The organism is Mesorhizobium sp. B2-3-4 (assembly GCF_006442315.1).
In the GTDB taxonomy this organism is placed as follows: Bacteria; Pseudomonadota; Alphaproteobacteria; order Rhizobiales; family Rhizobiaceae; genus Mesorhizobium.
On sequence record NZ_VFVY01000033.1, the window covers coordinates 1 to 50,227 of the forward strand.

45 protein-coding genes and 2 tRNA genes are annotated in these 50,227 nt (G+C 63.9%); 19 read left to right on the top strand and 28 right to left on the bottom strand.

The features are described from left to right. Both FJ967_RS31915 and FJ967_RS31920 read right to left on the bottom strand, forming a co-directional pair. A partial coding sequence (locus FJ967_RS31915; protein WP_140736295.1) for an FAD-binding oxidoreductase occupies window positions 1–746 on the bottom strand: 746 nt, incomplete at its 3' end. Window positions 747–802: 56 nt separating this feature from the next. Further along, window positions 803–2,380, bottom strand: coding sequence for a trimethylamine methyltransferase family protein (locus tag FJ967_RS31920; protein ID WP_140736296.1), 1,578 nt, complete (start codon window positions 2,378–2,380; stop codon window positions 803–805). A 228-nt stretch (window positions 2,381–2,608) separates the two neighbouring features. Here FJ967_RS31920 and FJ967_RS31925 point away from each other — a divergent pair, with 228 nt between their 5' ends. The 8 genes from FJ967_RS31925 (at window position 2,609) to FJ967_RS31960 (ending at window position 12,177) form a co-directional block, all read left to right on the top strand. Then, window positions 2,609–4,540 (top strand): phospholipase D-like domain-containing protein, encoded by a 1,932-nt coding sequence (locus tag FJ967_RS31925; RefSeq protein ID WP_140736297.1) that lies wholly within the window; start codon window positions 2,609–2,611, stop codon window positions 4,538–4,540. Between the two features lie 170 nt (window positions 4,541–4,710). Then, window positions 4,711–5,886 (top strand): MFS transporter, encoded by a 1,176-nt coding sequence (locus tag FJ967_RS31930; protein ID WP_140736298.1) that lies wholly within the window; start codon window positions 4,711–4,713, stop codon window positions 5,884–5,886. 97 nt (window positions 5,887–5,983) lie between these two features. Continuing rightward, window positions 5,984–7,144 (top strand): MFS transporter, encoded by a 1,161-nt coding sequence (locus tag FJ967_RS31935; protein WP_140736333.1) that lies wholly within the window; start codon window positions 5,984–5,986, stop codon window positions 7,142–7,144. Between the two features lie 94 nt (window positions 7,145–7,238). After that, window positions 7,239–9,308, top strand: coding sequence for a prolyl oligopeptidase family protein (locus FJ967_RS31940; protein WP_140736299.1), 2,070 nt, complete (start codon window positions 7,239–7,241; stop codon window positions 9,306–9,308). A 69-nt stretch (window positions 9,309–9,377) separates the two neighbouring features. Beyond that, window positions 9,378–9,518 carry a capsid protein gene (locus tag FJ967_RS31945; RefSeq protein WP_140736300.1) on the top strand — a complete coding sequence of 47 codons (141 nt, stop codon included), beginning with the start codon at window positions 9,378–9,380 and terminating at the stop codon, window positions 9,516–9,518. Window positions 9,519–9,570: 52 nt separating this feature from the next. Next, window positions 9,571–10,950: an aspartate aminotransferase family protein gene (locus FJ967_RS31950; RefSeq protein ID WP_140736301.1), complete on the top strand. Its 1,380-nt coding sequence runs from the start codon at window positions 9,571–9,573 to the stop codon at window positions 10,948–10,950. A gap of 132 nt (window positions 10,951–11,082) precedes the next feature. Next, window positions 11,083–11,448: a hypothetical protein gene (locus tag FJ967_RS31955; RefSeq protein WP_140736334.1), complete on the top strand. Its 366-nt coding sequence runs from the start codon at window positions 11,083–11,085 to the stop codon at window positions 11,446–11,448. An 84-nt stretch (window positions 11,449–11,532) separates the two neighbouring features. Then, window positions 11,533–12,177, top strand: a complete 645-nt coding sequence (locus tag FJ967_RS31960; RefSeq protein ID WP_140736302.1) for a cytochrome c oxidase assembly factor Coa1 family protein — start codon at window positions 11,533–11,535, stop codon at window positions 12,175–12,177. A gap of 281 nt (window positions 12,178–12,458) precedes the next feature. On the opposite strand, the gene mmsB is transcribed toward FJ967_RS31960, so the two are convergent. The 3 genes from mmsB to FJ967_RS31975 are packed head-to-tail and all read right to left on the bottom strand — an operon-like array spanning window position 12,459 to window position 14,980. Beyond that, window positions 12,459–13,343 carry a 3-hydroxyisobutyrate dehydrogenase gene (mmsB, locus tag FJ967_RS31965; protein ID WP_140736303.1) on the bottom strand — a complete coding sequence of 295 codons (885 nt, stop codon included), beginning with the start codon at window positions 13,341–13,343 and terminating at the stop codon, window positions 12,459–12,461. A 53-nt stretch (window positions 13,344–13,396) separates the two neighbouring features. After that, window positions 13,397–13,765 carry a four helix bundle protein gene (locus FJ967_RS31970; RefSeq protein ID WP_140736304.1) on the bottom strand — a complete coding sequence of 123 codons (369 nt, stop codon included), beginning with the start codon at window positions 13,763–13,765 and terminating at the stop codon, window positions 13,397–13,399. Between the two features lie 48 nt (window positions 13,766–13,813). Beyond that, window positions 13,814–14,980, bottom strand: a complete 1,167-nt coding sequence (locus FJ967_RS31975) for an isobutyryl-CoA dehydrogenase (protein WP_140736305.1) — start codon at window positions 14,978–14,980, stop codon at window positions 13,814–13,816. A 138-nt stretch (window positions 14,981–15,118) separates the two neighbouring features. Between FJ967_RS31975 and FJ967_RS31980 the strand changes: the two genes are divergently transcribed. From FJ967_RS31980 to FJ967_RS31990, 3 genes are all read left to right on the top strand, one after another. Next, the gene (locus FJ967_RS31980) at window positions 15,119–15,733 is read left to right on the top strand and encodes a dimethylsulfonioproprionate lyase family protein (RefSeq protein ID WP_140736306.1); all 615 of its coding nucleotides are present in this window, start codon (window positions 15,119–15,121) and stop codon (window positions 15,731–15,733) included. Further along, a complete protein-coding gene (locus tag FJ967_RS31985; protein ID WP_140736307.1) occupies window positions 15,733–17,208 on the top strand; it encodes a cobyric acid synthase in 1,476 nt (491 codons plus the stop codon). Before FJ967_RS31980 ends, FJ967_RS31985 begins: the two co-directional genes overlap by 1 nt. A gap of 98 nt (window positions 17,209–17,306) precedes the next feature. Further along, window positions 17,307–17,774 (top strand): hypothetical protein, encoded by a 468-nt coding sequence (locus FJ967_RS31990; protein ID WP_140736308.1) that lies wholly within the window; start codon window positions 17,307–17,309, stop codon window positions 17,772–17,774. Here FJ967_RS31990 and FJ967_RS31995 read toward each other — a convergent pair. From FJ967_RS31995 to FJ967_RS32010, 4 genes are all read right to left on the bottom strand, one after another. Beyond that, window positions 17,769–18,191: a VOC family protein gene (locus FJ967_RS31995; protein WP_140736309.1), complete on the bottom strand. Its 423-nt coding sequence runs from the start codon at window positions 18,189–18,191 to the stop codon at window positions 17,769–17,771. The genes FJ967_RS31990 and FJ967_RS31995 overlap by 6 nt on opposite strands. 71 nt (window positions 18,192–18,262) lie before the next feature. Continuing rightward, window positions 18,263–19,093, bottom strand: coding sequence for an AraC family transcriptional regulator (locus FJ967_RS32000; protein ID WP_140736310.1), 831 nt, complete (start codon window positions 19,091–19,093; stop codon window positions 18,263–18,265). A gap of 104 nt (window positions 19,094–19,197) precedes the next feature. Continuing rightward, window positions 19,198–19,368: a hypothetical protein gene (locus tag FJ967_RS32005; RefSeq protein WP_080511798.1), complete on the bottom strand. Its 171-nt coding sequence runs from the start codon at window positions 19,366–19,368 to the stop codon at window positions 19,198–19,200. A gap of 51 nt (window positions 19,369–19,419) precedes the next feature. Continuing rightward, window positions 19,420–20,205, bottom strand: a complete 786-nt coding sequence (locus FJ967_RS32010) for a TSUP family transporter (RefSeq protein WP_140736335.1) — start codon at window positions 20,203–20,205, stop codon at window positions 19,420–19,422. Window positions 20,206–20,320: 115 nt separating this feature from the next. Between FJ967_RS32010 and FJ967_RS32015 the strand changes: the two genes are divergently transcribed. Then, window positions 20,321–20,752 (top strand): TerB family tellurite resistance protein, encoded by a 432-nt coding sequence (locus FJ967_RS32015; RefSeq protein ID WP_140736311.1) that lies wholly within the window; start codon window positions 20,321–20,323, stop codon window positions 20,750–20,752. A 15-nt stretch (window positions 20,753–20,767) separates the two neighbouring features. Here the strand turns inward: FJ967_RS32015 and FJ967_RS32020 are convergent, their stop codons facing one another. The 5 genes from FJ967_RS32020 to FJ967_RS32040 all read right to left on the bottom strand — a co-directional run bounded on the left by FJ967_RS32020 (window position 20,768) and on the right by FJ967_RS32040 (window position 27,156). Beyond that, on the bottom strand, window positions 20,768–22,393 hold the full coding sequence (locus FJ967_RS32020; RefSeq protein WP_140736312.1) for a dipeptide ABC transporter ATP-binding protein: 1,626 nt from the start codon (window positions 22,391–22,393) through the stop codon (window positions 20,768–20,770). Then, window positions 22,390–23,259 carry an ABC transporter permease gene (locus tag FJ967_RS32025; RefSeq protein WP_140736313.1) on the bottom strand — a complete coding sequence of 290 codons (870 nt, stop codon included), beginning with the start codon at window positions 23,257–23,259 and terminating at the stop codon, window positions 22,390–22,392. Before FJ967_RS32025 ends, FJ967_RS32020 begins: the two co-directional genes overlap by 4 nt. Continuing rightward, window positions 23,256–24,203, bottom strand: a complete 948-nt coding sequence (locus FJ967_RS32030) for an ABC transporter permease (RefSeq protein WP_140736314.1) — start codon at window positions 24,201–24,203, stop codon at window positions 23,256–23,258. Before FJ967_RS32030 ends, FJ967_RS32025 begins: the two co-directional genes overlap by 4 nt. 34 nt (window positions 24,204–24,237) lie before the next feature. Continuing rightward, complete coding sequence (locus tag FJ967_RS32035; RefSeq protein WP_140736315.1) at window positions 24,238–25,716, bottom strand: ABC transporter substrate-binding protein; 1,479 nt, start codon at window positions 25,714–25,716, stop codon at window positions 24,238–24,240. Between the two features lie 159 nt (window positions 25,717–25,875). After that, window positions 25,876–27,156 carry an acetylornithine deacetylase/succinyl-diaminopimelate desuccinylase family protein gene (locus FJ967_RS32040; RefSeq protein ID WP_140736316.1) on the bottom strand — a complete coding sequence of 427 codons (1,281 nt, stop codon included), beginning with the start codon at window positions 27,154–27,156 and terminating at the stop codon, window positions 25,876–25,878. 220 nt (window positions 27,157–27,376) lie between these two features. On the opposite strand from FJ967_RS32040, the gene FJ967_RS32045 reads away from it, so the two are divergent. Then, window positions 27,377–27,805 (top strand): L,D-transpeptidase, encoded by a 429-nt coding sequence (locus tag FJ967_RS32045; RefSeq protein ID WP_140736317.1) that lies wholly within the window; start codon window positions 27,377–27,379, stop codon window positions 27,803–27,805. A 64-nt stretch (window positions 27,806–27,869) separates the two neighbouring features. Here FJ967_RS32045 and FJ967_RS32050 read toward each other — a convergent pair whose 3' ends face one another. The 10 genes from FJ967_RS32050 to FJ967_RS32095 form a co-directional block, all read right to left on the bottom strand. Next, window positions 27,870–28,865, bottom strand: a complete 996-nt coding sequence (locus tag FJ967_RS32050) for a lipid A biosynthesis lauroyl acyltransferase (RefSeq protein ID WP_140736318.1) — start codon at window positions 28,863–28,865, stop codon at window positions 27,870–27,872. Window positions 28,866–28,871: 6 nt separating this feature from the next. Beyond that, complete coding sequence (locus FJ967_RS32055) at window positions 28,872–29,900, bottom strand: zinc-binding dehydrogenase (protein ID WP_140736319.1); 1,029 nt, start codon at window positions 29,898–29,900, stop codon at window positions 28,872–28,874. Between the two features lie 115 nt (window positions 29,901–30,015). Next, the gene (locus FJ967_RS32060) at window positions 30,016–31,287 is read right to left on the bottom strand and encodes a beta-ketoacyl-ACP synthase (protein WP_140736320.1); all 1,272 of its coding nucleotides are present in this window, start codon (window positions 31,285–31,287) and stop codon (window positions 30,016–30,018) included. Between the two features lie 44 nt (window positions 31,288–31,331). After that, window positions 31,332–32,522 carry a beta-ketoacyl-ACP synthase gene (locus FJ967_RS32065; protein WP_140736321.1) on the bottom strand — a complete coding sequence of 397 codons (1,191 nt, stop codon included), beginning with the start codon at window positions 32,520–32,522 and terminating at the stop codon, window positions 31,332–31,334. Between the two features lie 56 nt (window positions 32,523–32,578). Next, window positions 32,579–32,860, bottom strand: coding sequence for an acyl carrier protein (locus FJ967_RS32070; protein WP_010909964.1), 282 nt, complete (start codon window positions 32,858–32,860; stop codon window positions 32,579–32,581). A 177-nt stretch (window positions 32,861–33,037) separates the two neighbouring features. Further along, entirely contained in the window at window positions 33,038–34,183 is a 1,146-nt protein-coding gene (locus tag FJ967_RS32075; RefSeq protein ID WP_181176216.1) for a slipin family protein, read from the bottom strand. A gap of 371 nt (window positions 34,184–34,554) precedes the next feature. Further along, window positions 34,555–34,622: transfer RNA gene (locus FJ967_RS32080), tRNA-Asn, on the bottom strand. A gap of 2 nt (window positions 34,623–34,624) precedes the next feature. Then, a tRNA-Tyr gene (locus FJ967_RS32085) sits at window positions 34,625–34,698 on the bottom strand. 227 nt (window positions 34,699–34,925) lie between these two features. Next, on the bottom strand, window positions 34,926–35,474 hold the full coding sequence (locus tag FJ967_RS32090; protein ID WP_140736322.1) for a histidine phosphatase family protein: 549 nt from the start codon (window positions 35,472–35,474) through the stop codon (window positions 34,926–34,928). A gap of 101 nt (window positions 35,475–35,575) precedes the next feature. Continuing rightward, on the bottom strand, window positions 35,576–38,593 hold the full coding sequence (locus FJ967_RS32095) for a caspase family protein (RefSeq protein WP_140736323.1): 3,018 nt from the start codon (window positions 38,591–38,593) through the stop codon (window positions 35,576–35,578). Window positions 38,594–38,699: 106 nt separating this feature from the next. Here FJ967_RS32095 and FJ967_RS32100 point away from each other — a divergent pair, with 106 nt between their 5' ends. The 3 genes from FJ967_RS32100 to FJ967_RS32110 all read left to right on the top strand — a co-directional run bounded on the left by FJ967_RS32100 (window position 38,700) and on the right by FJ967_RS32110 (window position 42,399). After that, complete coding sequence (locus FJ967_RS32100) at window positions 38,700–39,650, top strand: AEC family transporter (protein ID WP_140736324.1); 951 nt, start codon at window positions 38,700–38,702, stop codon at window positions 39,648–39,650. 184 nt (window positions 39,651–39,834) lie between these two features. Further along, a complete protein-coding gene (locus FJ967_RS32105) occupies window positions 39,835–41,292 on the top strand; it encodes an NAD-dependent succinate-semialdehyde dehydrogenase (RefSeq protein WP_140736325.1) in 1,458 nt (485 codons plus the stop codon). Between the two features lie 84 nt (window positions 41,293–41,376). Beyond that, window positions 41,377–42,399 carry an aldose epimerase family protein gene (locus FJ967_RS32110; RefSeq protein ID WP_140736326.1) on the top strand — a complete coding sequence of 341 codons (1,023 nt, stop codon included), beginning with the start codon at window positions 41,377–41,379 and terminating at the stop codon, window positions 42,397–42,399. Here FJ967_RS32110 and FJ967_RS32115 read toward each other — a convergent pair. Beyond that, on the bottom strand, window positions 42,396–43,316 hold the full coding sequence (locus FJ967_RS32115; RefSeq protein WP_140736327.1) for a sugar kinase: 921 nt from the start codon (window positions 43,314–43,316) through the stop codon (window positions 42,396–42,398). The two genes, FJ967_RS32110 and FJ967_RS32115, sit on opposite strands and share 4 nt — an antisense overlap. 150 nt (window positions 43,317–43,466) lie before the next feature. On the opposite strand from FJ967_RS32115, the gene FJ967_RS32120 reads away from it, so the two are divergent. Together FJ967_RS32120 and FJ967_RS32125 are read left to right on the top strand one after the other, a co-directional pair. After that, the gene (locus tag FJ967_RS32120) at window positions 43,467–43,916 is read left to right on the top strand and encodes a FixH family protein (RefSeq protein WP_140736328.1); all 450 of its coding nucleotides are present in this window, start codon (window positions 43,467–43,469) and stop codon (window positions 43,914–43,916) included. A 7-nt stretch (window positions 43,917–43,923) separates the two neighbouring features. Then, complete coding sequence (locus FJ967_RS32125; RefSeq protein WP_140736329.1) at window positions 43,924–45,123, top strand: cytochrome-c peroxidase; 1,200 nt, start codon at window positions 43,924–43,926, stop codon at window positions 45,121–45,123. Window positions 45,124–45,181: 58 nt separating this feature from the next. Here FJ967_RS32125 and FJ967_RS32130 read toward each other — a convergent pair whose 3' ends face one another. Continuing rightward, window positions 45,182–45,634: an Lrp/AsnC ligand binding domain-containing protein gene (locus FJ967_RS32130; RefSeq protein ID WP_140736337.1), complete on the bottom strand. Its 453-nt coding sequence runs from the start codon at window positions 45,632–45,634 to the stop codon at window positions 45,182–45,184. 162 nt (window positions 45,635–45,796) lie between these two features. Between FJ967_RS32130 and putA the strand changes: the two genes are divergently transcribed. Beyond that, entirely contained in the window at window positions 45,797–49,405 is a 3,609-nt protein-coding gene (gene putA, locus FJ967_RS32135) for a bifunctional proline dehydrogenase/L-glutamate gamma-semialdehyde dehydrogenase PutA (RefSeq protein WP_140736330.1), read from the top strand. A 7-nt stretch (window positions 49,406–49,412) separates the two neighbouring features. On the opposite strand, the gene FJ967_RS32140 is transcribed toward putA, so the two are convergent. After that, window positions 49,413–49,784, bottom strand: coding sequence for a VOC family protein (locus FJ967_RS32140; protein ID WP_140736331.1), 372 nt, complete (start codon window positions 49,782–49,784; stop codon window positions 49,413–49,415). 2 nt (window positions 49,785–49,786) lie between these two features. Next, complete coding sequence (locus FJ967_RS32145; RefSeq protein ID WP_140736332.1) at window positions 49,787–50,101, bottom strand: antibiotic biosynthesis monooxygenase; 315 nt, start codon at window positions 50,099–50,101, stop codon at window positions 49,787–49,789. Window positions 50,102–50,227 lie beyond the last annotated feature (126 nt).

Sequence of the window (50,227 nt, forward strand, 5' to 3'; positions counted from 1 at the left end):
CCGATCATCTCGCGCCCGGTCGACTTGTTGAATTCCTCGACCTCCGGCATCGGCTCGGTCAAGAGGTACATGTGCTCCATGGCGAGCACCGGCAGCTCGACGCCGACCATGCGGCCGATCTCGCGCGCCCACAGGCCGCCGCAATTGACGACATGCTCGGCATGGACCGTGCCCTGTTCGGTCACGACGTTCCAGGTGCCGTCGGGCTGCTGCGTCAGGTCGACGACGCGGTTGCGCAGCACGATCTCGGCGCCGAGTTTCTTGGCCGCCTTGGAATAGGCGATGGTGGTGCCCGAGGGGTCGAGGTGGCCCTCGACCGGATCCCACATGGCGCCAACGAAGTTCGTCTCGTCCATCAGCGGGAACATCGCCTTGGCTTCCGAAGGCGTGATCAGTTCGGTGTCCATGCCGAGGTAGCGGCCCTTGGCATGGGCCAGCCGCAGGAAGTCCATGCGCTCCGGTGTATCGGCCATCATCACGCCGCCCGTCAGGTGCAGCGAGCAGGACTGGCCCGAAATCTCCTCGATCTCCTTGTAGAGCTGGACGGTGTAGGCCTGCAGCTTGGCGACGTTGGGGTCGCCGTTCAGCGTGTGGAAGCCGCCGGCGGCATGCCAGGACGAGCCGGAGGTCAGCTCAGAACGCTCGATCAGCATGATATCGGTCCAGCCGGCCTTGGCCAGGTGGTAAAGCACCGAGCAGCCGACCACGCCACCGCCGATGACAACCGCTTTTACGTGAGATTTCATTCGAGATAGGTCCGTTTTTTAAGAGATTGAACTGGGTGAGGAGCGCGCGACACCGATCAGAAATCGGTCGGCGCCCCGCCTTCGGCGGTGCGCTTCTGGACGAAAGCGTTGAGTTCCTCGCGGATCGCCGGGTCCATGTAGGGCTCGTCATAGGAGGCCAGCCGTTCCTTCCAGACCTTGTTGGCCTTCTCAAGCGCCGTCGGTGATCCGGCCTCGGCCCAGGTCTCGAAATTGCGCCAGTCGGACAGGATGGGCGAGTAGAAAGCGGTCTTGTAGCGATCTTGCGTGTGCTGGGTGCCGAAGAAATGGCCGCCGGGACCGACCGACTGGATGGCGTCGAAACCAAGTGCATCTTCCGACAGATCGAGGGGCGTCAGGAATTCGGCCACCATCTGCAGCAGATCGATGTCCAGGATGGTCTTTTCATAGGAGCAGCGCAGGCCGCCCTCGAGCCATCCGGCGCCATGCATCATCAGGTTGCCGCCGCCCTGGATGGCGCCCCACAGCGAAAAGACGCTTTCATAGGCGGCCTGTGCGTCGACGGTGTTGGCGGCGCAGGTGTTGGAGGTGCGGTAGGGAATGTTGTAGCGGCGGGCAAGCTGGCCGCCGACCAGTTGCGCCTTCATGTATTCGGGCGTGCCGAAGGCCGGCGCGCCGGATTTCATGTCGACATTGGAGGTAAAGCCGCCATAGCCGACAGGCGCGCCCTTCTTCACCATCTGGGCGAACGCGATGCCGGACAGCGCCTCGGCGTTCTGCTGCACCAGCGCGCCGGCGATGGTGACGGGCGCCATGGCGCCCGAGAGCGTGAACGGCGTGACGATGACCACCTGGCCCATGCTCGACATCTGGATGATGCCTTCCATCATGGGGACGTCCAGCTTGAGCGGCGAATTGGTGTTGATGATGGTGAAGACCGACGGCTCCGCCATCAACTGCTCGCGGCTGACGCCGCGCGCGATGCGGGTGATCTCGATGCCGTCGACATTGCGTTCCTTGCCGAGCGAATAGATGTGGAACACCTTGTCGGTGAGCATGGCGAGATCGCGGATGCATTCGAGATGCCTGACCGACGGATGGATGTCGATCGGCTCGACCGGATAGCCACCGGTGCAGTTGAGAATGTTGTGCATCTGCGTCAGCCGTAGGAAGTTGCGGTAGTCGGCCTGGTTGCCAGGCCGCCGGCCGCGATCAAGGTCGGAGCAGTTGGGCGCCGATGCCATCATCGACAGGATGACGTTGTTGCCGCCGAAACGCAGATTGTGCGCCGGATTGCGCGCATGCAGCGTGAATTCCGACGGGCAGTGCGAGACGAGTTCGAGGATCATGTCGCTGTCGAAGCGCACACGCTCCGAGCCCTCGCGCACGTCGGCGCCATGCGCCTTCATGATGCGGCGGGCCTCGTCATGCAGCACGTCGACACCGATTTCCCTGAGCACGCGCAGCGAGGCCAGGTGGATCGATTCCAGCTCGTCGTCCGAAACCAGCCTGGTCGGGGTGAGCGGATTGCGGAGCTGACGGAAAGCCGGCTGCTCGAAGGCGGCCGAGCCGCCGGCGCGCTTTCCGGCACGGCCGCCACGGCGGGAACGATCGGGTCCCAAAGCCGGTTCTGCTTGGTGTAAGGCGGCGGTCATGGTGGTCCTCGTACAGTGCGATTAGCGGGCGGCATAATGGACCGCCGGCCCGCCGGCCATTGCGGAGGCGGCGACCACTAGGGCGAGGGAAGCGACATGCCCGAACGGCAGCCGAGCGGCCGCGGCATTTGGTCTTGTCCTTGGGACGGGCGCCGAGCAGGCCAGCGTTACAGTGTTGTCGTTTACTTCTGATATACTTGTTCGCCAAACGTCTTTGGGAGGACAGCCATGCCTGATGTCGTCAAAGTGCGTGCCGCGACAAACAATGAAGTCGCGTTCATTTCCTGGGATCTTGACGGTATGATCCCGGGCTGCCTCGGTTTCGAGATCGTACGGCTCTACCCCGATACAGGCGAGGAGCGTTGCCTTGCATCCTGGGTGCCGTTCAAGGGGCAGCGCAATCCGCGGTGGATTCCGCAGGATACCGGTGTTTGGCCGGTACAGAAGACATTCTGGCGCGATCTGACCGTGCGGCGCCGCCGCGACAGCATCGAGGTCAGGCCGGACGGCGAGATGATCGCCTACCGGGTGCGTCCCGTCGGCGACATGAAGCCGGGTCTCGATCCGGTGCCCGTGCGCCCCGACCAGGTCGTCGACGGCAAGCCCGCCTATACCGGGCCGGCGCGGCCGCTAGGCTATCTCGGCCAGGGCGCCGTCAGCCCGCCGATCTACCTGGGGCAGATGTTCGGCAAGGCGCGCGTTGCCTTCACCAACGGTGTGCTGTCGACGCAGTGGATGTCGCACGCGCTGGCGGAAGCCGGCATCAAGGTCGGGCAACGCGACAAGATCAGGGCCATCCTGCAGGATCCGACCAGCAAGATACGAGCCTATCTGCATGGCGACGTGCCCGATGTGCTGACCAGCCTGATGAAAAGGGCAAAAGCCGAGGGCGGCACGGTCAGGCTGGCGCTTTACGAACTCGGCGACGACGAACTGTGCGATGCCATCATCGCCGCCAAGGATGTCGTCGAGGTCATTCTTTCGAATTCGGGCAAGGACACGCTTCCTGGAAACGCCCCGGGTGACAAGACCGAAGGCTGGGATGCCGGCAACTTCCTCTACAGGAAGCGCCTGCATGATGCGGGTGTCGTGGTGACGGATCGCCTGTTCAACAACAACCATATCGGCCACAACAAATTCGCCGTCTACCGCGACGCGCAAGGCAATCCGCAAGCGGTGATGACCGGCAGCACCAACTGGACCTCGACAGGCATATGCGGGCAGTCCAACAACGCTTTCGTGCGTGACGATCCGGTGATGGCGGAAGTCTTCAACGACTATTGGCAGCGCATGAAGGCCGATGTGTTCCCGGCTCCCGCCAGCGAAACCGCCGCCGGGCATGTCGTGCAGAAGCAAGGCGTGCCGTTCCGCACGGAGAACCACAAGCCCAATCCGCTCAACGGCGCGAGCGCGGCCCTGGACGGCATGACGGTCTGGTTTTCGCCAAACGACCCGGACCGCAGCAAGAAGGACATCTCGGTCCGCCCTGTCGATCTCGAGGACGTCTTTGCCCGCATCAAGGCAGCCAAGCGTGCCGTGCTGTTCCTGGTGTTCAATCCCTCGCTGCTTGGCGAGAATTCGATCGTCGACCAGGCGGTAACGGCGGCGAAGGCGGATGCGAACCTGATCGTGCAGGGCGCGATCTCCGACGAGACCGCCATGCCCAATTATGTCGCCCCGACCAAGGATCCGGTCACGCACAAGTCGAACAAGGACGGCAAGTCACCCTTCGTCTATCCGGAGAAGGTCTGGGAGGCGCCGAATGTCTCGATCGTAAGGGCAGCCAACCTGACCGGCGCGACGATCGCGGGCGATTTCCAGGCAGAGGTGCTGACCGTCGGCCACGCCATCGTGCACGACAAGATCGTCATCATCGACCCGATGGAGGACAACGCCACCGTCATCACCGGCAGCCACAATCTCGGTTACAAGGCGTCCTACGAAAACGACGAGAATCTCGTCATTGTCGAAGGCGACAAGACCTTTGCGGCAGCCTACGTCGTCCACATGCTCGACGTGTTCGACCACTACAAGTTCCGCGCCTGGCGCAGGACGATCGGCAAGGCCTCTTCCAAGGATGACGGCATTTCCATCGACGACAAGTGGCTGAAACCCTATGCCGACGGCAAGAAAGGAGCGATCGCCCGCTATTTCCCGTAGCGCCGTCGGCCAGGTCATCAGAGGGTTCCAGGTTTGGAACGCCCGGCCTTGGCCGGGCGGACAGGTCCATTGGCTTAACCGGATTGCGCCGGCGGCTCTTTCCTGGCGCCGATCGAACCAGTAGCTAGGTCATGCTTGCCGGCCCGCCGGCACCCCATATGGATGAAGGCATGGTCGCGACCGGCTCGAGCGAAGGCGAAGCGGGAACGCAGTGGGCGGCGCTCGCCGGCGTCACCGCCGCGCTGGCCATGTTCGGAGCGGCGCAAGGGCTGAGTTCGCCGCTGTTCACGCTCCTGATGCAGAAGCAGGGCCTGTCGCCTGGCCTGATCGGCCTGTCGGCGGCGATGATGCCGGTCGGGCTCATCCTGTCGGCCTCTTTCGTGCCGGCGGCCGTGCGGATGTTCGGGGCGCGAAACCTGGCGGTCGGCTGTTCGCTGATCGGAGCCTTGTGCTTCCTAGCCATCGGCTATCTGCAGAACTGGGTGGCCTGGTACGTCATCCGCTTCATCATCGGCATCGTCATCAACCCGCTCTATGTGCTGGGCGAAGTCTGGGCGCTGTCGCTGGCGCCGCCGTCGCGGCGCGGGCGCGTCATGGGCGTCTTCAACACATTGATGGGCGCCGGCTATGCCGCCGGACCCTTCACGCTGACCCTGGTCGGCATCGAGGGCTGGGCGCCTTTCAGCGTCGGCATCGTCGGTTTCCTGCTCTGCGCCGTCATTCTGCGGCTTGTCTCCTCGAGGCTGACCGGCTTCGAGGATGACGGCCAGCCCGCCGGCAGTTTTGTCGGCTTTGCCCGGTTGGCACCAGCACTGCTTTTGGCCGTGCTGGTCTCGGCCGCCGTCCAGCAAAGCACCTATGCGCTGGTTCCGGTCTTCGGCGCGGGCTACGGCCTGCCGGAAGCCGTGCTCGCCGCGCTGGTGATGGCGTTGTCGCTCGGCAACATCCTGCTGCAGATCCCGCTCGGCCTGCTTGCCGAACGCTTCGGTGGCCGGCCGATGATCCTCGCCTGCGCCGTGGCGACCGCCACTTGCGCCGTTCTGCTCCCATTGCTGATCGCCACGCCGCTGATCTGGGGCGTGCTTCTGGTGATGGGCGCCGTCGGTTATGGCGTCTACACGATGGCGCTGGTCGAACTCGGCAGCCGCTTCAAAGGCTCGCTGCTGGTCACCGGCAATGCGGCTTTCGCCTTGTTGTGGGGCGTCGGCGGCATTGTCGGCCCGCCCGGCGCCGGCCTGCTGATGCAGGCTATCGGACCTCTGGGCCTGCCGGTGGTGATCATCGGCCTCGACGCTTTGCTGATCACCTTCGCGCTCTATAGATCGGCCAGCCGTCGAGGCTCCTGACAAGGTTTGGCTGGAGCGGAGCGTCCGTGCGGTTCGCAGGGGTTATCGCGGTAGGACCGAACCGTTAAAAGCTGAAACCGCGACAGCATTGTGGATGATGGACTTGGCGGACACGAGAAGCGACGAGACGATGCAATGGGCAGCGATCACAGGGGTGATCGCGACCGTATCCGTTTTCGCCATCGCCCAGGGCCTGTCCTATCCGCTGCTGAGTTTCATCTTGCAGCGCCAAGGAGTTTCGCCGGCGGTGATCGGCCTGTCGGCGGCGATGACGCCTGTCGGCTTCATCCTCTCCTCGCCGCTGATCCCTGGCCTGGCAAGGCGGTTCGGGGCAGGGCGCACGGCGCTCACTTGCGCCGTGCTTTCGGCTGTCGTCCTGGCGCTGATCGGCTGGACGCAGAACGTCTATCTCTGGTTTCCGCTGCGCTTCCTGATCGGTGCGGTCACCAATCCACTTTATGTGCTCAGCGAAATCTGGGTGATCGCGCTGGCGCCGCCGGCAAGGCGCGGTCGCATCATGGGCCTCTATTCGACGATCATTTCAGCCGGCTTCGCCGCCGGCCCCCTCTGTCTGCTCGCCGTCGGCACGCAAGGCTGGCCGCCGTTCCTTGTCGGTATCGGCGCCTTCGTGCTTTGCGGCGGCTGCTTGGCGCTGGTGGTCAGGCGCCTGCCCAGGGTGGACGAGGCCGGGCACCGGGTTTCGGTGCTGGGCTTCATGCCGCTTGCCTGGCTGCTTCTGTCGGCTGTGGTGGTGGCCGCGGGTTTCGAGCAGGCGGTGCTGGCGCTGCTGCCTGTCTACGGCATGCATCATGGCATCGCGGAGGTCCGCATGTCGGCGCTGCTGTCCGTCATGATCGCCGGCAACATCGCCATGCAGGTGCCGCTTGGCCTGCTGGCCGAGCGGCTGACGGCCCGCCTGGTGCGCTTCCTCTGCGTGCTGCTGACGCTGTTCGGCTGTGCGTTGCTGCCGGTGCTGATCGAAACGCCGCTGATCTGGCCTTGTGTCTTCGTCTGGGGGGCTGTGTCCTACGGCATCTACACGATGTCGATCATCGAGCTTGGCGAGCGCTTCACCGGCTCGGCGCTGGTTGCCGGAAATGCGGCATTCTCGCTGATGTGGGGCGTCGGCGGCATCCTGGTTCCACCGCTTACGGGCGGGGTGATGGACGGGCTCGGGGCGGGAGGCTTGCCGCTGACGCTCGGCGTCATCTGCGCTGTGCTGGCGCTGGCGACTGTCATCCGCCGGCGGGTGCTGTGAAGCAGGCTGGCAGGCGGCAAAAGACATATCGCATCTTGAATGTCGGCGCCGCCAACGCGATGTAGGCAAAGCCGCTTAAATCCCGGAGACTTGCATGACCTCTTCGACGACCAAAGCCCAGCCCTCTCAAAAGGCCGGTGATCCTTTCCTGTGGCTGGAAGACAGGACAAGCAAGGAATCGCTCGACTGGGTGCATCGCCAGAACGAGGTCACGGTGGCGCAATTGCAGGGCGATCCATCCTACCAGGAGTCGTTCCAGACGGCGCTCGACCTGATGACCGCCGAGGACAATATCGCCGTCGGCAATGCCATCGCCGGTTATGTCTATAATTTTTGGCAGGACAAGACCAATGCGCTCGGCCTGTGGCGGCGCACCACGGTTGCTTCCTACAAGACCGACAGACCCGCCTGGGAAACGATCATCGACTTCGACCAACTGGCGGCGAAGGAGGGGATAAAGTGGGTGTTCGGCGGCGCCAGCAGGCTTTATCCCGATTTCAACCGCTGCCTGGTCTCGATGTCGCCCGATGGCGGCGACGCCAGCGCGATGCGCGAGTTCGACATCGCTTCCAAATCCTTCGTCGAAGGTGGTTTTCAGGCGCCGGCCTCGAAATCGGGCTTCGGCTGGCTGGATGAGGATACGGTCATCGTCTCGGCCGCATTCGAAGAGGCCGACAAGACAGAGTCCGGCTATCCGCGCGTCGTGAAACTCTGGAAGCGGGGCACCAGGCTGGAAGAGGCGACGCCGATTTTCGAGGGCAAGACCGAGGACCTTGCCGTTGGCGCCGGCGTCGAGTTCGACGGCGACAAGCGTCATCTGTTTCTGGCACGGACGCTCAACTTCTTCGCATCGCACAGTTTCCTGCGCCTCCCTTCGGGCGAGAATCGCCGCATCCCGCTGCCCGACGACGTCACCGACACCGCGCTCTTCCGGGATCAGCTGGTGTTCGGCGTGCGCACTCCGTGGACGGCGCCGGACGGCACAGTGTGCCAGCCGGACGGGCTCTATTCGCTCGATTTCGCGCACTGGATCGAAACTGGCGGCTTCGGCGCCATCGAGACCTTGCTGGCGCCGGCGCATCGCGTCTCGATCGCCGGCCTCACCCGTACGCGCGACCGGCTGTTCATCAACCTGATGGACAATGTTCGCGGCAAGGTTCTCGTCGGCGAGCGCCGGGATGGCGCCTGGTCGCTGCAGCCCGTGGCGTTGCCCGAAAACGGCACGGTCGGCATCAGCCATGCCGAGCATTTCGGCTCGACCGTCTCCTTCTCGTTCACCGATTTCCTGACGCCGAGCTCAATCATCTGGTCTGATGACGATGGCAAGACGCTGGCGACCGTGAAGTCGCAGCCCGCCCGCTTCGATGCCGCGCCGCTGATCTCCGAACAGTTCGAGGCGCGCTCGAAGGACGGCACGATGATCCCATACTTCGTCGTCAGGCGGCGTGACCAGAAGGGACCGGTGCCGACGCTGCTCTACGGCTATGGCGGTTTCGAAGTGCCGCTGTTGCCCGGCTATGCCGGCGTGCGCGGCAGGCTCTGGCTGGAGAAAGGCAATGCCTATGTGCAGGCCTGTATCCGCGGTGGCGGCGAATTCGGGCCGGCCTGGCACCAGGCCGCGCTCAAGGGCAATCGCCAGAACGGTTTCGACGATTTCGCCGCCGTGGCGCAGGACGTCGTCAAACGCGGCATCGCAACGGCCCAATCGCTCGGCATTCAAGGCGGTTCCAATGGCGGCCTGCTGACCGGGGTGTCGCTGACACAGCGTCCGGAGCTTTTCGGCGCCGTCATCATCGAGGTGCCGCTGCTCGACATGCTGCGCTACACCGAATTGCCGCCCGGCGCCTCATGGATGGCCGAATATGGCGATCCCTCGCAACCCGAAGATGCCAGATGGCTCTCCGCCTACTCACCCTATCAGCATGTCAAGGCGGCGGCCGCCTATCCGCCGGCGCTGCTGACGACGTCGACCGCCGACGACCGGGTCCATCCCGGTCATGCGCGCAAGATGGCGGCGCGCTTGCAGGAGGCCGGCCATGCGAACACGCTGTTCTTCGAGGAAACCGAAGGCGGACATGGCGGGCGCGGCGACCGCCGGCCGCAGGCGGCGCAGACGGCGATGAAATACGTGTTCCTGCAGCAGGCGCTGGGCGCCAAGGCCTAGACACATTCCTGGCATGGGCCAAGCAAAGGGTGGTTCACCTCGTGCCACCTTTGCTCTAAGGTGCCTGTCATGGCTCTCGTCAGGATATCGGCCAGCCTTCTTGGGGGCAGGGCGTTCCGGGTCGCGGTGACACCGTCGCCGCGCACCTTGCGTGCTGAACTCCTGCGGCTGTGCGCCCGCATCGGCTATTCGCCGCCTGTCATCCTCTGACGCATTCGCCCCGGTAGCAGCCGGATTGAATCCAGAGGAAAGATTTGAAGTCATGACCTATCAGAACTATTCGCTGAAGCAGCTTCAGCAGATCGACGCCGCGCATCACCTGCACCCCTTCACCGACCACAAGGAGCTGCGCGAGGCTGGCTCCCGCGTCATCACCCATGCCAATGGCCCGTTCATCTACGATTCCGAAGGGACGGAATTGCTGGACGGCATGGCCGGCCTGTGGTGCGTCAATATCGGCTATGGCCGCGAGGAACTTGCGGAAGCCGCCTATGCCCAGATGAAGGAACTGCCCTACTACAATTCCTTCTTCAAATGCTCGACGCCGACGCCGGTGCTGTTGTCGAAGAAACTGGCCGAGATCGCGCCCGATAACGTCAACCAGGTATTCTACGGCTCGTCCGGTTCGGAGGCCAACGACACCGCCTTGCGTCTCGTGCGCCACTATTGGGTGCTGGAAGGCAAGCCGGAGAAGAACCGCGTCATCTCGCGCAAGATGGCCTATCACGGCTCGACCATCGCCGGCACTTCGCTCGGCGGCATGGATGCCATGCACAAACAGCTCAATGGCGCCGTGCCCAACATCGTCCATGTGATGATGCCCTATGCCTACGAGCTGGCGCTGCCAGGCGAGAGCGACCATGATTTCGGCCTGCGCGCGGCAAAATCGGTCGAGGACGCCATTCTCGAGGCCGGCGCCGACAAGGTCGCGGCTTTCATCGGCGAACCGGTCATGGGCGCTGGCGGTGTCAAGATTCCACCGGCAAGCTACTGGCCCGAAGTGCAGCGCATCTGCCGCAAATATGATGTGCTGTTGATGCTGGACGAGGTCATCACCGGCTATGGCCGCACCGGCGAATGGTTTGCCGCGCAGACCTTCGGCATCGAGCCCGACACCATCACCACGGCAAAGGCGCTGACGTCCGGCTACCAGCCGCTGTCGGCACTGCTGGTCGGCGACCGCATCACCGCGACGCTGGTCGAGAAGGGCGGTGAATTCAACCACGGTTACACCTATTCGGGACATCCGGTGGCCTGTGCCGTGGCGCTGAAGAACCTCGAGCTCATCGAGCAGGAGGGCCTGGTCGATCGCGTCAAAAACGACACCGGGCCCTATTTCGCCAAGGCGCTGCAGGAGCGCATCGCCGGGCATGAGCTGGTCGGCGAGGTGCGCTCGATCGGCCTGATGGGGGCGATCGAGATCGTCAAGGACAAGGCGACGAAGGAGCGCTTCCTGCCGTCGGGAAGTGCTGCGGTTGTGGTTCGCGACCATGCCATCGCCAACGGTATGATGCTGCGCGCCACCGGCGACACGATGATCCTGTCGCCGCCGCTGATCTGGACCCGTGACACGATCGACATGGCCTGCGACCGCATCGCCAAGGCGCTGGATCTGGCGCAGGCCGATCTGCGCAAGCGCTAGGAGCGGAGCTCGACCGGGTGTCCTTCGCAGGAGCGCCCGGATCGAGAAACATATCTAAGCGCCGGGGAACCAAATACAGCCCCGGCGCGTAGTGTGAACCGGCAGCGTTCCGTCTGCGACGAGGGCTTCTTCATGAAAATGGCCGGCAGGGGTCGCGGTGCGCAAGAGGCGGCCAAGATAGGCGCGGATCTGATGCTGGCACCCATGGTGGCGGCGATGCGGCTGCCGTTGATGGCCATGGACGCCGGGCGCGGCCAACCCTGGAGCGCCGAAACGGCGCGCGCGGTCAGCGAGAAGGCCGCTGCCGCTGTCGAGGGTGTGTTCGCAGCGCAAATGTCTTTCCTGCAATCTGCGTCACGTTTCTGGCCGGAAGTTCTTTCCGGCCATACGCCGTCGCTGTTCAACGGCGTCGCGGCCGAACGGTCGATGCGGGCCGCTCTCAAGCCGGCCAGCCGCGCGGTGAAGGCAAATTTTCGCCGGCTTTCGTCGAAGGATTGACTTGGACGTCGTGGAAGTTTGATTTTGCGCATGGTCGAGGTGATGCGCTAGAACCAATCGGTGCACGCGTCGATGGGGGACATCATGGCCGGACAACCGCTCAACCAGCCGGCTGAAATCCCGGCCGAGCTCGATCGCTGGAACTGGGGTGCCTTCTTCCTCAACTGGATCTGGGGCATCGGCAACAGCACCTTCATCGCGTTGCTGGCGCTGGTTCCGGTCGTCAACCTCGTCATGATCTTCGTGCTCGGCGCGCGCGGCAGCCGCTGGGCTTGGCAGAACCGTGCCTGGCGCGACGCCGAGCAATTCCGCAAGACGCAACGCAACTGGGCGATCGCGGGCCTCGCCGTCTGGGTGATTAGCATCGGCGGCTGCGCGACGATGGTCGGCAGCATTCCCTTCGTGCTCAAAGGTAGTGACGCCTACCATATGACGATGGACGCGGTGCGCGCCGATAGCCGCGTGAAAGCCGCCATCGGCGACGATGTGACGGATAATTTCTGGGTCGGGGGCAGTCTCAACGTCAATGCGAACGGGGCGGGCGACGCCCAGTTCAGCATTCCCGTCCACGGCGCCAAGGGAAAAGGCACCGTTTATTCGCATCTGGTGCGCACTGCCGGCACATGGAGCACGCGCCTGCTGGTGCTGCGCGTCTACGGCGTCGATGCACCGATCGTGCTGACCAATGAAGATCACGTGCCGATCCCGGGAGCGGCGATCGGAATATAGACGGGCCGCGGCTGATAAAGGACGCGGAAATGCAAAAACCGCGCCCCATCGGGAACGCGGCTTTGCCAGATACGCATGGCGTTTCGCTACAAGACACCTGCGAAACTTACGGGCTCCGGTACGCGAGACCTGATCCGGAGCGCCGGGCGGATGCGATATGTCCGCCTCGCAATCCGTTTTATAGGGACATCGTTACCGCAGAGTTATCGAGAGCTTAAGCAAATCTAAATTTGGCGCTCTTTCTCGGGAAAGATCCGAAAAAAGTCCATTGAATCCGATGCTTACGCTGGGTTGCCGCGCAGAAAATTAATTATGCCGGAGAAATCGGCGCTGCCATGTCCCTGGGCATTGAACAAGGCATAGAGTTGCGCTGCTTCCGCGCCGAGCGGCGTGACGGCGCCGGCGCCAAGGGCGGCTTCCTGGGACAATTTCAGGTCCTTCAGCATGAGAGCCGCCGCAAATCCCGGCTTATAATCCCGGTTGGCCGGCGAGGTCGGAACCGGACCGGGCACCGGGCAATATGTGGTCAGCGACCAGCATTGGCCGGACGAGGTCGAGGCGACGTCGAACAAGGCCTGATGCGAGAGCCCCAGTTTTTCAGCCAGAACGAAGGCCTCGGCGACGCCGATCATGGAAATGCCGAGGATCATATTGTTGCAGATCTTTGCGGCCTGGCCGGCGCCGTCACCGCCGCAATGGACGATGCGGCCGGCCATCGGCTTCAGGACCGGCTCGGCGGCGGCAAAGGCATCGTCGGATCCGCCAGCCATGAAGGTCAGCGTACCGGCTGTCGCTCCGCCGGTGCCGCCCGAGACCGGCGCGTCGATGGACGGCAGGCCGTGACTTGCCGCGATGGCATGCGCCTTGCGTGCGGATTCGACGTCGATGGTCGAGGAATCGATGAACAGCGCCCCTTTTTTCGCTTTGGGTGCGATGTCTTCGTAAACCGAAAGCACGTGCTTGCCGGCTGGTAGCATGGTGATGACGACGTCGGCATCCTTCACGGCGGCCAGTGCGTTGGCCATGACGACGATGCCGTGCTCGCGCGCGACGGTGAGATTCTCCGACATCAGATCGAAGCCGTGCACCGCGTGTCCGGCCTTGACCAGATTCGCGGCCATCGGATTGCCCATGTTGCCAAGGCCAATGAAGGCGATTGTGGTCATGACGGCGCTCCATGATTGAGGGTGTAGGCAGTAGGCAGTAGGCAGTAGGGGATCTATTCCGGCGTAAGTTTGCTGATGAGTTGGCGAAGCATTTTTCCGATGCCCTCGGTTGCCAACAGCATACGGTCAGCTTGATCATGCGTGGCAAGACCGATGCGCTCCGCAATTTGGAGGTGGGTCTCTAGCTCCTTCAGTGAGCCTTGGGCGATCCTGAGAAATTGCTGATATGAGCCTCGGTTGTCCCGGCCATAGCCTTCCGCGATGTTTGCTGGAATAGAAGTTGCCGAGCGACGGATCTGGCTAGTCAGACCATACAATTCCTCTTTAGGCCATGCCTTGGTCAAAGCGTAGGTAGCAACGGCCAAATCCATTGCCTGCTGCCACACGATAAGATCCTTGTACGAATTGATCGTGCCGGTCATCTATCTACTGCCTACTGCCTACTGCCTACTGCCTACTGCCTACTGCCGTCAGCGGCCGATCAGCGCCCGCGCGATGATCACGCGCATGATCTCGTTGGTGCCTTCGAGGATCTGGTGCACCCTGAGGTCGCGCACCAGCTTCTCGATGCCGTAATCGTGCAGATAGCCGTAGCCACCGAGCAGCTGCAGCGCGTTGTTGGCGACGTCAAAACCGGTATCGGTGACGAAGCGCTTGGCCATTGCAGACCACTTTCCGGCATCGGGCGCCTTGCGGTCGAGCTTCGAGGCGGCGGCGTAGAGGAAGATGCGCGCTGCCTGCAGCTCCGTTTCCATGTCGGCCAGCTTGAACTGAAGCGCCTGGAACTGGTTGATCTTCGAGCCGAAGGCCTTGCGCTCGGCGGTGTAGGAGAGCGCTTTGTCGAGCGCCGACTGCGCGCCGCCCAGCGAACAGGCGGCGATGTTCAGCCGGCCGCCGTCGAGCCCTGCCATGGCGATGCCGAAACCGGCGCCTTCGCCCGACAAGAGGTTTTCCGCCGGCACCTTGCAGTCCTCGAAGATGACCTGGCGGGTCGACTGCATGTGCCAGCCCATCTTGTGCTCATTGGCGCCGAAGGAGAGGCCGGGCGCATCGCGGGGCACGACGAGGGTGGAAATGCCTTTCGGCCCGTCGGCGCCGGTTCGCGCCATGACGGCGTAGACGTCGCTGTCGCCGGCGCCGGAGATGAATTGCTTGGCGCCGTTGAGAATATAGTCGCCGCCGCTCTTCACCGCGCGCGTCTTCAGGGCAGCCGCATCGGAGCCGGAACCGGGCTCGGTCAGGCAATAGCTTGCCAGCCATTCCATCGACGTCAGTTTCGGCAGGAAGCGCTGGCGTTGCTCGTCATTGCCGAACCGGTCGATCATCGAGGCCACCATATTGTGGATCGAGATGAAGGACGAAAAGGCCGGATCGGCGCGCGAAAGCGCTTCGAAGATCAGCACCGCATCGAGCCGGCCGAGCGCCGAGCCGCCGACATCGTCTTTGACATAGATGCCGCCGAGGCCGAGCGGGCCGGTCTCGCGAATCACGTCGGCGGGGAAATGTTTCCTGCGATCCCAGTCGAGCGCGTTCGGCGCGACGCGGTCGGCGGCGAAGGCTTCGGCCATCTCCTGGATGGCGCGCTGCTCCTCATTGAGTTCGAACTGGCTGGTGCTCGCATCGACAGCGGCGTCCATGGCGTTCTCCCTGACGGTTTCGGCCTGCTGGCCTGTCGTTTTTGGCTTTGCGCGGGCACCAATCTAGACCAATGATGCCGCCGCGCAACCCGACCGGCTGCGCAGCCGCTGTGCACCAATGCATGCCCGGAGCAGGATGTGACGACAAAATTCAACGAACTGCTGGAACAGTTCCACGCCTATCTCGCCTCCATTGACGACGCCCTGGTGCGCGACGCGGTGGCACGCATCGGCTGGACAATGCCGGCGCGGCAGCTCGATCCACGTCCGCTCGCCTGCCTGCGCCATCTCGACCGCGCCACGGAACTCGCGCCGCCGGCCGCGAAGCCGCTGGTGCAATTGCTGGCGGAACGGCGTGACGAACTGCACTGGGGGCAGACCTACGGCGAATCGGATTTCGGCAAGGCCTTCATCGACAATTACGGCTGGCTGGAAATGTTCGGAACGCGCGGCCATTTCGCCAATGAGGCGGTGGCGGCAGGCCTGCTGATCCTTGGTCCCGATATCGTCTATCCCGACCACCACCACCTTGCCGAGGAGATTTACATTCCCTTGACCGGCGGTACGGACTGGCGCATGGGCGAGGGCGGGTTTCACAGGCGGGAGGCCGGCGAGGTCGTCCACCATGCCTCCAACGTCAACCACGCCATGCGCACGGTCAAGGAGCCGCTGCTTGCGCTCTACATCTGGCGCGGAGGTCCATTGGCGGCAAAATCGACGATCACCGGCAGAGCCACGCAGGGCAGGGACTGATGGCCAAGGCGATCATGCTGCAAGGCACGGGTTCGGATGTCGGCAAGACGGTGCTGGTCGCAGGGCTTTGCCGGGCCGCGAAAAAGCGCGGCCTGAAGGTGCGGCCCTTCAAGCCGCAAAACATGTCGAACAACGCCGCCGTCGCCGATATTCCTGGTGACAACCACCATGGCGGCGGCGAGATCGGCCGCGCGCAGTGGCTGCAGGCGATCGCCTGCGGCGTGCCGCCGTCGGTGCACATGAACCCGGTGCTGCTCAAGCCGCAGACCGATATAGGCGCGCAGGTCATCGTCCAGGGCAAGGTGTTCGGCGAGGCGCGAGCGCGCGACTACCAGGCGCTGAAGGGGCGGCTGATGGACGCGGTGCTCGACTCCTGGAGCAAGGTCGGCGAGGGCGCCGATCTGGTCATCGTCGAAGGTGCCGGCTCGCCGGCCGAAATCAACCTGCGCAGCCGCGACATCGCCAATATGGGTTTTGCGACGCGCGCCAATGTGCCGGTGGTGCTGGTTGGCGACATCGATCGCGGCGGCGTCATAGCTTCGGTCGCCGGCACGCATCTGATCCTGCCGGAGGAGGACCGGCGCATGATCGTCGGTTACCTCATCAACAAGTTCCGCGGCGACGTCACCTTGTTCGACGACGGCATCAAGGCCATCGACACATTCACGGGATGGCGCTGCTTCGGCGTAGTGCCGTGGCTGAAGGCGGCGGCACGGCTGCCGTCGGAAGATTCCGTAGTGCTGGAGCGACTGGCGTCGGGCGAGGCGCGCGCGCTGAAAGTGGCGGTGCCGATGCTGGGCCGTATCGCCAATTTCGACGATCTCGACCCGCTCAAGGCGGAACCGCAGGTCGAAGTCGTGTTCGTGCCGCCGGGAAAACCGCTTCCGACCGATGCCGGGTTGGTGGTCATTCCCGGCTCCAAGTCGACAATCGGCGATCTCCTGAAATTCCGCGAAAATGGCTGGGACCGGGATTTGGCGGTGCACCGCAAACGCGGCGGTCACGTCGTCGGCATTTGCGGCGGCTACCAGATGCTCGGCCGCATGGTGCGCGATCCCCAGGCCATCGAAGGCAGCGTCAAGGAGGCCGAGGGACTGGGCCTGCTCGATGTCGAGACGGTGATGGAGCCGGAAAAGACGGTGCGCAATGTCAGTGCCCGATCGGTGCCGTTCGACATGCCGCTCGAAGGCTATGAGATCCATCTCGGCAGCACGACAGGCCCGGATACCAGGCGGCCGTCGGCAATCATCAACGGCACCGAGGACGGTGCGATCTCAGGCGATGGCAAGGTGATCGGAACCTATATGCACGGCCTCTTCGGCGCCGACGGCTTTCGCGGAAAATTCCTCGAAAGCCTCGGCATCCGGGGCGCCGGTATCGACTATCGCGCCCAGGTCGAGACGGCATTGGACGACATCGCGGCCGAATTGGAGCGGCATCTCGACTGCGATGCGATCTTCGGACTGGCACGGTAGCCGCCCTCCATCACCCGCGGAATTTGATTTGGTTTGTCGGAGCCGGTCGATCAAGTTCGTCCTTGGACAGGGAAGCGGCTTGGAGGGAGATCGCGGCAATGTTCGATGTGACTGCCACCGACCTGCACAGCTATTTCAATTTCGATGCGGAACGAGAGGCGGACCTGCGCAAATTTGGCGGATTGATCCGCAAGGCGGCGCCGTCGCTTGCGTGCCACTTTCATCAGGGCACCCCGGCGGGAAGCGCCGGGATGCGCATGAGAATGATCGGCTACGGCATGTTCCGCTATTCCACAAAATCCGGCAAATCGACCGAATGGCCGGTGATCGGCATGGCGCTTCAGAAGAGCTATATAAGCGTCTATCTTTCCGTCACGACGGACGGCAAGCCGATCCTTGATCGCTACAGAGGCAAACTCGGTGAAATGCGATCCGGTAGAAACAATTTCAGCTTCGTGAGATTTGAGCAGCTCAGGACCGAAATGGTTGCCAAGCTGATTGCCGAAACAGCCGAGGTGTTCAACACGGACCCCGAGAACCCCGTTCGTTATCGGGAAGGCTCATGAAGCCTTCTCGCCGGCCTTTGGCCAATAAGTGCCGAAGGACCAGACATTGCCTTCGGGGTCGAGGCAGATGAATTCGCGGCTGCCATAGTCGCGGTCGACCAGTTCCTGGATAATCCTGGCGCCGGCCTTCCTGGCCCTTGCGTAGGCGGCGTCGGCGTTGTCGACGGCAACATAGATCGACTTGCCGCCGCCGGAACCCGGTTCGCCGACCATCTTGCCATAGTCGTCGTCGCGCACCGTTCCCAGCATGATCATGGACGAACCGAAGACGAGCTCGGCATGGTGCACGACATCATCCTGGCCATAGCGGGCGCGAACACTGAAGCCGAAGGCTTCGCCCAGCCAGTCGATCATCTTTGCCGCGTTCTTGTAGCGCAGAGCAGGATAGAGGCGGGGGGCTTCGGTTGACGTGGGCATGGGAACCTCCTTCATCGGGTTGGCCTATGCCTTACTTTGTTCGAAGGCGGCTGCGGCGTCTTGAAGAAATGTTACCTGCCGGCAAGGGCGGTCGGCGTCTCGCCGGCAAGATCGCGGAACTCGCGCACAAGATGCGCCTGGTCGGCATAGCCGCAATCGGCCGCCACATCGGCCCAGTCGACGGTCTGCTGCCTCGACAGACGCAGCGCCCGGTTGAAGCGGACGATGCGCGACAGCGTCTTGGGACCGATGCCGATCGCGTTGGAAAAGCTGCCGGCCAGATGTTTGCGGCTCCAACCCAGCCGTTCGGCGATCGACGAAATGCGGGTCCGCCCGCCCGACCCGATAATATGGCCATAGGCCCAGGCGATCTCCGGCGGCGTCTGGGCGGCGCTCGCAAGACGGGTGGCGACGAAGGCTTCGGCCAGGTCGAAACGCGTCGTCCAGTCGGGTGTATTGCCGAGCCGTTCGCGTAGTGCGGCGCCTTGCGCGCCGAGCACGTCGTCGAGGACGACCATGCTGTCGGTCAACTCGCTCATCGGCAGGCGAAAGAAGCGGCGTGCGCCAAGCGGAGTGAAATTGACCTGGACGCAGCAGGCGCCGCCGAAGGATTCGATCATCACCGGACCGGCGAATAGACCGGCGGCGAAGCTGGCGAAGCGGTCATTGTCGCCGGGTGCCCTGCCGAGGCCGATGGCGAAAGGCTCGGCGAAGCTGATCACCAGCGGCACTGTCAGCGATGCGTATTCGACATTGCGAAAATGCCCGGAGGCGGTTTCGCGATAGCCGCAAATGTCGATGACGACGCCATCCAGCACCGGATCGGGAAGACGCCGGCGCATTTCGAACAGCCCCGATATCGAGCGGTCCTGTTCCTTCCGGCGCTGCGTCTCGACTGGCATTGACCATCCTCCCGGCAAGGCAAATCTAGCAGAGGCGGGGCCAGAATCAAAAGCGCCCGGCTTGCGGCCAGGCGCTCTCGCGGTCCCCGATTCAAGGGATGATGTCAGGCGCCGCGCATCAGGCAGCCGGCGGCGAGCACGATGTAGGCGATAAGCACGATCCAAACCGACGCGAGCGGAATAAAGGCAAGAACGCCAAGCGCGGCGAGAATGCCGATGATGGCGATGACCAGGGAAATAATGAAGACAATCTGGGTAGGCGCGCTGAGATTCATGTCTGGCTCCTCCAACATGATTCGAACAGCGATATTGTAACAGGCGCGTGATCACACACCAATCATGACACGAAGCGGGTTGGCCGGGTCGGCCAGCAGCTTCACCGCCAGTGCCACACAGACGATGACCAGCAGCGGCTTGATCAGCCGGGCGCCGATGCGCATGGCCAGACTGGCGCCGAGTCGGGCGCCGAGGAACTGGGCAACGCCCATCATCAGGCCGATCTTCCAGAAGATGACGCCGACAGCGGCAAAGACGATGAAGCCGCCGATATTGGAGGCGAAATTGAGCAGCTTGGTGTGCGCGGTCGCCTTGAGCACGCCATAGCCGGCGAGCGTCACGAAGGCCAGCATGTAGAAAGAACCGGCGCCGGGCCCGAACACGCCGTCATAGAAGCCGATGGCCGGCACCATCGTGACACCGAACAGGAAGGGCGACAGGCGTTCGACGCGGTCGACATCGTTCATGTTGGGCTTGAGCGCAAAGTAGAGGGCAATGGCAATCAGCACCAGCGGCAGCAGCGCCCGCAACAGGTCGCCCGGCACGACCGTCGCCAGCAAGGCGCCGACGGCACTACCGGTAAGTGCCAGTAGCGCCGACGGCAACTGCCGGCGCAGGTCGACATGGCCTTTGGAGGCATAGTGGATCGTCGCCGAGCCCGAGCCGAACATGCCTTGCAGCTTGTTGGTTCCAAGCGCCTCGACGGGCGAGAAACCGGCAAGCAGCAGTGCGGGGATGGTGATCAGCCCGCCACCGCCGGCAATCGAATCGACAAAGCCCGCGGCAAAGCCGGCGAAGGCAAGCATGGCGATGGTTTGTATGCTGAGGTCGATCATCTGGTGCCGGAAGACGTTTAGCTGGCTGGAAACAGGGCGTTCGACCACGAGCGCCCTGTTTGCGCAAGGCCGATTCCGCGCTAACTCTATGAAGAGGAATCGGAAAGGGCCGCCCATGGCGTTCGCATTGCTGGACCAGATACGTTCTATCTTCGACGGCGACCCGGGCGTGCGCAAGGTCGCGGACGATCCCGTCCTGTCGGCGGAGCTGCTGATGCTGTTCCGCATGATCCTGGCCGATGGCACTGTCAGCGAGAGCGAGATGATTGCCTTCCGGCGTATCTGCAAGGACGCTTTCGGCATTCCGGAGACCAGCATCGACGCCGTTATCGAATATCTCAACGAATTCGGCTACGAGACCAACGGTTCGCAGGCGATCGCGCTGTTCCGCGATCTCGACGTCGAGCGACGCAGGCAACTGGCCCAGCACATGGCCGAGATCGCCAAGGCGGACTCGCAATTGGCCGAGAGCGAGGTGCGGCTGCTGCGCCGCACGCTCGACCTGCTCGACATCAGCCCGGTCGATATGGTGGCGCCGGAGAAGTAGCAGCGGATCGGCTGCTCAGCCCTGTTCCTGCATCCGTCGAGCGATCGCCCGGTGCAGATCCGGTGCCGCCGCGACCAACGCCCTGGCGGCCTCGGATTGCGGGCGGTCCAGCACGTCGTTCGTCTTGCCGCGCTCGACGATCCTGCCTTCATGCATGACCAGCACCTCGTCCGTGATGGCGCGGGCGACGGTCAGGTCATGGGTGATGAAGAGATAGGCGATGCCGAGTTTCTGGTTCAGGCTGGCGAACAGATCCAGGATCTGCGCGCGGATCGAAACATCGAGTGCGGAGACGGGCTCGTCGGCGACCACAAGTTTCGGACGGGTGATGATGGCACGGGCGATCGACAGGCGCTGGCGCTGGCCGCCGGAAAATTCGTGCGGGTATTTGTCCATGTCGCGCTGGTCGAGGCCGACCTCGTGCAGCGCATGCGCCACCATCTCGCGGCGCTCGGCGCGCGTCGGCCACTTCTCCAGCACATGCAATGGTTCGGCGATCAGCCGTTCGACCTTCTGGCGCGGGTCAAAGGAGCCGTAGGGATCCTGAAAGACGACCTGCATGTCACGCCTGGCCGGCGCCAGCTCGGCTTCGCTCCTGCCAGTGATGGTTTCACCGCGAAAGCGGATTGCGCCCGAACTTGGCCGGTCCAGCGCCAGGACCATGCGGGCAAGGGTCGACTTGCCGCAGCCGGAGCGGCCGACCAGCGCCACCGACTGGCCCGCCGCCATCGACAGCGAGACATCATCGACCGCACGGACGTCGGGCGCGCGCCTGAACAACGAAATGCGGCGGCCACGGTAATCGCGCGTGACGCCTTCAACTTCCAGCAACGGCTTGGCTGCCGTGTCCGCAAGATGGGTTTTCGGCCGTGCCGGCACATGCATCGAGGCCTGTGCCAGCTGGCGCGTATAGGGGTGGAGCTGCGCGGAGAGCGTGGGTGCCGTGTCGCCGGCCTCCATCACCTCGCCATGGCGCAAGATGGTGATGCGATCGGCCATCTCGGTCACGACGGCCAGGTCATGCGAGATCAGCAGCAGGCCCATGCGGTTTTCCGCGACGAGGTCGCGCAGGAGATCGAGAATCTGTGCCTGCAGCACCACGTCCAGCGCCGTCGTCGGCTCGTCGGCGATCAAGAGCTTGGGTTTCAGTGCACAGGCGATGGCAATGACAACGCGCTGGCGCTGGCCACCGGACAGTTCGTGCGGATAGCGCGACAGCGGGAATTTTGCCTCGGGCAGGCCGACGCGGTCGAGCATTTTTCGGGCGCGATCTTCCGCCTCGGCGCGCGTCGCCCCGCTGTGCCAGCGTATGCCTTCGGCAACCTGCTCGCCAATGGTCTTGACCGGGTTCAGCGCCGTCATCGGCTCCTGGAACACCATGCCGATGTCGTCACCGCGCAGGGCGCACATCTGGTCTTCGCTGGCCGCCAGTATGTCGATGCCGTCGAACGAGACGCGGCCGGTGGCGCGGGCGGCGTGGGGCAGAAGCCGCATCACGGTCAGCGCTGCCATTGACTTGCCGGAACCGGATTCGCCGACCAACCCCATGATCTCGCCGGGCGCGACTGAAATCCCCATGCCCTTCAGAATCCGCGCGCCGCCAATGGTCAGTGACAGGTCCTCGATTTCGAGCAGGCTCATCGTTGCCGCCGCGATTTGGGATCGAGAATGTCGGCGATGCCGTCGCCGAGCAGGTTCAGGCCGAGCACGGTGACGACAATCGCCATGCCGGGGAAGATCGCCATCCACGGCGCGACCACCATGCGTGTCTGCGCGTCGAACAGCATGCGGCCCCAACTCGGCATTGGCGGCTGCGCGCCAAGGCCGAGATAGGAAAGCCCGGCCTCGGCCAGGATGCCCAGCGCGAACTGAATTGTGCCCTGCACCAGAAGCAGCGTGGCGATGTTGGGCAGCACGTGTTCGACCGATATCTGCGTGCTGCTTTTGCCTGCCGCGCGCGCGGCCAGGATGAACTCGCGCGGCCAGATCGCCAGCGCGCCGGCGCGCGCGACGCGCGCAAATACCGGGATGTTGAAAATGCCGATGGCAATGATGGCGTTGACGGCGCCCGGCCCGAAGATGGCAGTGATCATGATCGCCGAGAGCAGCGCGGGGAAGGCGAAGACGAGATCGTTGACGCGCATCAACGCTTCGTCGACCAGGCCGCCGCGCGCGGCGGCGAAGGCCCCGAGCGGTACGCCGACGCCCATGCCGATGCCGACCGCGACCAGCGCCACGGCGATCGAGTTGCGGGCGCCGACCATGATCATCGCCAGGATATCGCGGCCGAAATGGTCGGTGCCGAACCAGTGCGCCAGCGAAGGGCCTTGCGTCTTGTCGGCTATGACCAGCCTGGTCACATCGTAGGGCGTCCACACGTAGGACAGGATCGCCATCGCAAGGATCAGCAAGGTGATGACGAAGCCGGTCACGAAAGCCGTATTCCTGAATGCCTTGGCCAGGATGCCGGTGAATGTCTCATCGGGGATGTCGGCGCGCAGCGTCATGGCCGGCTTCTCAGGCGGGGGTCGACCACCGCGTAGGACAGATCGACCAGGAGGTTGACGGCGATCACGGCCGCGACCAGCAGCATGACGACGCTTTCGACGACGATCAGGTCGCGTTGGGTGATCGCCTGGAACACCAGCCTGCCGAGGCCGGGCAGGTAGAAAACATTCTCGATGATGATAGTGCCGGCGAGCAGGAAGGCGAATTGCAGGCCAAGGATGGTCAGCACCGGGATCATGGCATTGCGCAGCGCGTGCCGCCATAGCACGGCGCGATAGGGCAGGCCCTTGGCGCGGGCTGTGCGGATATAGTCCTCGTTCAGCACCTCGATCAGCGCCGAGCGGGTGACGCGCGCCAGGATCGCGGCTTGCGGTAGGGCAAGGGCCACCGCCGGCAGCAGCAGCGATTTCAGCGCCGGCCAGGCGCCGGGGCCCCAGCCGGGGAAGCCACCGGCCGGGACCAGTCGCAGCCAGACGGCGAAGACATAGATCAGCATCAGCGCGAACCAGAAATTGGGCACGGCGACGCCAAGCTGGGCGGCGCCCATTGCAACCGTGTCGCCGACCCGCCCGCGCCGGCTGGCGGAATACAGTCCGACCGGAATGGCGATGAGGGTGGACAGCGCCAGCGCGATCAGCGCCAGCGGCAGCGAGACGGCGAGCCGCTCGCGCACGAGGTCGATGACCGGTACCGAATAGGTATAGGAGCGGCCGAAATCGAGGCTGGCGAGGCCGCCGGCCCAGTGCAGGTAGCGCAGGAGGAGCGGCGCGTTGAGACCCATCTGGTTGCGTAACAGCTCGACCTGGTCGGCGCTGGCGTTCATGCCCAGCATCAGCCGCGCCGGGTCGCCGGGGAGGATCTCCAGCACGGCGAACACCACGATGGACGCCAGCACCAGCGTGGCCAAAGCGATGGCGAGCCGCTTGAGGAGGTAGACGGTCATGAGAGGCGAGGGAGCGGGGCGCGCGCCACAGTCCTCACTCGCTCCACTTCACCTTGGTCAGGTCATTGGCCTGGATGGGGGCGTTCTCCCATAGTCCCTGCAGTTTGGCGTCCCAGACACCGACCTTGGGCAGTTCGTAGAGGAAACCGACCACGGCGTCGTCGGCGAGGATTTTCTGTGCCTCACCGAGCAGTTCCTTGCGCTTGGCTTCGTCGGAGGTGAGGTTGAGGTCCGCGATCACCTTGTCGAAGGTCGGATTGTCGTAGTTGAAGTAGTAGTCCTTGCGCGAATAGATATCGATGTCGTTGGGCTCGGTGTGGGAGACGATCGTCAGGTCGTAGTCCTTCTTGGTGAATACCTGGTCCAGCCACTGCGCCCATTCGACCGGGATGATCTCGAGATTGATGCCGACGTCGCGAAGCTCCGAGGCGATGATCTCGCCGCCGAGCCTGGCATAGCTGGGCGGCGGCAGTTTCAGCGTCGCCTTGAAGCCATTCTCCAGCCCGGCCTCCTTCAGCAGTTCCTTGGCCTTGTCGACATTGTGCGGATAGAGGCCGGTGAGGTCGACATAGTCCTTGTTGGCCGGAGACATGTGCGAGCCGATCGGCAGGCCAAGGCCGGCCGAGGCGCCGTCGATGATCGCCTTGCGGTCGAGCGCGTAGGAGATCGCCTGCCTGACCTGCAGCTTGTCGAAAGGCGGTTTCTTGTTGTTGATCGACAGGATGGTTTCGCCCTCGGTCGAACCGATCACCACCTTGAACCGCGGGTCGTCCTTGACCTGTGCAAGACTGTCGGGATCGAAAAAGGGGAAAGCCTGGATGTCTCCCGACAACAGGGCCGGCACGTAGGCCGCCGCATCCGGCACGATGCGGAACTCGACCTTGTCGAGGAACACCGGGGCACCCCAGTAATGGTCTGATTTCACCAGCGTGATCGACGATCCCTTGGCCCAGTTCTGGAATTTGAACGGACCCGTGCCAACAGGGTTTTCCTTGTTGGTGTCGGCGGATTTGGGAGACACCATCACCGCGTCGCCCCAGCCCATATTGTAGAGGAAGGATCCTTGCGGGTTCTTCAGCGTGACCTTGACCGTTGCCGGATCGATGACATCGACCTTGTCGATGGCCGCGAACAGGCCTTTTTGCGCATTGACCGAATTGTCGGCGCGAGCCCGGTCGAGCGAGAATTTCACGTCGTCGGCGCTGAAGTCGGCGCCATCGTGGAATTTGACGCCGGTGTGGAGCTTGAACGTATAGACCTTGCCGTCATCGGAAATGGTCCAGCTCTCGGCCAGATCAGGCAGCACCTCGCCATTCTGGCCAATCCTGGTCAGGCCCTCGAAGACATTGGCGTAGAGCACCTCCTTGATCGCGGCGGCGGCGCCGGCGGTTGGATCGAGATGCGGGGGTTCGAGCGGAATGCCGATGACCAGGTCGGTCCGGGCCGCAAGGGCCTGATTGCCCGCGGCCATCGAAAGGACCGCGGCTGCCAGGATGGTTTTCCACAATCTCATCGTGCAACTCCCCATGCGTTCAGGACATGTGCTCAAACCGGACGATAGAAGCGTGATTTGGCGCGGTAGTAAATTGCGTTTCGTGCTGTGCACCGGCGTGGCCGGGAATGTTTTTCTCATGCCGGTGGTGTTGGCCGGTCGAAGCTTGCCGCTGGAACATCAGCCAGAAGCCGTGCCGCGCAGCAGCACGTTGAGCCCGATCGCCATCACCTTGGCCGATTCCACCATGTCCGATATGCCGACCCATTCATCGGGCCTGTGGGCAAGGTCGAGAATGCCGGGTCCATAGGCGATGCAGTCATAGATATGGCCGATGCGGGCAATGTGCTTCTGGTCGTAGGTGCCGGGCGAAATGACGTAGTCGGGCTCGCGGTCGAAGATCGCCTGGATGCCTTGCGCCACGGCCTTGACCACCGGCGCGTCGCGCTCGGTCATCAGGGGCAGCACTTCCATCAGGTCGCGAATCTCGTAGTCGAACTTTTTGCGCTCGCGCTTCAGCCGATCTAGAATCCCGGTCACTTCGCCCTTGACCGTTTTGAGGTCCTCCTCGAGCAGGAACCGGCGGTCGATGGTCAGCCGGCAGGAGTCGGGCACATTGGGCGACGGCAGGCCGGGCCGGAAGTCCTCGGTCTGGCCGCCATGGATGGAATTGATGTTCATGGTCGAGCGCCTGGCGCCTTCCGGCACCACCGGCATGCGCGTCATCTTGCGGTCGAGTGCAGGAAACAGTTCGTCCTCGAATGCCCTGAGCACGGCCCCCATGTGGCGCACCGCATTGTCGCCGAGAAAGGGCATCGAGCCGTGGGCGATCTCGCCCTTGGTCTCGATCTCGGCCCACCAGACGCCGCGATGGCCAAGGCAGATGCGGTCCTTGTTCAAGGGTTCCGGGATGATGACGTGGTCGACCCTGGGTTTCGAGAAATAGCCGAGCCCGGCCAGATGGGCGACACCGCCGAAGCCGCCGGACTCCTCATCGACCGTCCCCGATATCTCGATCGAACCGGGAAAATCGGGGAAGACGTCCATGAAGGCTTCAACGGCGATGATGGAGGCGGCAAGGCCGCCCTTCATGTCGCAGGCGCCGCGGCCATAGACCTTGCCATCGCTGACGACGCCGGCAAAGGGATCCACGGTCCAGCCTTCACCGGGCTCGACCACGTCGATATGCGAGTTGAAGTGAACACAGGCGCCCGGTGAACGGCCGTCGAAACGGGCGACGACGTTGACGCGGGGATAGCGGTCAGTGTCGCCGGGCGTGCCTTCGGCGCGGATGAATTCGATTTCGAAGCCACGCTTCTTCAGGCGCGCGCCAATATACTCGGCGCATGGCCGGTATGCTTCGCCGGGTGGATTGATGGTCGGAAACCGGATCAGGTCGGCGGTCAGCGAAACCAGATCGTCACGCCTGATATCGATTGCTTGAAGGAGTCGCTCATTCATCGGGAGAGTTGAGCAGCGATCCCGATGGTTTTGCAAGCCCGCCGGCAATCCCGATCGTGCGGCGTGTCCTTGCGGCAACTATCGCGGGAAATCGTTCAAATTCGCTGCTTTGGATTGGCGAATTGGTCAAGGAGTGTGTGTTATCTGTTCACTGCCATTAAAAAGGTGAAAAACAACGTGATGGCAGGCAGGCAAGGGGCAATCAAAGGGGTTTGATCGCATGAAAACGTCGTTCCTTAAGGCAGCGGTGCTGGCTGTCGCGCTGTTTGGCGCATCGGTCGCAAGTGAGGCAGCCACATTGACAGCGAACATCGATGTCTCGTCGCAGACAATGACTGTCCGCTATGGCGCCTCGGTCTATCGGTGGGCCGTGTCGACGGCCCGTCCGGGCTACTTCACGCCACGCGGCACCTACCGGCCGCAGCGGACGGCGCGGATGTGGTATTCGCGCAAATACGACATGTCGCCGATGCCGTATTCCGTTTTCTTCCACGGGGGCTATGCCATCCATGGAACGGGCGCCGTCAGGCAGCTTGGCCGTCCGGCTTCGCATGGCTGCGTGCGGTTGCACACGGCAAATGCCGCAGCCTTCTATTCGATGGTCAAGGAAGTCGGCTTCGGCAATACACGCATTGTCGTCACCAACTGAAACGACCTGCTGACAGGGCTGTCATCGGCTGGCGGGGACCAACGTCCTCGCCAATGGCCTTCATCTAGCTGCTTCCAGCCGGGGCCTTTGCCGCGGCACGGTTCTTACGCCGCCAGTTGCTGATTTCCCACCTCTTGTGGAACCACATCCACTGGCCGGGATCCTCGCGGACCCAGCGCTCGACGACGTCGTTCAGCATCTGGGTGGTGGCATGGACGTCGACGCTGCCGTCGGCGGTGCGAGGCAGGACCAGCTTGTCCTCGATCTCGAGCCGGAAGCGGTTGCCCGGCAACCTGACGCAGCGCGCCGGGTAGACGTCGCAGTCATAGTGACGGGCAAGTGTGCCGAGCACGCGGTTGCTCTGGCAGGGACGGCCGAAGAAGGTCGTATCCAGGCCGTTGGAGAATTTCTGGTCGACGAGAACGCCGATATTGCCGCCGTTCTCCAGCACCCCCGCCAGCGCGAACGAGGCGCCGGCCATCGAAGGCAGCAGGCCGCCCATGGTCGAGCGCCTTGTCGAAAGGATGTAGTCGGCGAGGTAAGGGTTGTTGGGCGGGCGAAACAGCGCCGTGATGTTCATGCCGAAGGTCGCGGCCGCCACCGGCAGCAGCTCGAAATTACCGAGATGGCCGGTGAAGACGATGTGCGGCTGCTTCTCGGCCGCGATCTCGACGAAATGCTCTGTTCCCTTGACCTCGATGCGACCGGGCTTGCTGGCGGCGGGGTCATAGTCGAAAAGGGCGTCGAGAAAGATGTATTCGGCGGCAAGGCGCGCCATGTTGCCCCACATGTCGGAGGCGATTGCCTGGATTTCGCCGTCACTCTTTTGCGGATAGGCCTTGCGCAGATTGTCGACGGCGACCTGATGGCGTCCGACCCTCGGACCGATGAGGCGAGCGACGCGGTCGGCAAAATTCAGCGCACTGTCGACCGGCAGCAGGCGCAACAGCGACATGATGATCATCGCGGCCCGCGCGACAAGCCAGTAGTTCACTTGGCGCAGTTGTCTGCCATAGCGAAATTTCAGGTCGCGGCGAAGCTTCTTGAGCACTGAAATCATCCGCCTCTAGGCGACGCGGAGGATGATCTTGCCGAAGACGTCGCGGCCTTCCATGCGCTTCAGCGCGGCATCGATGTCGTCGAAGCCGACCTCGGTGTCGATGACGGGAGCGACCTGTCCCGCCGCCATCTTCTGCATGGCGTTGGCCATGTTCTCCATGCGGCAGCCGAAGGATCCGAGCAGTTTCAGCTGCTGCTGGAAGAGCTGCATCAGGTTGATCTGCGTCGAGACGCCCGAGGTCGAGCCGCACGTGACCAGGCGGCCGCCGCGCTTGAGGCACAGCATCGAGCCGGCAAAAGTGTCGGCGCCGACATGTTCGAAGACGACATCGACGCCTTTCTTCTTGGTCAGCTTTCGCACGACGCCTTCGAAGCGGTCGTCGCGGTAGTTGATGACATGGTCGGCGCCTAGCGCCTTGGCCTTGTCGATCTTGTCGTTGGACCCGACGGTGGTGATGACGCTGCAGCCCATGCGTTTGGCCAATTGAATGGCGGCCGAGCCGATGCCCGACCCACCGGCATGGACGAGGATCGTCTCGCCAGGCTGGAGCCTGGCATTGTCGAACAGCATGTGCTCGACCGTGCCGAAGGTGACCGGGGCGACAGCAGCACCGATATCGGTCACGCCGGGCGGGGCGGGGACCAGCAGGCGCGCCGGGAGGTTGATCTTCTCCTGTGCGAAGCCGTCGAGATGGAAACCGTGGACGCCCGAAACATGTTCGCACAGATTGTCGCGGCTTTCACGGCAGGCGCGGCAGAGGCCGCAGGTACGCGCGCCGTAGATCGACACCAATTGCCCGGGCAGCAGGCTGGAGACGCCGGGGCCGACCGCCTCGACCTCGCCGGAGGCTTCGGCGCCGACGACCAGCGGCAGCTTGCGCTTGGCGAAGGCCATGCCGCGCCAGCCCCAGACATCGATATGGTTCAGCGCCACCGCCTTGATGCGCAGCGTGACTTCGCCAAGTGCGGGTGGCGGCGGGGGCGGCAGGTCCACCGTTTCAAGGCGGCGGTCCTCGATAAGTTGCAGTGCGCGCATGGAGCCTGTCGGTTCTCTACTAAAGCGCTTCGCGCTTTAGTTCTTGGTTTATGCATGTCGTTGTCGCAAAACCGAAGTCGCTTTTGCGCGACATGCATTGGCGGAAAGGGCTCGCTTAGACCGGTTCCCGCGCCATGACAAGGCAAGTGTTCTGGCCGCCGAAGCCGAAGGAGTTCGACAAAACGGTGCGAACCTGCGCATCGCGCTTCCTGTTCGGCACGACGTCGAGCACGATCGCCGGGTCGGGATTGTCATAGTTGATGGTCGGGGGAATGACGCTTTCGCGCATCGTCATCAGTGAAAACGCGGCCTCGACCGCGCCGGCAGCCGACAGCGTGTGGCCAATCATCGACTTGTTGGACGAGATCGGCATCGCGCCAATGCGCTCGCCGAATACCGTCGACAGCGAGAGGTGCTCCATCTTGTCGTTTTCCGGCGTCGAGGTGCCGTGGGCGTTGACATAATCGATTTCGTCTTCGCCGAGGCCCGCATCGGCAAGGGCGGCCCGGACAGCGGCAATTGCCGGCGAGCCATCGGGCTTGGAGCGGGTGCGGTGGAAATCGTCGGCCTTTTCGCCGCAGCCACTGAGGATGCCGAGAACGGAGGCTCCGCGAGCAAGTGCCGCCTCCAGCGATTCCAGCACGAGCGCGCCGGAGCCTTCCGCCAAGACGAAGCCGTCACGGTCCTTCGAAAACGGCTTGGAAGCCTTTTCCGGATTGTCGTTGTGGGTGGAGAGAGCCGACAGCAGCGAGAAGCGGATCAGCGCCTCGGCGGTCGCCGAGCCGTCGGCGCCGACCGACAGCGCCCGGTCGCATTCGCCACGTCGGATCGCCTCGACGCCGAGCTGGATGGCGGTGGCGCCGGAGGCGCAGGCGGTCGACAGCGTGATCGGCAGGCCGCGCGTGCCGAAGCGGTCGGCGAGCCGGTCGGCGATCGAGCCGAACTGGGTGGTTTCGAAGACATCTGTTTCCTTCAGGCGGCGCGCCACCCGCAGCAGCCTTTCGGCCCCGGAATCCTGCTTGTCGGAATTGTAGAGCGCAAAGCGCTCATGCCAGTCGAGCTCGACCGGCGGCGAGGCGAGGAAGAGGGGACCGCCGAAATCACCGGAGTCGAGGCCGGATTCGGCCACGGCTTCACGCGCGGCGGTCTCGGCCAGTTCGTAGGTGAGGAGGCTGGCGCCTTTTGAACTCGACGGCAGGAAGTCGACCATGCCGGAGATGCGCGTGTTGAGGTGATCGACCGGGAAACGGGTGATCGGGTGGATGCCCGACTTGCCCGAGGTCAGCGCCGCCCAATTGTCTGATTTGCCGACGCCGAGCGAAGTCACCACGCCAATGCCGGTGACGGCGACGATGGGCCTGCCCATGTGATCTCTGAACTTGGCCATTCGGAAGCCCTCTCAATTTCTACGGCACGGCGTCGAACGCCGCCTCAAGCGGCGTTGACCAGCGCCATGCCCTCGAATTGGTGATAGCCGATCGCCGTTGCAAGGACGCTTGCGGGAATGCCTGCAAACGGCTTCTCGGCCGCGGCGTCAAAGACAGGGTAGGCGGCCTTGCGATCGACGGCGAGTGCCGCCAGTGCCACGGCGAAAGGAAACTGGGCTTCCTTCATATGCCCGGTCAGGGTCGAAAAGCCACGCGAGGCGATCGCCTCGACGGCATCGAGCGCTGCCTTCTCGGCTGATGTGGCCGCATGCGCGCCGGATGCGCCCGACATTGCGAGCAGTTCGCCGCCGGGCATTGCCGCGCGTTTGAGCAAAGCGGCTATCTCGGCGTCGAGTTCGCCGCGAGAGCGCCTGGCGCGGCCGGAAACGACAGGTCCAAGCTCGGCGTAGATTTTCCGCCCGCGGCTTGCCGCGTGTTTGCGCTGCTCCAGCACCAGGAAGGCGCCGCCCGACCCCGAGACGACACCGCCGCCCTCGGCGCCCTGCCTTTGCCAGACAGGCTTCCACGGGCCGCGATGCAGATAACCGGCGAGCTCATAGCCGAGCAGCATGTCGGAATGTTCGGTCTGGAAAGCGCCGCCGACCAGGATGTGCGTCGACTGGCCGGAACGGATGCGCGCGGCGGCCGTCTCGACGGCGGCGACGCCGGCGCCTTCCTCGCCCATGAAGGTGCGCGACGACCCCGTCACCTTGTGGACGATGGAGATGTTGCCGGCGAGCAGGTTGGAAAGCTGCGCCAGGAAGAGCGTTGGTCGCAGTTCGGTGGTCAGCTTCTCGTTGAGCAGCACGTCGCGGTCGTTGCGGCTCTCGGACGCGGCGAGAATGGCGGCGTCGACCGCCTCGTCGCGCTCGCCGCCGCCGGCCGCCACCACCATGTCCATGGTGGTGCAGAGCTCGTCATTGCCCTTGATGCCGGCATCGTCCAATGCCAGGCCGGCGGCATAGGTGCCGAGGCGCTGCCAGGTTTCCATCTGCCGCTGGTCGCCGCGCTTGGCGATCTGCAGGTTCCAGTCGATCTCGGGCAGCGGGTGAACCGTGTAGGGCGCAAAGCGCGCGGCTTCGAGCACCGGCTTCAGGCCAGGTTGCGCCAGCTTCTGCCAGTGTGCGTCAGGGCCTTCCCCCAACGAGGAAACAAGGCCGATACCTGTGATGACGACGTCGTGGGGGCTGCTCATGAGCGGCTTTGTGGGTCAGGCGGCGGAGCGCGTCAAGTCACGCGCCCCTGACGACCTCAGGCAGTCTTGGCGGCAACCAGCGCGTCGATCTTGGCGCACAGGTTCTTCATGACGAAGTAGTCGTCGGTCGAAGCCTTGCCGTCATTGACTTCCTGCGTCCACTTTTCCAGCGGCACCTTGATGCCGAATTCCTTGTCGATGGCAAAGACGATGTCGAGGAAATCGAGGCTGTCGATGCCGAGATCGTCGATCGTGTGGCTCTCGGGCGTGATGGTGTCGATATCGATCTCGCTGGTGTCGGCAATGATCTTGGCGACTTTGTCGAACGTGGTGGACAAGGGTCTTTTCCTTCTTTGCGGGCGGAATCTGTCCGCATCTTGTTTGGGCGCTGTCTAATCGGTTTTTCCCGGCAGGAAAAGGCCTGATAAACCGGGCGCAGATGGGTAGCGGTCTCCGGAAACGCAAGAAGGGCCGCCCTTTGACCCGGCGGCCCTTCCTGCTGACGTTGGGTAAGCTCAACTGTCGCGGAGCTTGACCAGGTCGTTGAGCAGCCCACCCGTCCCGTTGTGGACGGTCAGTCGCTCGACCTTTCCGGCAATGGCTTCCAGGGCCTCGAGCTCCTTCAGCCGCAGCATCACCGGGTTTTCCGCCATCACCCTGGCCGTGTTGAGCAGCGAACGCGTGGCGTTCGTTTCCTCGCGACGGCGGATGACGTTGGCCTCGGCCTGCTTCTCGGCCGAAACCACCTGGTTGAGGATTTCGCGCATCTCGCCCGGCAGGATGACATCCTTGAGCGCGATATCGCTGACCTCGACCCCGATCTCGGCCATGTCGGCCCGGACCTTGGCCGCCGCCTCTTCGTCGACCGTCACCTTCTTTTCAAGGATCTGGTCGAGCGTCAGCGCGCCAAGCGTCTTGCGGAAGGCGTATTGCAGGGCGCGATAGAGGGCTTCGGAGAAGTCCTTCACAGCGCTCACCGCCTTAACCGGATCGACGACCCGGTATTCGGCCGCGATGTTGACCCTGATCGTGACGCGATCCCTGGTCAGCACTTCCTGCCCGGCGACGTCGAGCGACTGGCGCTTGAGGTCGACGACCTTCATCTGCACCATGCGTCCGACATTCCAGAAGCCGTGCACGCCCGCGGAAAGCGTCCGGACCAGGACGCCGTCGATGAACAGCAACCCGGCCTGCCCGTCGAGGACCGGATGGACCGACATCAACTCCGCCTTCCTGGCCTGGCCAAGCCGGCGCATAACCGCCGGATCGATGGCGAGATCGGCCGCCGTGTCGATCAACGTCACCTTCCACGGTCCGGCATCCGTCCACAGCACGAGCTTGCGGTCCGGCGCCAGCACGGCGTGCAGATTGCCGTCACGCTCGATAATGGCGACATCCGTGCGCCCGGTGCGGATCACGGTGAAATGACGCGCGGCCACATCCGGGAGCTTGTCGAACAACGCCTTCTCGTAGGCCGAAACGAATTCCGGGTTCCTCAGATCGTGCCGCGAGACTTCCAGGCTGCCGCGCCGGTTGGCGAGCGAGTGCTCGCCCGGCAGCAGGACAGCCCTGATCTCTCCCTTGTACAGGGTGAGGGCACGCTCGTTTTCCTTTACGAGGACGCGCTCGCGTCCAAGAACCTTGTCGAGAATAGTCGTCATTTCATTACTCCTGTCGGGCATGGCCCCATGCGAGGCGTCATTTCATGCGTCGATCTTCCCTTCGTTTCTCGTTTCAAATCGTCTCGTTCGTGTATCCCGGGGCACAAATGATCCGGGGACTGGTGGCATCGATCCGTGGCGGACCTTCGGGAGCGGATCGCGGGGCAGGGAGGCGGGCTCGGGAAGCCTTGGCTTTCCTTGCCGACGACACTGCGCCTTGACCATCACCGCGAGTCTGGCCGCGAGCCGATGGCGTCAAACCTTCCGATCCGGCTTCGGCCCGAAGGCTTCGGCCGTCCGTCAGATCTTCAGCATTCCAGTCCCCGGACCGTTTTTCAGATAACACCGTGGCAGGGTGCTGGCTTATCAGGCCAATGGAGAAGGATTCGAACCTTCGACAGTCAGATTAACGATCTGATGCTCTCCCAACTGAGCTATCCGTGGTGCAGATGAAGGGACTCGAACCCGTAACCTCCGGATTATGTCCGGCGCTCTCCCAATTGAGCTACATCCGCGATCCCAATCCCCAAAGTGGCGCCGTATACAGGGCGGCAACGCCGCCTGCACGGGCGGAGACGAAAGCTCCAACCGTTGTGCTCGCTTCGGTTCTCGTGACCGGGAGCGCGGCTATAGGGCCTGCGACGGGTTGTCGCAAGCGGCATTGTCGCGGCGAATTCGTGGCTTCTTTCGGCAGTTGCACTTCGGCAACACTTGTGCCGTACCGCGATCGAACGCGGCAACCTCAGAACGTAACACGGCCGAGCACGCGTAGGCCGTCGCCGTCCGGCGCCACCACCACGGCCTCACCCTCGCGCGGCGAGACGCCGGTCAGTGCCACGATGTCTTCGAGGTGGGTGACCATCACCAGATTGTCGGATCCGGAATAGGCAAGGATCTCTTTCATGATAGCGGCGGTTTGCGCCGCTTTCTGCGCATCGTCGCCCTTAAGGAGATCGAGGGGTGCAAAAAGTTCCGGCTCGGCCTCGAAGGCGATGCGCGCGGTATCGAGGCAGCGGCAGTAGCGGCTGGACAGGACGCGCTCGATGGGGGCCGCACGGGCGGCGAACAGGGCGCCGATCTTGCTCGCCTGCTGCTTGCCGCGCGCCGACAGATTGACCTGGGTGGCACAGTTGTCGATGTCGAAATTGGCCGGATCGGTGGTGCCCGTCACCATGGCGTGGCGCAGCAGGACGACATGTCCGCCGTCGCGCAGCAGCGCCCAGCCGGCATCCGTGGCATGCGCGGCGGCAGGGAAGACGAGCAGGAACAGCGCCAAGGCAAGTCGAATCATCGCCACCCTTCCAAGGCCCGGTATCAGGCTTCAACCATTCGCATATAGGGATTGGAAAGCAGGCACAAAGACAAGTTTGGAAGTCGGCCGGATCGCAAGTCTCACTTTTTGGCTATCTGCTTCTTCACCAGATCGATCTTCTGGTCGGTCAGCGGGATGGGGATCGGGTAGCCGGCTTCGGTAAAGCCCTGTTTGGCGTTCTCGAAGAATTGGATTGCCTTGAGATAATCCGGCTTGCCGCCGCCAAAGCTGGCGCGATTCCAACTGACGTCGCCGAGATTGTTCTGTTCGAAAGCCCACTGCATCGGCTGGCTTTCCCGAGTGAACACCTTCAAAGTCGCGGTGAAGGCGGCTTCGGCCTCGTCGAGATATCTGCCCGTCCGCTGGAGATTGCCGAGGTTCAACAGGCTCATGCCGATGCCGTTCTGGGCGTTGGCCCAGTCGACCGGCGCGGTCTCGATGGTCAGCACTTCGAGTGCGGCGCGCCGGGCGGCTATGGAATCCTGCAGGGTCTTGGGGTCGGCATTGCTCATGCTCAGCCAGTGCAGCGTCGAGCCGAGGCCGGCCTGGGTCAGGGCCCATTGCCGTGGGTTGGTGTCGCGCTTGTATTCGCGCAGCGCGTCGCGGTAGGCGGCGACCGCCTCTTCATAGCGCTCTGGCTTTTCCGTCACGCCGCCAAGAAGCTGCAGCGTGTTGCCGAGATTGTAGTAGCTCATCGCCCAGTCCTGCGGGAACTTTCTCCTGACATAGACCTGGCGGGCCGCCTGGAAGGCAGCGGCCGACTGCTCCAGCCTTGCCGCGTCGCGGGTGCGCTGGCCAAGCGTCTGGTAGATCGACCCGAGATTGTTCTGCGCCGACGCCCAGTCCATCGGGAAACGCTGCCGGGTGAACACCGTCAGCGCATCGTCATAGGCCGCCGCCGCCTCCTCGAGCGTGCCGGTGCCCATGTCGAAGCGGGCAATGCCGCTCAGCGCGTTGCCGAGGTTGAGCCGGCTGGTGGCCCACGAGACCGGGAAGATGTCGCGGGTTCGCACTTCCAGCGCGGCGCGGAAGGCGTCGGCCGCCTCGTTGATCTTGGCCTTGTCGTTGAGCTGGATGCCCGATGTGACGAGCGTGTTGCCGAGATTGTTCTCGACCATCGCCCATTCGACCGGGGTTTTCTGGCGGCTGTACTCCTCGAGCGCCAGCCGGTAGGCTGCTTCCGCCTGCGCCAGATGCTCGCCGGCCGGTTCACGTTCGGACAGCGCATAGAGCGCGAGGCCAAGATTGTTCTGCGAGGAAGCCCAGTCGAGCGGAACCTTGTCGCGCGGGCGCTTGTCCAAGGTGGCGCGCATCGCCGCCACGGCCTCGTTCAGGCGCTTCGGGTCGCTCTCGCGTTCGCCGATCGCCAGCAGCACGTTGCCGAGATTGTTTTGCGCCGCGGCCCAATTGAGATCGTCCTTCACACGTTCGAACACGATGAGCGAATCGCGAAAGATCTGGGCGGCTTCTTCGAGATGCGCGGTGTCGGTCTCGCGCTCGCCGATGTTCTGCAGCACCACAGCCATGTTGTTGCGGGTGATGGCCCAGTCGCGATTCTGCTCGCCATTGGGTATGAAGTTCAAAATAGTGCGATAGGCTTCGATCGCTCCTTGCAACGAGTCCAGGTCGCCGGTGGCGTAACCATAGGAATTAAGCGCCTCCGCCTGCTGGTTCTTGTAATTCCAGCGCAGCTTGTCATCCCATTTCTCGGCCAGCGAGAACGCCTTGGCGTAATCGCTGGCGGCCGATTTGTAATCGAATACCAGCGCCGAGGCGTCGGCCCGCTTGGCATAGATCGCGGCGTCGGCAATGCGCTTCTGCTTGATCAATTCCTCGGCCTGGTCGACGGTGTCGTTGGTCTCTTCCACCCGCCCGACGGCCTCATCGAGGAATTTGCGCGCCGTGGCGATCGCTCCTTGGCCGATCGCCTTGTCGGCGGAGGCGACCAGGCGTTTGATTTCCGGGTCGTCGGTGCGCAACGCGGCGCGCTCGGACATCATCTTCTTGAGGCGATCGGCCTGCGCCTGGAGCACCTTCTGCAGGTCGGTGGGATCCTCGGGGATCTTGTCGGTACCCATAGCCCGCAGCACGCCATAGAGCGCGTCGAGCGGCACGCCGTCCTGCAGCGAGGCCAGCTCCACCTGCGCGCGTTTTGGGTCCGGCAGGTCGGAGATCGTCAGCAGCAACTGCCGGCGCTCGCCGGTGATCAGCCCGTCGTCGCCGGTCGGCTCGGGCGGCGCGACACCGAAATAGAGCAGCCGGCGCAGGCTTTCGTTGACCCAGGGACGCTGCTTGGCCTTGGTGTCGAGATAGACTTCTTCCGTCACCATGCGCATGACCGAACCGAATTCGGTGCCCTTCATCGCGGCGAGGTGGCGCAGCAGGGCGGCCGCATAGGGGCTGTTTTCGCCAGCGGCGCCATCGAGCGCCGGACGGCCGGGTTCGGCGGCGAAGCCGATCACCGTGCCGAGGCTCGAATCGGCCGCCGGTGCATTGCCCAGGGCCTTGGCGCCGCGCACCGGTTCCAGCCCGCCGGCGCCGATCGGCTCGGCTGAAGCGGTTGGCGCACGTCGCACCACGGCATCGGCTGGAAACGGATTGGTGCGGCAGGCGTCGAGCAGCATGATCGTCACCGGCACGGTCTTCTTCAACTCTTCCATGACGGCGGAAATCGGCACCAGTGCCTGATCGGCATCCTTGAGCGACGACATGTCGGCATCGACCGGGACCAAATAATTCTCGCCGCCGGCTTCGATGCCATGGCCCGAATAATAGATGAGGGCGACGTCGGCACCGTCGGCATCCTCGGCGAAGCGTTCGAGATCGCGTCTGAGCTTGCCGGCATCGCGGTCGCTGACGCTTCGCGCGTCGAAGCCGAGATCGGTCAGCATCTTGGCCATGTCACGGGCGTCATTGGCCGGGTTGGGAAGGGCGGCGATGTGTTCGTATTTGGACTGGCCGATGACCAGCGCCACGCCCTTGAGGTCTTTTGCCTCGGCGGGCGGAAGCATCGACGCGCCGATAAGCATGGCGGCAAACAATGTCAGCCACGCGCGCCACAAAAAAAGATGCAGTTTCGAGGTTTCGACAAAGGTCATTTGTCGTTCCGCCCTGATAATCCAAACCCTCTATAACCTTGCCTGCCGACGATGATCAAATTCGGGCGCGATTGCGCCGCGACCGTGGCTCGCCTATCCCTGAAAAATGTCTCCGCTTACAGAAACCGTCCTGTTCGTCTTCAGTCTTGTCGCGCTTGGCTATCTCGCCGGACTGACGGGCTATCTCAGGCCGGCGAGCGGCGAGGGGATATCCGACTTTGCCGTCAGCGTGGCCATGCCGCTGCTTCTGTTCCAGACCATGGTCAATGCCGATTTCCATGGCGTGGCGCCATGGCCGCTGTGGGGCGCCTATTTCACGGCGGTGGCGATCACCTGGGCGGCCGGCCATCTTGTCATCACACGGGTCTTCGGGCGCGATGCCCGCGCCGGCGTCGTCGGCGGTGTCTCGTCGGCCTATTCCAACGTCGTGCTGCTCGGCGCTCCCTTCATCCTCGGCATATTCGGTCCGAGCGGCTTCGAAGTGTTGTCGCTGCTGGTCTCCGTGCATCTGCCGGTCATGATGATGGCTTCGATCGTGCTGTTCGAGATGTTCGGCCGCGGCAGCGGCGAGCACGTCCATCCCTTGCGCGTCATCAGAAGTTTCCTGCGGCGGCTGTTCATCAATCCGCTGATCATCGGTATTCTGCTGGGTCTCGCATGGCGCCTGAGCGGCGTGCCGCTGCCGGGCCTTGCGATGCGGCTGGTCGACGCCCTGGCCGATACCGCCGGGCCGGTGGCGTTGTTTGCCATGGGGCTCAGCCTGCGCCGCTTCGGCATATCGGGCAATGTCCGGCCGGCACTGGCGCTTTCGGTGCTGAAACTGTTCCTGATGCCGGCGCTGGTCCTCGCCTTTGTCTGGCTGCTCGGCCTGCCGCCGCTGACGGCCAAGGTGGCGGTGGTGGTGGCCGCGCTCCCGTCGGGCATCAACTCTTACCTCATCGCCGTCCAGTTCAACACCGGCCAGGCGCTGGCATCGAACCAAATGACCATCGCGACCGCCTGCGCGGCCATCACCACTGCTTTCTGGCTGACGGTGGTCCTGCATATTTACGGGTGAGGCTCAGGGTTGCGATGCGCCGGCGTGATCTCGTTTCACGCTGGTCCAACCCCTATATGCCATCTTGCGATTGCTTGCGGGGCTTTCCCTAGGTTAAGAGCAATGGCTCCAGCGTGCGGCCCTGCCTGCGCTTTACCGAAGACATCCAGATAGCGGCCCGTGAGCGCCGAACGGAGGCTAGACCATGCTTCAGAAAACCAGCCATTTCATGCGCCAGGCCAATCTCATCAACGGCGAGTGGGTGCAGGCCGACAGCGGCCAGACGGTCGATGTGACCAACCCGGCCACCGGCCTCAAGATCGGCACCGTGCCGAAGTCCGGCAAGGCCGAGACACGCCGCGCCATCGAGGCGGCCAACGAGGCGTTCAAGACCTGGCGCAAGACGACCGCGCTCGAACGCTCCAAGCTGCTGCGCAAGCTGCATGACGCCATGATGGACAATCAGGACGTGCTGGCCGAACTCCTGACCATCGAGCAGGGCAAGTCGCTGTTCGAATCGAAGGGCGAGATCGGCTCCGCCGCCGCCTACATCCTGTGGTTTGCCGAGGAAGGCCGCCGCACCTATGGCGACGTCGTGCCGTCGCCGTGGGGCGACCGCCGCATCCTGGTGACGAAGGAGCCGGTCGGCGTCATCGCCGCGATCACGCCGTGGAATTTCCCATCCTCGATGCTGGCCCGCAAGCTCGGCCCGGCGCTGGCCGCGGGCTGCACGGCGGTGGTCAAGCCGGCGTCGCAGACGCCGTATTCCGGCCTTGCCTGGGGCGCGCTGGCCGAGGAGGTCGGCTTCCCCAAGGGCGTCATCAACATCCTGACCGGTTCGGCCGGTGAGATCGGCGACGAGATCTGCGCCAATCCGCTGGTGTCGAAAATCACCTTCACCGGCTCGACCGAGATCGGCAAGATGCTGATCCAGAAGTCGGCCGTCACCGTCAAGAAGGTGTCGATGGAACTCGGCGGCAATGCGCCGTTCATCGTCTTCGACGATGCCGATATCGACCGCGCCGTCACCGGCGCCATCACCGCCAAGTACCGCAATTCCGGCCAGACCTGCGTGTGCACCAATCGCTTCCTGGTCCAGGCCGGCGTCTACGACAAGTTCGTCGAGAAGCTCGTCGCCGCCAGCAATGGCCTTAAGGTCGGCTCCGGCCTGGAGGAAGGCGTGCAGCAGGGACCGCTGATCGACGAGAAGGCGGTCGAGAAGGTCGAGGAATTCATCGCCGACGCGACGTCGAAGGGCGGCAAGGTGGTTGCGGGCGGCAAACGCCATGCGCTCGGCGGCTCGTTCTTCCAGCCGACCGTCATTGCCAATGCGACGCCCAAGATGCGCTTCATGAAGGAAGAAATCTTTGGCCCGATCGCTCCGGTCTTCAAGTTCGAGACCGAAGAGGAGGCCGTAGCACTCGCCAACGACACCGAATTCGGCCTTGCGGCCTATTTCTACACCGGCGATCTCGGCCGCGCCTTCCGCATCATGGAAGGGCTGAAATACGGCATGGTCGGCGTCAATGAAGGGCTGATCACCACGCCGGAGGCGCCGTTCGGCGGCGTCAAGGAATCCGGACTCGGCAAGGAAGGCGGACATCAGGGCATCGAGGATTACCTCGATACCAAATATGTGTGCATCGGCGGCCTCGGCCTCTGATAGTCTGGTCCTGAGGCAGGCTGATAACCTGCCTCAGGATGAAGAACCGACCGAAGTCCTTTGGATCCACTGGCGTTTGCGGGCATGACGATGAAGGACGGCGAGGTTTTCGGCACGACGCAGGCGGGCGAACCGGTCCGCCGCTTCACGATCAGGGGCGGCGGCCTCACCGCCAACATCATCGGATTCGGCGCCATCATCCAGGACCTGCGGCTGACCGGGCACGACGCGCCGCTGGTGCTGGGCTACGGCAATCTGGAAGCCTATGAGACCGACACCGGTTTCTTCGGGGCGGTGGTCGGGCGCTATGCCAACCGCATTGGCGACGGCCGCTTCACAATTGGCGGCAATCGCTACCAGACCGAGCGCAACTTCCTCGACAGGCATACGCTGCATGGCGGCTCGCAAGGCTATTCCCACCGGCCATGGACGGTTTCCCTTCATGGCAGGGATTTCGTCACGCTGACGCTGCATGATCCCGATGGCGCGATGGGGTTTCCCGGAGCGCTCGACGTGACCTGCACCTACCGGCTGAAAATTCCCGGCACGCTCAGCGTCGAACTGACGGCGACCTGCGAGGAGCCGACGCTGTGCAATCTCACCCAGCATTCCTATTTCAACCTCGACGATGGCGGCGCCAGCGACATTCTCGACCACAGGATGATGCTGAACGCCGGCGCCTATCTGCCCGTCGACGCCGACATGATCCCGACCGGCGTGGTCAAGCCGGTCGACGGCACGCCGTTCGATTTCCGCCAGGCGCGGCCGCTGCGCATGGAGACCGAGGGCGAGCAGCTTCCCTACGACCAGAATTTCTGCCTCGCTTCGGCGCGCGGGCCGCTCCGGCAGGCGTCTTGGACGCAAGGGGCGAATTCGGGCGTCGAGATGGAAGTCTGGACCACGGAGCCAGGTGTCCAGCTCTATACCGGGCAGTATGTGACGCCACGCACCGGCCTGGAAGGGCGGAACTACCAGGCCTATAGCGGCTTCTGCCTGGAGCCGCAGACATGGCCGGATGCGCCCAACCGGCCCTATTTCCCGCAGGCGACGCTGTGGCCCGGCGCGATTTATCACCACGTCACTGAATACCGCTTCCGGCTGCCTTAACCGTCGAACGCGGCCCGCAGCGTCTCGAATGGCGCCAGCGCGCCGCGAACCTGCACGACAGCGGCGGCGACCCGATGGGCGCGCCGCGCGGCTTCGAGCGGATCATGGCCGGCAAGACGGGCCGCGAGATAGCCGCCATTGAAGGAATCGCCGGCGCCGGTCGTGTCGGCGGGAGCCGCGACATGAACCGCGGCGGCTTGCTGCAACGTTCCTGCCCGGGCAATCAGCGCCGGCGCCTCGCCGTTCTTGACGACGACTTCGCCGACCCGTTGTCCAAGCCGCTCGACTGTTGCCTGCGGCGTCGCATCCTCAAACAGCATCTGTTCATCGGGGAAGGTCGGCAAGGCGATGTCGGTGACGGCAAGTGCTTCGATGATGGCGGCTTGCGCTTCTTCACGGCTGTGCCAGAGCCGCGGCCGGTAATTGGGGTCGAAGGCAATCGTCGAGCCCGCCGCGCGGGCCTTGCTCACCACTGCCAGCAGCGTGCCACGAGCCGTGGCATCGAGAATTGCCAGAGTGATTCCGGAAAAGTAGACAAGCGCCTGATTTTCCAGGTTTTTCGACAATGCCGACGGATCGGAAGCGAGCTGTCGCGCGGCGGCGTCGCCGCGCCAGTAGGTGAAGGAACGTTCGGCACCGGTCAGCGTGATGGCATAGAGGCCTGGCCGCGCGCCCGATATGACCGGGCTGTATCCGATGCCGATGCCGTTTTCGGCGAAAAAGGCGATCTGGCCTTGCGAGAAGGGGTCGTCGCCGAAGGCCGAGACATAGGTTGCCGGCCGGTCTGCGCTCAGCGCATGCAATGCCCACAGCGTGTTGAACGTGTCGCCGGCAAAGCCCATGCGCCAGTTCGGACCGGCCTGGCCCGACAGTTCGAGCATGCATTCGCCGATCGAGGCGATGCCGTTTTGCGCCATCTGCAATCCTCCAGTGATTTCGGTGCTGTAGCTTTTTGCCGGACGCAGCGCCATGCTTGGCAAACAGGCTTTTTTCCGCCACAGCGTTTTCCACAGGCTGGCGGGATGCGATCCGCCCGGCGGAACGTTGTCCGCAGAAGAGGAACCGGTTTGGCATCGATATGGCGCTATGTTCTGGCAGGTGTTGGTCTGGCTGCTTTGCTGGCCGGCGTTCTGGCGATCGTCTACCTGACCGCGCCGCAAAGCGCGCAGCTTGCCGGCCCGGATGTCGCGCGGACGAAGAAAACCGACAATGGGCTGTATGTGGCGAACTTCGTGCCGGAGCGGGGCGTGGTGCGGCAGGGCGAACTGGAATCCTGGCTGCTGACGCTGAAGACCAAGACGGGGGACGCGGTGGAGGGAGCCGCGATCGCCATCTCCGGCGGCATGCCGCAACACAATCACGGTCTGCCGACCAGCCCGCAGGTGACCGATTATCTGGGCGAAGGCCGTTACCGCATCGAGGGGCTGAAATTCACCATGAGCGGCTGGTGGCAACTGCGTTTCGCCATCTCGTCCGGGGCCGGCTCGGACACGGTGCTGTTCAACGTCGTGCTGTGAGCGGTCGATGAGGCGCCTCTTCTGTTCTCTGGCGCTGACGGTGGCCGCGATCGTTGCCGGGTGCGGCAAGCCTGACTTTTCAGATGCCGAGAAGAAGACCATCGCCTCGCTGGCCTTGAACACGCTGCCGCCGTTGAAGCCCGACACCACCAACCGTTTCGCCGATGTGCCGGCGGCCGCGGCGCTCGGTTCGACGCTGTTCTTCGATGCCGGGATGAGCCGGGACGGCACGGTGTCCTGCTCCACCTGCCACAAGATCGACCGCCAGTTCCAGGACGACCTGCCGCAGGCGGTCGGCGTCGGCCGCACCAACCGGCGCAGCATGCCGCTGGCCGGCGTGGCGCGCGACCCCTGGTTTTTCTGGGACGGACGTCGCGACAGCCTGTGGGCGCAGGCGCTGACGCCGCTCGAAAACCCGCTCGAACAGGCTGGAAACCGTACCGCCTATGCGCATTACATGAAGGCGCGCTTCGGCGAACGCTATGAGCGCATTTTCGGGCCGTTGCCGGATTTCTCCGGTATTCCGCAAAACGCCAGCCCGCTGGGGACCGATGCCGAAAGGGCTGCCTGGAACGCGATGAGCGACACGCAGCGCGATGCGATCAATCGTGTCTATGCCAATATCGGCAAGGCGATCGCGGCTTTCGAGCGCTCGATCGAACCGGCTCCGACGCGCTTCGACCGTTTTGCGCTCGACCTTGCAACGGGGGCCGAGCCGAAAGGCGATGCGGCCTTTTCCAGAGAGGAAATCCTTGGCCTGAAGCTGTTCATCGGCAAGGCCAATTGCGTGACCTGTCACAACGGTCCGCGTTTCACCGACAATGGTTTTCACAACACCGGCGTGCCGCCTGTCGCGGACCTGCCGCCGGACCGCGGGCGCGTCGACGCGGTGGCCCAGGTGGAAGCCGACCCGTTCAACTGCTTTGGCGCCTATCGCGATGGCGACGTCAGCGCCTGCGGCGAGCTGCGCTTCATGGTCAAGGATGCGCCGGAACTGGTGCGCGCCTACAAGACGCCGTCGCTGCGCGGTGCGGCGACACGGCCGCCCTATATGCACGCCGGGCAGTTTTCATCGCTCGACGAGGTGGTGGTGCACTATGCCAAAGCCGCCCCCAGCGTCGAGGGCACCTCCGAGATCCACCCGCTGGAACTGTCCGACCGCGAGCGCGCGGCGCTGGTGGCATTTCTGAAGACGCTGGCCGAATAGTTCTGTCCGTTCGCCATGATCCGGTCCGCGGACAGGCTTCCACGTTTCGGGATCGTGGTCATCTGTCCTTCACCGTCTCCATCGCCACGAAGGTCGAGGTCTGGGCGACGTGCGGCAAGGCCGAGATGCGCTCGCCGAGGACACGGCGATAGGCGGCGATGTCCTTGGTGCGAACCTTCAAGAGGTAGTCGAAGCTCGATGCCATCATGTGGCATTGCTCGATCTCCGGGACGGCCTGCACCGACCGGTTGAAAGCATCGAGCGCGGCGGATCGGGTATCGGACAATTTCACCTGGACGAAGGCGACATGGCCTTCGCCCATGCGCTCGCGATCGATGATCGCCTGGTAGCCCCTGATGTAGCCATCCTTCTCCAGCCGCTTCACCCGCGCCTGTACCGGCGTCTTCGACAGGCCGACCTTTGCTGCCAGTTCCGACATGGAAAGCCGGCCATTGCCGGCCAGCGCCGACAGGATGTTCCTGTCGATGCGGTCCAATTGATCTTCAAACATCTGATTCATAGCCAAAATCGGTAGTTTCCAGCGCTATGATAGTTCGATCGAGCTCTGTTGTCGATTTTTTCGGATCGCTTGAAATCAGGGACTTGTGCTAGCTTGCGCCATTCGGTCCGGTGACCGCCGGCCCGCTCCCTTGTGCTTGCTCATAGGACCCTCATGCCGCTCGACGCCATCCGCCAGCAGATTCGCGCCAACTATCTGCCCGATGAGGATCAGGCCGTGAAACGGCTGGCCGAGGGGACCGGACTATCGGCCACGGATCGCAAGGCGATCTCGGCGCGCGCGGCCGACCTGGTGCGGGCGGTGCGCGGGTCCACCGATCCCCGGCTGATGGAGGTTTTTCTTTCCGCCTACGGTCTCTCCACCAAGGAAGGCGTGGCGCTGATGTGCCTGGCCGAAGCGCTGCTGCGCGTGCCCGATACCGAGACGATGGACGACCTCATCGCCGACAAGATCGCGCCGCATGACTGGTCGGCGCATTCGGGCGGTTCGAGCTCGATCTTCGTCAACGCCTCGACCTGGGCATTGATGCTGACCGGCCGTGTGCTCGATGAAGGCGAGGGCGGCATCGAGGGCACGCTGCGCTCGATGGTGCGCAGGCTGGGCGAGCCGGTGATCCGCAAGGCGGTGGCCGCCGCGATGCGCGAGATGGGCGAGCAGTTCGTGCTCGGCCGCACCATCGCCGAAGCCGTCAAGCGCGGTCGGCCGATGACGCAGAAGGGCTATCTCTATTCCTTCGACATGCTGGGCGAGGCGGCCCGCACCGAGGCCGACGCGTTGCGCTACCACAAGGCCTATGCCGACGCCATTTCCTCGCTCGATGCCGGCTCCAACGGCCCTGATATCCGTTACAATCACGGCATCTCGGTCAAGCTCTCGGCGCTGCATCCACGCTACGAGGTGGCGCAGAAGGAAGAAATGCTGCCGGTGATGGCCGAGCGGCTGCTGTCGCTCGCGCTTGCCGCGCGCCATTCGCGCATGGGCCTCAACATCGATGCCGAGGAAGCGGATCGCCTCGACCTTTCGCTCGATGTGATCGAGCGGGTGCTGGCCGAGCCGGAACTCTCCGGCTGGAACGGCTTTGGTGTGGTTGTCCAGGCTTACGGCCCCCGCGCGGCCTTCACCATCGACTGGCTCTATGCGCTCGCGAAAAAACACAATCGCAACATCATGGTGCGGCTGGTCAAGGGCGCCTATTGGGACACCGAGATCAAGCGGGCGCAGACGCTTGGGCTCGCCGGCTATCCCGTCTTCACGCGCAAGGCCAACACCGACGTCTCCTACATGGCCTGCGCGAAAAAGCTGCTCGGCATGACCGATCGCATCTATCCGCAATTCGCCACCCACAATGCCCATACGGTGGCCGCCATCCTGTCGATGGCCGCGGATCGCGATAGCTTTGAGTTCCAGCGACTGCACGGCATGGGCGAGGCGCTGCACGAGACGGTGCGCAAGGCGGAGGGCACGCGCTGCCGCATCTACGCACCGGTCGGTGCGCATTCCGACCTGCTTGCCTATCTGGTCCGCCGGCTGCTGGAAAATGGCGCCAATTCCTCCTTCGTGCACCAGTTGACCGACGAGGAGGTGGAGCCCGAGGATATTGCGCGCGATCCGCTCGACACGGTCGAAAGCCAGGGACCGGCGGCCAATCCGGCGATTGCCAGGCCTTCCGGGATTTTCGGCGCCGGCCGCCGCAATTCGAAGGGTTTCGATATTACCGATACGGTGACGCTGGCCGCGATCGACAAGGCCAAAGCCGCATTCGCCGGCCCCGACCGCTGGCATGCCAAGCCGATCACGCGCGCCGCCGGCTATGGCAAGCAGCGCCCCGTGGTCAATCCGGCAAAGCCCGACGAAGTGGTCGGCACGGTTCACGAGGCCGCCGCCAAGCAGGTTGCGACCGCGGTGCGCATCGCCGTCGAGGCGCAGCCGGCCTGGGCAAAACGGCCTGTCTCGGAGCGTGCCGCGATCCTTGATCGCGCCGCCGACCTCTATGAGGCCAATGCGGTCGAATTCTTCGCGCTCGCAACCCGTGAAGCCGGCAAATCGCTTGCGGACGGCGTCGCCGAGGTGCGCGAAGCCGTCGACTTCCTGCGCTATTACGCCGCCGAGGCGGTAAATGCCGAGGCAGGCACCCAGGCGCGCGGCGCCATCGTCTGCATCTCGCCGTGGAATTTCCCGCTCGCAATCTTTACTGGCCAGATCGCGGCGGCTCTGGTCACCGGCAATTCGGTGATCGCCAAGCCGGCCGAGCAGACCCCGCTGATCGCTTTCCGCGCCGTCGAGCTGCTGCGCGAAGCCGGCGTGCCGGAGGATGTCATCCAGCTTCTGCCCGGCGACGGCCCGTCGGTCGGCGCGCCGCTGACCGCCGATCCGCGCATTGCCGGCGTCTGCTTCACCGGCTCGACCGAGGTCGCCAAGCTGATCGAGAAGCAGCTCGCCGAGACCGCCGCGCCCGACGCCATGCTGATTGCCGAGACTGGCGGCCTCAACGCCATGATCGTCGATTCCACCGCGCTGCCCGAGCAGGCGGTGCGCGACATCCTGGCGTCGTCCTTCCAGAGTGCCGGCCAGCGCTGCTCGGCGCTGCGCGTGCTCTATGTGCAGAAGGACGTCGAGAAGAAGATGCTGGAGATGCTGAAGGGCGCCATGGAAGCGCTCAATCTCGGCGATCCCTGGCAGATCTCGACCGATGTCGGCCCGGTCATCGATGACGAGGCGCAAAGCTCGATCCGCGACTATTGCACGAAAATGGGCTTGCAGGGCCGGCTGATCGCCAAGCTCGAGGCGCCGAAGGATGGCCGCTTCGTCGCGCCGCACGTCTTCCGGGTCAAGGGCATAGAGGAGATGGAACGCGAGGTGTTCGGGCCGGTGCTGCATGTCGCCACGTTCGACGCCGACCAGATCGACAGCGTCATCGCCGCCATCAACCGCAAGGGCTATGGCCTGACCTTCGGCCTGCACACCCGCATCGAGGGCCGCGTGCAGCACTTCGTCGACGGCATCCATGCCGGCAACATCTATGTCAACCGCAACCAGATCGGCGCTGTGGTCGGCTCGCAGCCCTTTGGCGGCGAGGGCCTCTCAGGCACCGGGCCGAAGGCCGGCGGCCCGCACTATCTGCGGCGCTTCCGCAAGGGGCCGGAGGCAGGCACGGAGGTTGGCGAAGGCCACAAGGTGACTGCGACCGAACTGGCCGACAATCTGCCCGATCCGGCGCTTGGCGGCTGGTCGACGCGGCCGGACCGGATCGCCATCCTGAGGAAGCATCTGCGCGGCAAGGGCGCGTCGGCGATCGGTGCCGCCGCTGCAATCGATTTCGGCCAGGTCGACCTGCCTGGCCCGACCGGTGAGGCCAACACGCTGTCGCTGTCGCCGCGCGGCCGGGTGCTGTGCCTGGGGCCTGATGGCGACACGCTGCTGGCGCAGACCATCCAGGCGCTCGCCGCTGGCAATGCGGTGCTGGCGGTCGCGCCGGGCGCGCCGGCGGCCCTCTCGGCGCTGACCGGCAAAGGCCTGCCGCTGGCGGCCATCGACGGGCGACCGGATCCGGTCGAGGCAAGGTCGCTGCGCGTCGATGTCGTTGCCTTCTCCGGCACGCCGGAAGCATCGCGCATCGTGCGCAAGGTGATCGCCGAACGTTCTGGCCCGATCGTGCCGCTGGTCAGCGAGGTGCTCAATCCGGCGGCCTATGCGCATGAACGGGCCGTCTGCGTCGATACGACCGCGGCGGGCGGCAATGCCAGCCTGCTGGCTGCTGCCTGAGGCGGCGTCACACCTCTTCGGGCGCGCAGCCGAACTTCAAAAGATTGCCGTGCGGGTCCCGGACATGGAATTCCTTCATGTTCCAGGGCCGCACGGTGAAGGGGCTGAGCTTTTCGACGCCGCGCGCCGAAAATTCGGCATGCAGCGCCGGCACTTCACCGCCCCTGATATAGCACGACGAGACTTCCGGCAGCTTGCTGTCCTCGCTCTTCCAGAAATGGATTTCGATCTCGCCGCGGCGCACGATCAGATAGTGGTCCATTTCCGGCCCGACGACGCCGAAGCCAAGCGTGTCGCGATAGAAGTCGCGCGTCGCCGCGATGTCGGGCGAAGGCAGGACCGGGATCGAGCGGGCTGGGTCCTCGGCCGGTATTGCCATGGTCAGGCGCCTTCCACGATGGAAAAGCCTTCGAATTGCGGGTGGCCGAGATAGTGGACTTTCGTCGTGCCGACATTGCGGTGGGCAGCGCGGAAATTCTCGGATTTGGTCCAGGCGACGAAGTCGTCCTGGCTCGCCCACACCGTGTGCGAGGCAAACAGCGTGTAGCCTTCGGTCTCGTTGACCGGGCCGCGCAGCAGATGGAACTCGCGAAAGCCCTTCATCTCCGCCAGGCTGGAATCGCGGTTCTTCCAGACAGCCTCGAAGTCGGCCTCCGAGCCGTTCTGCACCTTGAAGCGGTTCATGGCGATATACATGGAATTCCTTTCCGATGGTTGGATTGCGCCGGTTGGCGGACGGTTTGAGCGGCAAGGCAGGACCCTCAGAACGGTCCGATTGCACCTGTGAACACCAGGCTGTTGCCTACGTTGGGCGGGATGGGC

Bases quoted from the DNA above. Each gene is read 5' to 3' on its own strand.
- FJ967_RS31920 (WP_140736296.1), bottom strand. From the start codon at position 2,380: ATGACCGCCGCCTTACACCAAGCAGAACCGGCTTTGGGACCCGATCGT.
- FJ967_RS31925 (WP_140736297.1), top strand. From the start codon at position 2,609: ATGCCTGATGTCGTCAAAGTGCGTGCCGCGACAAACAATGAAGTCGCG.
- FJ967_RS31930 (WP_140736298.1), top strand. From the start codon at position 4,711: ATGGTCGCGACCGGCTCGAGCGAAGGCGAAGCGGGAACGCAGTGGGCG.
- FJ967_RS31935 (WP_140736333.1), top strand. From the start codon at position 5,984: ATGGACTTGGCGGACACGAGAAGCGACGAGACGATGCAATGGGCAGCG.
- FJ967_RS31940 (WP_140736299.1), top strand. From the start codon at position 7,239: ATGACCTCTTCGACGACCAAAGCCCAGCCCTCTCAAAAGGCCGGTGAT.
- FJ967_RS31945 (WP_140736300.1), top strand. From the start codon at position 9,378: ATGGCTCTCGTCAGGATATCGGCCAGCCTTCTTGGGGGCAGGGCGTTC.
- FJ967_RS31950 (WP_140736301.1), top strand. From the start codon at position 9,571: ATGACCTATCAGAACTATTCGCTGAAGCAGCTTCAGCAGATCGACGCC.
- FJ967_RS31955 (WP_140736334.1), top strand. From the start codon at position 11,083: ATGAAAATGGCCGGCAGGGGTCGCGGTGCGCAAGAGGCGGCCAAGATA.
- FJ967_RS31960 (WP_140736302.1), top strand. From the start codon at position 11,533: ATGGCCGGACAACCGCTCAACCAGCCGGCTGAAATCCCGGCCGAGCTC.
- mmsB (WP_140736303.1), bottom strand. From the start codon at position 13,343: ATGACCACAATCGCCTTCATTGGCCTTGGCAACATGGGCAATCCGATG.
- FJ967_RS31970 (WP_140736304.1), bottom strand. From the start codon at position 13,765: ATGACCGGCACGATCAATTCGTACAAGGATCTTATCGTGTGGCAGCAG.
- FJ967_RS31975 (WP_140736305.1), bottom strand. From the start codon at position 14,980: ATGGACGCCGCTGTCGATGCGAGCACCAGCCAGTTCGAACTCAATGAG.
- FJ967_RS31985 (WP_140736307.1), top strand. From the start codon at position 15,733: ATGGCCAAGGCGATCATGCTGCAAGGCACGGGTTCGGATGTCGGCAAG.
- FJ967_RS31990 (WP_140736308.1), top strand. From the start codon at position 17,307: ATGTTCGATGTGACTGCCACCGACCTGCACAGCTATTTCAATTTCGAT.
- FJ967_RS31995 (WP_140736309.1), bottom strand. From the start codon at position 18,191: ATGCCCACGTCAACCGAAGCCCCCCGCCTCTATCCTGCTCTGCGCTAC.
- FJ967_RS32000 (WP_140736310.1), bottom strand. From the start codon at position 19,093: ATGCCAGTCGAGACGCAGCGCCGGAAGGAACAGGACCGCTCGATATCG.
- FJ967_RS32005 (WP_080511798.1), bottom strand. From the start codon at position 19,368: ATGAATCTCAGCGCGCCTACCCAGATTGTCTTCATTATTTCCCTGGTC.
- FJ967_RS32010 (WP_140736335.1), bottom strand. From the start codon at position 20,205: ATGATCGACCTCAGCATACAAACCATCGCCATGCTTGCCTTCGCCGGC.
- FJ967_RS32015 (WP_140736311.1), top strand. From the start codon at position 20,321: ATGGCGTTCGCATTGCTGGACCAGATACGTTCTATCTTCGACGGCGAC.
- FJ967_RS32020 (WP_140736312.1), bottom strand. From the start codon at position 22,393: ATGAGCCTGCTCGAAATCGAGGACCTGTCACTGACCATTGGCGGCGCG.
- FJ967_RS32025 (WP_140736313.1), bottom strand. From the start codon at position 23,259: ATGACGCTGCGCGCCGACATCCCCGATGAGACATTCACCGGCATCCTG.
- FJ967_RS32030 (WP_140736314.1), bottom strand. From the start codon at position 24,203: ATGACCGTCTACCTCCTCAAGCGGCTCGCCATCGCTTTGGCCACGCTG.
- FJ967_RS32035 (WP_140736315.1), bottom strand. From the start codon at position 25,716: ATGAGATTGTGGAAAACCATCCTGGCAGCCGCGGTCCTTTCGATGGCC.
- FJ967_RS32040 (WP_140736316.1), bottom strand. From the start codon at position 27,156: ATGAATGAGCGACTCCTTCAAGCAATCGATATCAGGCGTGACGATCTG.
- FJ967_RS32045 (WP_140736317.1), top strand. From the start codon at position 27,377: ATGAAAACGTCGTTCCTTAAGGCAGCGGTGCTGGCTGTCGCGCTGTTT.
- FJ967_RS32050 (WP_140736318.1), bottom strand. From the start codon at position 28,865: ATGATTTCAGTGCTCAAGAAGCTTCGCCGCGACCTGAAATTTCGCTAT.
- FJ967_RS32055 (WP_140736319.1), bottom strand. From the start codon at position 29,900: ATGCGCGCACTGCAACTTATCGAGGACCGCCGCCTTGAAACGGTGGAC.
- FJ967_RS32060 (WP_140736320.1), bottom strand. From the start codon at position 31,287: ATGGCCAAGTTCAGAGATCACATGGGCAGGCCCATCGTCGCCGTCACC.
- FJ967_RS32065 (WP_140736321.1), bottom strand. From the start codon at position 32,522: ATGAGCAGCCCCCACGACGTCGTCATCACAGGTATCGGCCTTGTTTCC.
- FJ967_RS32075 (WP_181176216.1), bottom strand. From the start codon at position 34,183: ATGACGACTATTCTCGACAAGGTTCTTGGACGCGAGCGCGTCCTCGTA.
- FJ967_RS32090 (WP_140736322.1), bottom strand. From the start codon at position 35,474: ATGATTCGACTTGCCTTGGCGCTGTTCCTGCTCGTCTTCCCTGCCGCC.
- FJ967_RS32095 (WP_140736323.1), bottom strand. From the start codon at position 38,593: ATGACCTTTGTCGAAACCTCGAAACTGCATCTTTTTTTGTGGCGCGCG.
- FJ967_RS32100 (WP_140736324.1), top strand. From the start codon at position 38,700: ATGTCTCCGCTTACAGAAACCGTCCTGTTCGTCTTCAGTCTTGTCGCG.
- FJ967_RS32105 (WP_140736325.1), top strand. From the start codon at position 39,835: ATGCTTCAGAAAACCAGCCATTTCATGCGCCAGGCCAATCTCATCAAC.
- FJ967_RS32110 (WP_140736326.1), top strand. From the start codon at position 41,377: ATGACGATGAAGGACGGCGAGGTTTTCGGCACGACGCAGGCGGGCGAA.
- FJ967_RS32115 (WP_140736327.1), bottom strand. From the start codon at position 43,316: ATGGCGCAAAACGGCATCGCCTCGATCGGCGAATGCATGCTCGAACTG.
- FJ967_RS32125 (WP_140736329.1), top strand. From the start codon at position 43,924: ATGAGGCGCCTCTTCTGTTCTCTGGCGCTGACGGTGGCCGCGATCGTT.
- FJ967_RS32130 (WP_140736337.1), bottom strand. From the start codon at position 45,634: ATGTTTGAAGATCAATTGGACCGCATCGACAGGAACATCCTGTCGGCG.
- putA (WP_140736330.1), top strand. From the start codon at position 45,797: ATGCCGCTCGACGCCATCCGCCAGCAGATTCGCGCCAACTATCTGCCC.
- FJ967_RS32140 (WP_140736331.1), bottom strand. From the start codon at position 49,784: ATGGCAATACCGGCCGAGGACCCAGCCCGCTCGATCCCGGTCCTGCCT.
- FJ967_RS32145 (WP_140736332.1), bottom strand. From the start codon at position 50,101: ATGTATATCGCCATGAACCGCTTCAAGGTGCAGAACGGCTCGGAGGCC.